We start from the raw sequence: 44510 nt of genomic DNA, 5'->3' as shown, positions 1-44510 counted from the left end.
GGAGCAATCCTGGTTTTGGATTGATCGTTTTTCATGCCCCACCAAACGAAGTGCGGTAGGATTACAGGACAAAAATTTCTCATTTTGTATTGTCCACTTTCTTGACAGAAGACCATTATTATCAAAACTAGCCTCTTTCTCGGTTTTCGCCACCCTGATACCCTCTGCCTCTTCAACACTATCCGCTGCCCGACTCCAGTAGCCCTCGAATCCGTACCTATGGACGAACAACCATTCCACCAAAACAGTAAGCCCATTCATTTGTCTGTTCCAAATCACCCCCACCTGCACTGCAACAAAAAAAGCTGCCGATTCAATCACAATCGGCAGCTTTACTATCAAGTCCATCTTATTTTATTGATTTTAAATAATACCAAACCATATTCGTGAACTTGTGGGCGTGTGTTTCAATCTCTGTATCGTTGAATAGCTGGTGAAATGGCTTCAGCAGCGGTTTTAGGACGACTTTGCGGATGCGTTCGCGCTGTAACTCTTTGACGATGGCATCTAGCAGGTCCTCTTGCTCTTCGTTGAGGCGATATTGTTGCCGAAGAAGATCGGCCAGTTCCAAGACGTCCGCTTTTGTCACTGTATCCTTACTGATGTTGGATTGTAATAGATCAATAGAAGAGTGGTTGAGTAATGCTGTTCCATTATTCAACATGTACGGGATGATCAGTTCGGTATAGGACAGGATGACGTTGGCCAATTGTTTTAACGAAAAGGTACTGTTGGTCACGCGCAAGGTGAATGCCATGTAGTGAAGCATGCCATAAAACAGTACGGTTGCTTCGAATGAAACGTCACGTACTTCATCTCCCATCACTTCGATAAACCGATTGGACAACCATTCCATTTCGTACATCCGGTGCTGCATGACGAGTTTCTTTAATTCTGCCTCGTTGGATGAGAGGATGGCTTCAAATAATACACTTAAATTCCGTTCTGCATTCAGGCGCATAAGGATGACGATCTGATCGACAAATACTTCGCGGTCCTTTGTATCCTTGCCTATTTGCATCGCTACCCGCTGCTGGCTGGCATCGTAGCGCAAGTATTCGAGAATATCGGCAATACAATCATTTTTTGAGGAAAAATAATTGTAGAATGTCCCTTTTGAAATGTTTGCTTTATCGATGATTTCCTGTATCGATGTTTGTTGGAAACCTTTTTCAATAAACAGTGATAAAGCGATATCTGCTACTTTCCTTTTTCGATTATTCATACCTTCCTCCAGTCTTTTCACTATATGTAAGTATAAAATTCTTACACTGGAAATACAACAATTTATACTCTTGGTATAAAAGTGTTGATTTATTTATACTATCGGTATAAAATGATTCGAGTAACAAAATAAATGCATAACAAATAAAAGGGATGAGGATATGAATTCTACAATTCAACAAAATAAACCACCTTATTTGATGTTGGCTATCTTGTTCATTGGAGCTTTTGTCGCGTTTCTGAACAACTCGCTATTGAATGTGGCGTTGCCTTCGATCATGATGGATTTAGAAATAAAGGATTACTCTACGGTCCAATGGCTTGCGACAGGCTATATGCTGGTGAGTGGGGTATTGATTCCGGCATCTGCGTTTTTGATTACACGCTTCTCCAATCGCAGTCTGGTGATTACTTCATTAACGATTTTTGCGCTTGGGACGGCATTGGCTGCATTCGCCCCTAACTTTGGCGTATTGCTAACAGGGCGTATGGTGCAGGCAGCAGGCGCTTCGGTAATGGGACCGTTGTTGATGAATATTATGCTCGTCAGCTTCCCACGTGAAAAACGCGGGGCTGCGATGGGAGTTTTCGGCCTGGTGATGATTACGGCACCAGCAATCGGTCCTACTCTCTCCGGATATATCGTTGAGTATCACGATTGGCGTTTATTATTCGAAATGATTTTGCCATTGGCAATCATAAGTTTACTACTGGCTGTTTGGAAATTCAGAAATGTGATGGATCAAAATAAAGAAGCTACTCTTGATTATTTATCACTGGTCTTATCTTGTATCGGTTTCGGTGGATTACTGTATGGATGCAGTGCCGCAAGTTCCGACGGTTGGACGGATACCGTTGTATTGACGACGTTGATCGTCGGCGGGATCGCGTTGATTGCATTCATCATCCGCCAGTTAAAGATCGATGAACCATTATTGAATCTTCATGTATACAAATATCCGATGTTTGCTCTTGCATCCGTGATTGCGATTGTCAATGCGGTTGCGATGTTCTCAGGGATGATCCTTACACCTGCTTATGTGCAAAGCGTACGCGGCATATCCCCGCTTGATTCAGGGTTGATGATGTTGCCGGGTGCGATCATCATGGGAATCATGTCTCCGATTACAGGGAAACTGTTCGATAGATTCGGTCCTCGTCTATTATCCCTTACAGGTCTGATGATTACGGCAGTTTCGACGTATATGCTTGCCAACCTGCAGCTTGATACGACATACAAGCATATCATCATGATCTATACACTTCGACTGTTCGGGATGTCGATGGTCATGATGCCAATCATGACGAACGGATTGAATCAATTACCGAACCGTTTGAATCCGCATGGTACGGCAGTCAACAATACGGCACAGCAAGTATCGGGCTCGATTGGAACAGCCATCCTGATCACGATCATGAACACAGTGGCCAAGACGGAAGCTGAAAGCTTGATGAGCGGTGTGGATCCTGCCACCATTACGGATGCATCAACCGCTGCTTTGACACAGCAATCCCTTTTGGCGGGTATCCAGTATTCATTCTACGTAGCCCTAGGTATCAATCTCGTCGCCCTTGTACTCGCGCTCTTTGTTAAACGGGTCGACACAAGCGAAGACGCCGTCAACAAAATAGAAGAACAAAACCAACCAACATCCAAACCAGCAACGGTTTAATGACAAAGTAAAAAAAGGTTCAACGACAAAGATGAATTCTCATCACAACCGTCGTTGAACCTTTTTAAATTATATCTTGATTGGAGAGGATTCTTAAATTAGGCATCTCCAATACGGTTGAAAAAAGCTTGGTATTAGTTTGTTTCTATATATAACATGTTCCAGCTGTTGATTGGAGTGAAAGACGAAGACTCCGATTGAATAGAGGCGGGTGGCATAAGATGAATCGGCCACGAAGGCGTTCTTTGCCTTCTTGGTCGGTTTATGACATGTGCCTCTAAGCCCTGGAGCTGGACAATTCCTCGTTCAATGCTAACGAGGCTCACAGGCTACCCGCGGAAAGCGAAGTCTTTCACGGAAATCAACAGCGGTGTTCAAAAGAGTTCTTTTCATGTTTTTACACAAAAAAATAGACAAAAGCTACAGCAAAGCTTTTGTCACCAAATAAAGAAATTTAGAATGAGCCTCATTTTATAAAGATTTAAACACGAAAGAAGTAGTTGGCTTCCCCGTGTCGAGGAGTGAAATCTTTATTCATAAGCAAGTCTAATGATAATGGGTGAAAAAGTGAAAACTATTAAAGAAAGATTAGAATTTGATGAGAAAATGAATTTAGCCTAATTTCGTGGATGTGTCCTGATCCTACCGCAGTCATACTGGGGAAAAACGGATGATTTCTAAAAATTGTCATCGTAGTCGCATGGGTAATTTTGATTTGTATGGTTTTTATTTTGGCATTTTTCTAGTAGAATTAATACTTAATTTGAACATGTTATAGAGTAAGGAGGCTTGTACAGTTGTTAGAGAATAGTGTGATGATGGTGTTGATCATCTTGGTAATAAATATTGTGTACGTTTCGTTTTTTACGATCCGGATGATTTTGACGTTGAAGGGTTACCGGTATTTCGCGGCATTTGTCAGTACGTTTGAGGTGGTCATTTATGTGGTCGGTCTCGGGCTTGTATTGGACAACCTGAATGAAATCCAGAATCTGATTGCATATGCGGTCGGGTACGGGATCGGTGTCATTGTCGGAATGAAGATTGAAGAGAAGCTTGCCTTGGGGTATATTACGGTTAACGTGATCACAAAGGAATATGATAAGGCGTTGCCTGATGAGCTCCGCTCGAAAGGGTATGGAGTGACGAACTGGGAAGCGAATGGATTGGAAGGGAATCGGATGGCACTTCAGATCCTGACTCCACGGAAGTATGAGATGCAGCTTTATGCTACAATCAAGGAGCTTGATCCGAAAGCATTCATCATCGCCTATGAGCCGAAGACGATTCACGGCGGATTCTGGGTGAAGACGGTCCGAAATATACGTAAAGGAAAAATCAAAGTATGAGTAAACAGAAGCTGTTATTTGAAGTACAGGAACACGAAACGATCGGTGATTGCCTGGATCGTATGAAAGAAGCGGGTTATATGCCGGTCAGACGAATGGAGAAGCCTGTTTTCCAAGAGAAGAAGGACGGTGGGAAAACGGATGTTGTCCCTGTAAGGCAGACAATTGTTTTCGAAGGAAGGAAGATTGAAGACTAATTCTACCGAAATCCGAACATTAATTTTCAGACATTTAAAATCGTTCGATAATTCGTTGACAGTGCCATGAAATCACGGTATGATGAAGACAAATGAATCGAATACCCTCATATAATAATGGGAATATGGCCCGTAAGTTTCTACCTGGCTGCCGTAAACGGCCGGACTATGAGGGGAAGTGACTTGTCTGGAGACAGAATCGTCATAAGACCCTGGTGTAAGGGCTGATTTTGTACGGTTAAAATACCCAGATCAATTGCTTTCTCTCATGTAAGAGAACAATTGATCTGGGTATTTTTTTATAAAAAAAGATTACTAGTTGGAGGTGCCTGTCACGATGATATCGGTCATTATGGGAAGTACGTCAGATTGGGAAACGATGAAGCATGCATGTGACATTCTGGAGGAGCTTGACATTCCGTATGAGAAACGGGTCGTTTCGGCTCACAGAACACCTGATTATATGTTTGAATACGCAGAGGCTGCGAGGGATAAAGGAATCAAGGTCATCATTGCAGGAGCGGGCGGCGCGGCCCATCTTCCTGGCATGGTGGCGGCAAAGACGACTCTTCCGGTCATCGGGGTCCCGGTCCAATCGAAGGCGCTTAATGGGTTGGATTCACTCTTATCCATCGTACAGATGCCGGGCGGTGTGCCGGTTGCGACGGTTGCAATCGGGAAGGCGGGAGCGACGAATGCAGGTCTACTTGCAGCACAGATCCTATCCATCGAAGATAAAGAGCTCGCAGGTACACTTGAGAATAGACGGGAAGCATTAAGGGAAAAAGTGATGGAAAGCGGTGATGACCTTGTTTAAGAAAACGATTCTGCCAGGACAGACGATCGGAATCATCGGCGGCGGGCAACTTGGCCGGATGATGGCTCTTGCGGCAAAGCATAACGGCTTCAGGATTGCGGTATTGGATCCTTCCCCGGCATCGCCTTGTGCACAGGTTGCGGACTTGGTGATCACGGCTCCTTTCGATCAATATGAGGCGCTCGACCGCCTTGCCGAGGCATCGGACGTGATTACATATGAATTCGAAAATATCGATTATGAAGCATTGAAATGGCTTTCGGGCAGGGCGTACCTGCCACAGGGAGCGGAGCTGATCCGCATCACACAGGACCGGATCACCGAGAAAGAGGCCCTCACACTCGCAGGTGTTGAAGTGGCACCCTATGCTGTGATTCACCAGGAAGAAGACATCTATGATAATATAGAAAAGCTTGGGCTACCAGCCGTTCTAAAGACATCAAGGGGCGGATATGACGGCAAAGGGCAATTCGTGATCCGGAGAGTGGAAGAAGTAACGGAAGCGGCAGCTCTTCTTGAGAGTGGACCGTGCGTACTTGAAAAATGGATTCCGTTCGAAAGAGAGTTATCGGTGATTGTGACAAGGAACCCTGACGGACAGCAGACGCATTTTCCTGTAGTGGAAAATATCCATGTTGATAACATCCTGCATGAAACGATTGCGCCTGCACGCATCGCTGAAGACATAGCAAGAAAAGCGATCGGGATGGCGGAGAAAATCAGCGAGACGCTTGATCTTGTCGGAACGCTTGCCATTGAAATGTTCCTGACGGAAGATGGTTCCATCTATATCAATGAACTGGCACCGAGACCTCATAATTCAGGACATTACTCAATCGAAGCGTGCGATTCGTCACAGTTCGCACAGCATATCAAAGCGATTTGCAACTGGCCGCTTGTTCAGCCTTCCTTATTAAAGAACGCTGTGATGGTTAACCTATTAGGTGAACATATCGAGCCTATCATGAAGGAAATTCCAAATCACCCGGATTGGTTCATCCACCTTTATGGCAAGGATGTCCCGAAGTCGAAACGGAAGATGGGCCACGTGACCATCTTGACGGATGACGTTGATGAAACGATGGAGACGGTCAATGAAGCCGGTGTTTGGAAGGTACAGGAAAAGATCGGAGGACGAACGAAATGATTGAACGCTATACACGCCCGGAAATGGGAGCGATTTGGACAGAGGAAAATAGGTTTCAAGCTTGGCTTGAAGTGGAGATCCTTGCATGTGAAGCATGGGCTGAAATCGGCGATATCCCGAAAGAAGATGTGGCGAAAATCCGTGAGAATGCAGGCTTTAATGTAGACCGCATCAAAGAAATCGAAGAGGAAACACGACATGATGTTGTGGCTTTCACAAGAGCCGTTTCTGAAACGCTTGGAGAAGAAAGAAAATGGGTCCATTACGGCCTGACATCGACAGACGTCGTTGACACGGCGCTTTCGTATCAATTGAAACAGGCGAATAAGATCATCATGAACGATCTTGAACGATTCGTTGAGATTTTGAAGAATAAAGCGATCGAGCATAAGCACACGGTCATGATGGGGAGAACGCATGGTGTCCATGCCGAGCCGACGACTTTCGGTTTGAAGCTTGCCCTTTGGTATGAAGAGATGAAGCGTAACGTAGACCGTTTTAAAACAGCTGCTGACGGAGTGGAATTCGGTAAGATTTCCGGAGCGGTCGGAACATACGCCAACATCGATCCATTCGTTGAAAAGTATGTGTGTGAGAAGCTTGGCATCAAGCCGGCACCAGTATCCACACAGACGCTTCAGCGTGATCGCCATGCTCACTACATGAGCACACTAGCGTTGATTGCGACTTCGATTGAGAAGTTTGCAGTGGAAGTACGCGGACTTCAGAAGAGTGAAACGCGTGAAGTGGAAGAATTCTTTGCAAAAGGTCAAAAGGGTTCATCCGCCATGCCTCATAAGCGAAATCCGATCGGTTCTGAGAACATGACTGGGATGGCCCGCTTGATCAGAGGATACATGATGACGGCATACGAAAATGTACCGTTATGGCATGAACGTGACATCTCTCATTCTTCAGCTGAACGTGTGATCCTGCCGGATGCAACGATCGCCCTTAATTACATGTTGAACCGCTTTGGCAATATCGTGAAGAATTTGACGGTATTCCCTGAGAATATGAAGCGCAACATGGATCGTACGCTCGGATTGATCTACTCGCAGCGCGTCCTTCTTGCCTTGATCGATAAAGGCATGGCGCGTGAAGAGGCATATGACACCGTGCAGCCGAAGGCGATGGAAGCATGGGAGAAACAGGTTCCGTTCCGTTCACTGATCGAGGAAGACGGTACGATCACATCCAAGCTTTCTCCAGCTGAAATCGATGATTGCTTCGATTATAATTACCACCTCCAGCATGTGGATACGATTTTTGAACGCTGCGGATTGGTGGAATAAGCACTTAGACAAAAGGATAGGGAAGGGGTTTTGACAAGATCCCTCCCTTTTTTTATCGGGATATAGACTGAAGATTGCCAATATTGACATAACAGGGGGATTTCACATGGAAAAAGGGACGCTTTTATACGAAGGAAAAGCGAAGCAAATTTATTCCACCAGTGATGAAGAAGTCGTTTGGATCCAGTACAAGAATTCCGCCACTGCTTTTAACGGGGAGAAGAAAGCGGATATTGATGGCAAAGGGGTTTTAAATAATCAGATTTCGAGTCTGCTATTTTCAAAGCTTGCAGAACAGGGGATCGAGAGTCATTTCATCAAGCAGCTGTCCGATCATGAACAGCTGGTGAAGCGGGTCGACATTATTCCGCTCGAAGTGGTCGTCCGGAATGTGATCGCAGGAAGCCTTTCAAAGCGCCTTGGCATTGAAGAGGGAACCGAGATGAGGAAGCCGATCATCGAATTTTATTATAAAAATGATGACCTTGGGGATCCGCTTATTACGGATGATCACATTGATTACCTGGAGATTGCTACTCATGAGGAACGTGCAAAGCTAAGGGAGATGGCCCTTCAAGTAAATGAAGTATTACAAGGGATTTTCAAAGATGCAGGTGTCATTTTAGTAGATTTCAAGCTTGAATTCGGCAAGGGCAGTGACGGTCAGATCCTATTGGGGGATGAGATATCACCTGATACATGCCGCCTATGGGACGCTGAAACAAAGCAGAAGCTCGACAAAGATGTGTTCAGACGAGAGTTAGGTAGTTTAACAGAAGTATATTCAATCATATTAGAACGCTTAGGGGGAAAACATCCATGTACAAAGTAAAGGTTTATATCACATTAAGAGAAAGTGTATTAGATCCTCAAGGAAGTGCCGTTAAACAGGCGCTGCATTCAATGGAGTTCAAAGCGGTTGAAGATGTGCGTGTCGGAAAATATATGGAACTAACTCTTCCATCTACTGTAGAGAATGTCGAAGCGGCAGTTGAAGAAATGTGTCACCGCCTGCTCGCGAATCCTGTCATCGAGGATTATCGATATGAAATCGAGGAGAGTGTGGCTCAATGAAGTTTGCAGTGATTGTATTTCCGGGTTCGAACTGTGACATTGATATGTACCATGCAATCAAGGATGAAATCGGGGAGGAAGTCGATTACGTTTGGCATGATGATGTTTCGCTTGAAGGCTATGATGCGATCTTACTTCCAGGCGGATTCTCTTATGGCGATTACCTGCGCTCAGGGGCGATCGCACGTTTCTCGAACGTTATGAAAGAAGTTGTGAAAGCAGCAGAAGCAGGGAAGCCGGTACTCGGTGTCTGCAACGGATTTCAAATCTTATTGGAAACAGGCTTGCTACCAGGGGCGATGCGCCGCAATGACAGCCTGAAATTCATCTGCAAGACCGTTCCATTAACGGTTGAAAACAACGGAACGATGTTCACAAGCAGCTATGAAAAAGGAGCGGAAATCAGAATCCCGATCGCTCACGGAGAAGGGAATTATTTCTGCGACGACGAGACGCTTGAAAGCCTGAAGGAGAACAACCAGATCGTGTTCACCTACAGCGATGAAAATCCGAACGGAAGCGTGGCGGATATCGCGGGGATCACGAACGAGCGCGGAAATGTCCTTGGGATGATGCCTCACCCGGAACGTGCGATGGATACTTTATTAGGTAGTGAAGACGGGAAGAAACTTTTTCAATCGATTGTCAAACACTGGAGGGAAAAACATGTCGTTAATGCTTGAACCAACCCCATCAAAGGTGAAAGAAGAACAGCTTTATCGTGAAATGGGATTAACAGACGAAGAATTTTCAATGGTGGAAAACATCCTGGGAAGAACACCTAACTACACGGAGACCGGACTTTTCTCGGTCATGTGGTCAGAACACTGCAGCTATAAAAATTCCAAGCCTGTCCTTAGGAAATTCCCGGTAACAGGCGAACGTGTTCTTCAAGGACCTGGAGAAGGAGCTGGGATTGTTGATATCGGCGATGATCAGGCGGTGGTATTCAAAATCGAAAGCCATAACCACCCTTCAGCGATTGAACCTTATCAAGGAGCGGCGACGGGTGTCGGGGGCATTATACGTGATGTATTCTCGATGGGAGCGAGACCTATTGCACTCCTCAACTCATTACGCTTTGGAGAATTGGATTCTCCTCGTGTTCAGTATCTATTTAAAGAAGTAGTCGCGGGTATCGCAGGCTACGGTAACTGCATCGGAATCCCGACGGTCGGAGGGGAAGTCCAATTTGATTCAGCTTATGAAGGGAATCCGCTCGTCAACGCCATGTGTGTCGGATTGATCGATCATAAGGATATCAAAAAAGGCCAGGCGCACGGTGTCGGCAACACGGTTATGTATGTCGGGGCTAAAACGGGACGTGACGGAATCCACGGTGCGACATTCGCTTCAGAAGAATTGAACGAAGGGTCAGAGGAAAAGCGTCCTGCCGTCCAGGTCGGAGATCCGTTCATGGAGAAGCTTCTGTTGGAAGCCTGCCTGGAGCTTGTCCAAAACGATGCACTTGTCGGGATTCAGGATATGGGGGCAGCCGGATTGACGAGCTCGTCTGCAGAGATGGCGTCCAAAGCCGGTTCAGGAATCGAAATGAATCTTGATCTTGTGCCTCAACGTGAAAGAGGCATGACTGCCTATGAAATGATGCTTTCGGAATCACAGGAACGCATGCTGATCGTCGTTGAAAAGGGCCGCGAACAGGAGATTGTCGACCTCTTTTCAAAATACGATTTAGAAGCGGTCTCAATCGGAAAGGTGACCGATGATAAGCGTCTTCGCCTTCTTCATAAAGGGGAAGTCGTGGCGGATGTCCCAGTCGATGCCCTTGCAGAGGAAGCGCCAGTGTACCATAAACCTTCTGAGGAAGCGGCATACTACAAAGAGTTCCAAGCGATGGAAACACCGGTTCCACAAGTGGAAGACTATAAAGGAACGTTGATGGCTTTATTGCAGCAGCCGACAATCGCAAGTAAAGAATGGGTGTATGACCAATACGATCACCAAGTCAGGACGAGTACGGTCGTCAGCCCGGGATCGGATGCAGCAGTCGTCCGTGTGCGCGGTACGAGAAAAGCACTTGCCATGACGACGGATTGCAACTCTCGCTATCTTTATTTGGATCCTGAAGTGGGCGGGAAGATCGCAGTAGCGGAAGCGGCACGTAATATCGTGTGCTCAGGAGGAATCCCACTTGCGATCACAGACTGCCTGAACTTCGGTAATCCGGAGAAGCCTGAAATCTTCTGGCAGATCGAGAAGTCTGTCGACGGAATGAGTGAAGCGTGCCGTGAGCTATCAACACCGGTCATTGGCGGAAACGTATCACTCTATAACGAATCGATGGGAACGGCTGTTTACCCTACTCCAGTAGTCGGCATGGTCGGACTTGTGGAAGACCTTGATCATATTACGACTCAAAGCTTCAAGGAAGCGGGAGATCTTATTTATCTCATCGGAGAGACACATGCTGAATTCGGCGGAAGTGAGCTCCAAAAGATGACGGAAGGGAAGATCTTCGGTCAGGCACCTGGCATTGACTTGAAAGTCGAGCTTCGTCGTCAAATGCAGCTTCTTGAAGCCATTCAAAAAGGACTTGTCGCTTCTGCCCATGACATCGCGGAGGGTGGCCTTGCCGTTGCTCTAGCGGAGTCTACATTCGGTACAAAGGGATTGGGAGCGGAAATCTTTGTAGACGGAGACTGCCATGTTTCCGAGTTATTCAGTGAAACACAATCACGCTTCCTGGTTTCCGTCAAACCAGAAAATCGAGAAGCGTTTGAAAAACTAGTAGGGGAAGCGAAGACAGTCGGAGCGGTGAAGAAAGACGGCGAAATCACGATCGCATCCCGTCAAGGTGACATTCTTATACAGGCGACTGCTGATGAACTGGAGTCAGCCTGGAGAGGAGCAATTCCATGCTTGCTGAAATCAAAGGCTTAAATGAAGAATGCGGCGTGTTCGGGATTTGGGGACACCCGAACGCCGCCCAAATCACATATTATGGCCTTCACAGTCTGCAGCATCGCGGACAGGAAGGGACCGGGATCGTCGTATCGGATGGGGATACGCTGCGCGGTCACAAAGGGGAAGGGCTTGTTACGGAGGTTTTCCAGGAAGGTTCGATCGAGAAGCTGACTGGATACGGTGCAATCGGACACGTACGCTATGCGACTGCCGGGGGCGGAGGATATGAAAATGTCCAGCCGCTCCTGTTCAACTCGCAAAGTGGCGGACTTGCTCTTGCGCACAATGGAAATCTGGTCAATGCGAATGCCTTGAAGCATCAGCTAGAGGGGCAAGGGAGCATTTTTCAAACAACTTCTGACACAGAAGTGTTGGCTCACTTGATCAAAAGAAGTGGTTATCATCAATTGAAGGACCGTGTCAAGAACGCGCTGACGATGTTAAAAGGGGCTTACGCGTTTCTCGTCATGACGGAAACAGAGATGATGGTGGCACTTGATCCGCATGGTCTGCGTCCGCTGTCGCTTGCAAAGCTCGGGGATGCGTACTGCGTGGCATCTGAGACGTGTGCCTTTGATATTGTGGGGGCTGAATTTGTCAGGGATATCGAACCTGGTGAGCTCCTGATCATCAATGATGAGGGAATCACCTCGGAACGGTTCAGTTTTTCAGGTGGGAATGCGATGTGTACGATGGAATACGTCTATTTCTCAAGACCTGATAGCAATATTCAAGGAATCAATGTCCATTCCGCCCGTAAGCGGATGGGGATGGAGCTTGCGTATGAAGCTCCGATTGAAGCGGATGTTGTAACCGGTGTGCCTGATTCAAGTATTTCAAGTGCGATCGGATATGCAGAGGCATCCGGGATCCCTTATGAAATGGGTCTCATTAAGAACCGCTATGTCGGGCGTACATTCATCCAGCCATCACAATCCCTTCGTGAACAGGGTGTGAAGATGAAGCTTTCCCCTGTAAGAGGGGTAGTGGAAGGGAAGCGCGTCGTGATGGTGGATGACTCGATCGTGCGCGGAACGACGAGCAGAAGGATCGTGACGATGCTGAAGGAAGCGGGAGCGAAGGAAGTGCATGTATGCATCAGTTCCCCTCCTATTAAAAATCCGTGCTTCTACGGAATTGATACCTCGACGCATGAAGAGCTGATTGCGTCTAGTAATTCAATAGAAGAGATGCGTCAGATCATCGGGGCGGACTCATTGACATTTTTAAGTACAGAGGGTGTATTGAAAGCGATCGGGCGCAATGACTCTTCAGAAACACGCGGTCAGTGCATGGCTTGTTTCACTGGGAAGTATCCGACGGAAATTTATCCGGATACCCTTCATCCTCATGAAAAAGAGCTTGTGAAATAGGGGGAGATTCGAAATGGCGAATGCATATCGTCAGGCAGGCGTGGACATCGAAGCAGGTTATGAATCTGTTGAACGAATGAAAAAACATGTGAAGCGGACCGCACGCGAAGGTGTGATGGGTCAGCTCGGAAGCTTTGGCGGGATGTTTGACTTATCCCATCTTGGCTTGAAGGAACCTGTCCTTGTTTCAGGGACTGACGGGGTCGGGACGAAGCTGAAGCTTGCATTCATGGCCGACCGTCATGACACGATCGGCATCGACTGTGTTGCGATGTGCGTCAATGATATCGTTGTGCAAGGCGCGGAGCCGCTTTATTTCTTAGATTATATAGCGACCGGAAAGGCTCATCCGGCAAAAATAGAAGGTATTGTAAAAGGGATTGCGGACGGATGTGAACTGGCGGGCTGTGCACTGATCGGCGGTGAAACAGCCGAAATGCCAGGAATGTATACAGATGAAGAATACGATATCGCAGGTTTTTCAGTCGGTGCCTGTGAGAAGAAAGAAATCATCACCGGGGAGAAAATTTCTGAAGGAAACATGTTAATCGGACTCGGTTCGAGTGGTATACACAGTAATGGGTACTCTTTAGTACGAAAGATCTTTTTTGAAGATCATTCCTTCGCACTTGAAGATGCTTTGCCGGAGCTCGACACTACACTTGGAGAAACGCTGCTTACCCCGACGAAGATTTATGTGAAACCGGTGCTTGACGTTTTAAAGCGTTATCGTGTGAATGGGATGTCCCATATCACCGGAGGCGGGTTCATCGAGAACATCCCTAGGATGCTTCCACAAGGGCTCGGGGCAGTCATTCATGAAGGAAGCTGGGAAACACCGGCGATCTTTGATGCCCTGAAGAAGTACGGGGAAATCCCGCATGAGGAAATGTACAATATCTTCAACATGGGGATCGGTTTCGTGCTCGCAGTGGAGGAAGAAGACGCAGAGAACATTGTCGCTTTATTGAAAAATCAGGGTGAAGCGGCCTTCATCATCGGTACCGTTTCGAAAGGTGAAGGAGTACAATTCGTACAAAAACCGAGTCAGTAATGGAGGCTTAGTCATGAGACAGATTGCCATTTTCGCATCAGGAAGCGGAAGTAATTTTCAAGCATTAGTGGATGCTGTCCAAGCTGGTACGCTGAAGGCGAATATCAAGCTCCTTGTATGCGACCAGCCAGGGGCCTTTGTGATTCACAGGGCCCAGTCGGCGGGGATCCCCACCTTCGTATTCCGCGCCAAGGATTATGAAAATAAGGAAGCATTCGAGGGTGAGATCAAGCATCAGCTTGAAGCTGCCGGCGTGGATTTCATCGTGCTCGCCGGGTATATGAGGCTGATCGGCCATACGCTGCTGGAGAGCTACGGGGGAAGGATCGTCAATATCCACCCGTCCCTCCTGCCTTCTTTTCCAGGCAAGGATGCAATCGGGCAGGCGCTTGAAGCCGGCGTGAAAATCACCGGTGTGACCGTTCACTACGTGGACGCTGGCATGGATACGGGCGAAATCATCGCCCAGGACATCGTCCGCGTCACCACGGGGGAAACACGGGAATCACTACAGGACAAAATCCAGCATGTCGAGCACCATCTATATCCGACAACCCTCAACCACCTCTTCCTGACCACAGGCTACTAAAGCACCTCAGGAACACCAACAACCAACCTTTGCTTTATCATGGTAGTGTGGTAAAGTGGTGAGGGACGTACCTTGAAAAAGGTCGATGAAACGTGACTAGTTAGAGGAGGAGCCATTTTGAAGAAAAGAGCATTGATCAGTGTTTCAGATAAAAGTGGAATCGTGGAGTTCACTCAAGAGCTAATCGATTTAGGATACGAAATCATTTCAACAGGCGGGACGAAAAAACTTCTTTCAGATAGCGGGCTGGAAGTGAAGGGAGTCGAAGAGGTGACCGGCTTTCCTGAAATACTTGAAGGTCGTGTGAAGACTCTTCATCCATCCATTCACGGCGGTCTGCTTGCGAAGAGGGGAGAAGATTCCCACCGCAAACAGCTTGAGGAACAAGGCATCGAAGGGATCGACCTTGTTTGCGTCAATCTGTATCCTTTCCAGCAAACCATCGCAAAACCGAATGTCGGCGTCGACGAAGCCATCGAGAATATCGATATCGGTGGACCGACGATGCTTCGTGCAGCAGCGAAGAACCATGCGTATGTAACGGTTGTCGTCGATGCACTTGATTACGATCAAGTCATCACGGAATTGAAGCTGAACGGGGAGGTCTCCCATGAGAACCGCCGCAAGCTTGCCGCAAAAGTGTTCCGCCATACCGCAGCATACGATGCACATATTGCGGCTTACATGACGGAAGTGTCCGGTGAAGAGAATCCGGAACGCATGACAATGACATATGAGTTGAAGCAAAACCTTCGCTACGGGGAAAACCCACATCAAAAGGCCTCATTCTACCGTGCGCCGCTTGGTTCCGAGTTTTCTGTCGCAATGGCAAGACAGCTTCACGGAAAAGAGCTTTCCTATAACAACATCAATGATGCCAATGCTGCCTTGCAGATTGTGAAGGAGTTCAATGAGCCGGCAGCAGTTGCCGTCAAGCATATGAATCCATGCGGAGTCGGTGTAGGTGAGACGATCAACGAAGCTTTCTCGAAAGCATATGAAGCAGACTCCACCTCCATCTTTGGAGGGATCATCGCGTTGAACCGTGTGGTCGATGAAGAGACGGCCAAACAGCTACATGAAATCTTCCTTGAAATCGTCATCGCCCCATCTTTCAGCGATGAAGCATTCGAGATTCTTTCAAGCAAGAAGAACCTGCGTTTATTGACGGTGCCATTCGAATCAACGAACAAACTCGAGGAGAAGCTCACTACAGTGGAAGGCGGTCTTCTCGTCCAGTCCGATGACACGTTCACACTGGAAAATGCCGACGTCCGGGTCGTCACAAAGCGCGAGCCGACAGAAGAAGAGTGGGCAAGCATGAAACTTGGCTGGAAAGTGGTCAAACACGTGAAATCCAACGCAATCGTCCTGACCGATTCACAAATGACGATCGGAGTGGGCGCAGGACAGATGAATCGTGTCGGCGCAGCCAAGATCGCAATCGAACAAGCGGGAGAAAGAGCGGTCGGATCAAGCATGGCTTCTGACGCGTTCTTCCCGATGGATGATACCGTCGAAGCGGCCGCCAAAGCGGGCGTCACAGCCATCATCCAACCAGGCGGATCGATCCGGGATGAAGATTCGATCAAGAAAGCGGACGAACACGGAATCACGATGGTGTTCACTGGCGTACGTCATTTTAAACATTAAGGTAATGGGGAGTTAGGTTTGAGTAGGTGGTCTGGGTGCTGGGACGGATAGTTGGGTTGGGTGCCTGGCATAAATCGAGTATATTGTGCCAGGCACAAATCGGCTGAAATGTGCCAGGCACGGACGGGTTCCGGAGTGTACCAGGTACATTCAAAGTAATTTGTACGGGGTACAAGGACGACTTTTTGTACCAGGTACAACAGAAGCAGTTTGTACCAGGTACACCCCTCACTAACCACCCAACTCCAATCCCACTCCACCCCAATGCGTTAACGCAGTGAGGGACGTACCTTAAATTTTTGATTTTCATCATCTTCCCCTCCTCGTTAATGGGAGGGGTTCTTTATAAGGGGGCTTTTGTTAATGAAGGTACTTGTAATCGGGCGCGGTGGCCGCGAGCATGCCATTGCCAGGAAGTTGGCAGAGAGCAAAAGTGTTACGAACGTATTCTGTGCACCCGGGAATCCGGGGATGGCGGAAGTGGCGGATCGAATTGCCATCAACGAGACGGACACCGGGGCTCTGATTTCTTTTGTGAAGGAGAAAGGGATCGATTTTACGGTAGTAGGCCCTGAAAATCCGCTGCTAGAAGGGATTGTCGATGAGTTCCAAGCGAATGGATTAAGGGTATTCGGACCGACTAAGAATGCAGCCATCATTGAAGGCAGCAAATCATTTGCGAAAGATTTAATGAAAAAATATGAGATTCCGACTGCAGCTTATGAGGTATTTACGGATCTTGAAGCAGCGGCAGACTATATCAAGCAAGTAGGCGCACCGATCGTCATCAAGGCAGACGGTTTGGCTGCAGGCAAAGGTGTGGTTGTAGCGCAAACGGTAGAAGAGGCACTGATGGCACTTGAAGAAATGCTTCTTGGGAAGAAATTCGGTGATGCTTCCGTGAAAGTGGTCGTGGAAGAATGTCTCGTAGGTGAAGAATTCTCCCTGATGGCTTTTGTCAAAGGGGAGAAGGTGTATCCGATGGTCATCGCTCAGGACCATAAGCGTGCGTTGGATGGGGACCAGGGTCCGAACACAGGTGGAATGGGCGCTTATTCGCCGGTACCGCATATCCCTGATGAGGCTGTGCAAGAAGCGGTGTCTACGGTCCTGCACCCTACAGCGAAAGCCATGGTGGAAGAGGGGCGTTCCTTTACCGGTATTCTCTATGCAGGGCTGATGCTGACAGCGGATGGCCCGAAAGTGATCGAGTTCAATGCCCGTTTCGGCGACCCTGAAACACAAGTGGTCCTGCCGCGCCTGGATTCTGACTTTGGGCTGATCATCAATGATTTACTCAATGACAAACACATCGATCTCCGATGGAAGAACGATGCGATCCTTGGCGTCGTGCTTGCGTCAGAAGGCTATCCGGATCATTATGAAAAAGGCGTGCGCCTGCCGGACCTGGACCTCCTTCAGGAAAATACGCTTTCCTACCATGCCGGTACTGCCCTTGATGAGGAAGGCAGACTGGTCACTGACGGGGGTAGGGTGTTATTGATCGCATCCGAAGCCGAAACAGTCGAAGCGGCTTACCACAAGGTTTATGACGAATTGAATAAACTTGATACTACAGGTCTTTTCTATAGAAGGGACATCGGGAAAAAGGCTATCTCACCCGTCTCTTCCTAGTCCTGCGGATATAGACATAAGCGATGGCGACAATGCCGCCAATCAACGAGAACAACACATAAGACATATCAGTCAAGTATTCCCAAAACATAACGTGCAGCTCCTTTCGAAGATGGTTTAACACATTAACGTAATGAGGGACGTACCTTTAAAAGGGCGTCCCTCTTTGTTTAAATTTGAGTGAATCCCTGGTTATCGAAGTTACTCTTTTTGCTGGATGAATTTCCGAGGTCATCATTCAATGCTTCCTGGACTTCTTTGTTGGACAATTCTTCAGGGTTGAAGTCGTTGTCTTTCTTGGTGGAAGCAGATCCTGTATTGTGTTCATGCGTCTCGGTACCACTGAAAGAGTGGTCTTCACCCTTCTTCTTGTCCGAATTCAACATATCCTTCATATTGAACATGTCCATGCCTTTGAGACCTCCAAGGCCTTTGGACTTGTGATCACCATCATGGTCCCCGTTCCTATCCATCAGATCCACGACAGGGCAGTAGCGAAGGATTCCTTCGCCGACCTTCATGGCACCAATCACCGCCATGACGAGGTATGAATCCCTCCATGGACGTTTGACAAGCTTTGCGGTTGCCCATGTGAGGGTGGTGAATCCAACTGTAATGCGAATCAGGGCATTGATGATCCCGATGTTTGATGTAACTTTCATGTGTAACTCCTCCTTGATAGAAAATTCACATAATTGTTGTAAACCTTTAATGCGTTAAAAGACAAAATATGTTAACATGAATGAAAGCCCTTTCTTTAGAAGGGATCCTTCATATTATCAGTAGTTGGCTGATAGGAAGGAGAATAGGTTTCACCTGTCAAATCAACCAATAGAAAGACCTTAAATAGGTTTTTTTCATATTTTGCGAAAACAGACAATACCATCCCACCAGAGGAGTGTTCGCCTTGGAACAGCGCTACAGATGGAAGAATAAACAACTGCGGGAACACGTTCAGGTTCTCGACGGAGAGAGATCTCCAACCATCCTTTTGAAAAATGCTACATATCTGCATTCAACGATGAAGAAATGGGTGCAGGGACACATCTGGGTGTACGAAGACCGTATCGTTTACACAGGAGATCGACTGCCTGAATCCATGGAGGGCTGTGAAGTCGTGGATTGCTCTTCACAATACCTCGTTCCCGGTTATATTGAACCGCATGTACATCCGTTTCAGCTTTATAATCCCCAAACTTTTTCCAAGTATGCATCCCAAACGGGTACAACGACATTTGTGAATGATAATCTCATGATGTTTTTGTTATTGGGAAGAAAGAAAGCGTTTTCTTTACTGGATGAGTTTCAGTCCCTTCCCTATTCGATGTACTGGTGGACCCGGTTTGATTCACAAACCGAGATGGTCGATGAAGACATCATCTTCTCGAACGGTGATGTGAAGTCGTGGCTGGAGCATGACAGGGTCGTACAGGGCGGCGAGCTGACCGCTTGGCCGAGGCTGCTCGAGGGTGATGACCTGATGCTTCACTGGATGCAGGAAGCCAAACGGATGGGCAAAATCGTCGAAGGCCATCTCCCGGGATCTTCCGATAAAACGATTGCGAAGCTCGGGCTGCTCGGAATTGACGGAGATCATGAATCGATGACAGGGGAAGACGTGTACAAGAGGCTCATCCAGGGACTCACAGTGACGCTTCGCCATTCATCAATCCGTCCCGACTTGCCTGAGCTCTTGGAGGGCCTTGAGAAAATGGGGATCGACCATTACGATTCCATCCTGCTCACGACGGACGGATCCACACCTGCTTTTCATGAAAAAGGTGTATTGAACGTATTGCTTCAAATGATCATAGACAAAGGGATATCACCGATCGAAGCGTATAATATGGCAAGTCATAATGCGGCCAGATACTATAATCTGACTCACCTGCACGGATTGATCGCGACTGGAAGGGTAGCGAATATCAACTTCCTCGACAGCAAAGAGAATCCAACGCCGGTTTCCGTCCTTTCAAAGGGACAGTGGGTTCTTCGGGACAGCGAGCCAGTGGAGCAAGATCACGAAATCCATTGGGAAAAGAATGGTTTCACACCCCTTTCGCTCGATTGGGATGTGACGTATGATGACCTTCAGTTCTCCATGCCATTCGGGATCGAGATGGTCAATGATGTCATCACCAAGCCGTATTCCATCAACATCAATCCCTCTCCTGATGAACTAGGGGAAGACCACGACCAATCGTTCCTGATGCTCCTTGACCGGAATGGGAAGTGGAGGATCAGTACGCTGTTGAAAGGCTTTGCCGACAGAGTGAAAGGATTCGCATCCTCGTACTCCAATACGGGTGACATCATCTTGATCGGGAAAAATAAATCCGACATGATTGCAGCATTCGATCGAATGAAGGAAATCGGCGGCGGAATCGTCCTGACAGAAGGCGGCGAAGTTCTTCACGAAATCCCTCTTCCCCTCGGCGGCCTGCTTTCGAAAAAAGACATGCCGGAACTGATCGAGGAAGAGAAGACAATGAAAGCATTGTTAGCAGAGAGGGGATACAAGTTTTCCGATCCGATTTATACACTGCTCTTCCTGCAATCGACCCACTTGCCTTATATCAGGATGACACAGAAGGGAATCTATGATGTAATGAAGAAAACGGTACTCTTTCCAACGATAATGCGTTAAAATATGAAAGTATAGGATATAGATTAAATAGGGGTGTTACGTTTCATGCTTAAAAAGCCACTTATTATTTTGTTAAGTGCACTGACCCTTGCAGCATGCAGCTCTGACCAGGATGAGGCAGGTAAAAAACCTGCGAAGGAAGAGAATGCAGCGCCCGTGGCTAATGAAAGTGTTGAGAACACAATGAAGTTTCAATCGCCTCTTACAGGTGAAGAAATGAAGGAAGAACCGACCAATCGTTCCGTAGCCGTGATGGTGAATAACCATCCGAAAGCAAGGCCCCAATCGGGTCTTTCTAAGGCGGACATCGTATATGAAGTACTCGCGGAAGGCGACATCACGAGGTTCCTTGCCATTTTTCAAAGCAAGCAGCCCGAGAAAATCGGTCCGGTCCGCAGCGCGAGGGATTATTATATCGACCTTGCCAAAGGATACGACAGCCTTTACATCGCACACGGCTACAGTCCGGAAGCGAAAGCCATGCTTACGAGCGGTGAAATAGACAATCTGAACGGCATCCAATACGACGGTAAGCTATTCAAGCGTGCGGAATTCAGGAAGGCTCCCCATAATTCATATATTTCTTTTGAAAATATCAAAAAAGGGGCAAAAATGAAAGATTACCCGATGGATACACCCCCTGAGTCATTACGCTTCCTATCAAAGGACGATAAAGTGAACGGGGAGACTGCAGGTTCCATCATGATTTCCTATTTCAATAACCCGCTGTTTGACGTCGTATACGAATATAATGAGGACGAAGGAAAATATGAACGCTATTCAAATGGTGAGCAGACGAAGGATTATGATACCGGAGATCCGGTCCTCCTTGAGAACATCCTGATCGCCGAAACACCTCATAAAGTCATCGACAGTGCCGGCAGACGGGATATCGACCTTCAATCGGGCGGAAACGCCTATCTCATGCAGGACGGTAAGCTCCGTGAAGTCCAGTGGAAGAATGTTGACGGAAGAATCCTGCCTTTCGAGAACGGGGAACCCTTACCGCTTCGAAAAGGTGCAACCTGGATCAATATCATACCGAGCTCTCCTGGACTAACAGGATCTGTCTCGTATCAACAATAGAGTGAAAAAGGAGACTACTTATGCAAATAAACAAACTAAGAGGAAAAGAACTGGACCAGCTATTCAAAGCCATCCTTTCTTTGCAGGACATGGAAGAATGCTATCGCTTCTTCGACGACCTATGCACAATCAATGAAATCCAATCCCTAGCACAGCGTCTCGAAGTGGCACGCATGCTTCAGGAAGGCAAGACCTATCACAAGATCGAAACAGAAACAGGCGCAAGCACAGCCACCATCTCCCGCGTCAAACGCTGCTTGAACTACGGCAACGATGCCTATCAGCTTGTCCTTGATCGTGTTCATGAAAAAACAGAAGAGAAATAATGAGAAAGCCGTTATCTTGAGAGATAGCGGTTTTTTCTTTTGGGGTTGGGTTGGGTATTGCCGTGGGGGTGTTTTCGTATGGGATCGGGGGGATGGTACGTTAATAGGGGGTGTTTTGGAATAGGGGAGATGTTTTCGCTTGTTGTTTGACTGCTTGATTAGACTTTTTGGGTGAAAATCGTTCGAATTTTGCTGATTCAGTGACTATTAGGATAGGTTTTGATTCAAGGGGGCAGGGACGAGGGTGCAGATTAGAGATTTATGCTCCAAATTTGAGGTTTATGCTCCTAATCGGGGATTTATGCTCCAAACTAGGAATTTATGCTCCTAATATCAGAAATATGCTCCAAATAAGAAATATATGCTCTTATAAGAATCATTCTAATCTAAAACTGCAAACAGGCCTCGCTCAATTCAACGAACAGAACCAAACTAGCACCCACCTTCCAAAATCCAACCCCCCATACCAATCCCCACCCTCAATCCAAATCGAAAAACCCCAACCAAACTAGTAACTTCTAGAAAACCCCTCCAATGAAAGACGAGGTAATGCGACACCCATCTTCACATGATATAATACGTTAGATGGATGTATGAATGGAGGAACGAATGAATGTATGATGTCCGAAAGTGGAGCCATGTCTTTAAATTGGATCCGAATAAACATATAGATGACGAAGAGTTGGAAGCCGTATGCGAATCGGGGACGGATGCGATCATCGTAGGGGGAACGGACGGTGTAACCCTTGAAAAGGTTCTTGATTTAATGGCGCGGATCCGACGCTATACAGTTCCTTGTATTCTGGAGGTTTCAAATTTGGAGTCGATCACACCCGGTTTTGATCTTTATTTTATTCCGATGGTGTTGAATAGCTCGAATACGGATTGGGTGACGGGGCTTCATCATCAGGCGGTCAAGGAATATGGCGAGATCATGAATTGGGATGAAATCCTCGTCGAAGGGTATTGTATATTGAATCCCGATTGCAAAGCGGCGAAGGTGACGGAAGCGAATGCGGACCTCACAAGTGAAGATGTGGCCGGATACGCGATGATGGCTGAGAAAATGTTCAACCTTCCGATCTTCTACCTGGAGTACAGCGGTACTTACGGGGATGTTGAAACAGTGAGGGAAGTGAAAGATTCTTTGGAGAACACGACCCTATTCTACGGAGGCGGCATCAAGACAGCTGAGCAGGCGAAAACAATGGCCGAAGTATCGGATGTGATTGTCGTTGGAAATAGTATATATGACGATTTAAAAGAAGCGTTAAAAACGGTAAAAGCAGTTAAAGGTTAATGTTGGAGGTTTGCCCCTCCTTAGGATATAATAGAGAATAAATACAGAACGTATGTTCGTTATGGTGGTGAGAGAGTTATGCAATTTTTGACTGATCGGTTATTGAATGGAATGAACCCGCAGCAGGCAGAGGCTGTGAAGGCAACAGAAGGTCCCTTGTTGATCATGGCAGGGGCAGGATCCGGAAAGACGAGGGTGCTGACGCATCGGATTGCGTATCTTATGGTGGAAAAAGGGGTGAACCCCTATAACATCCTGGCCATTACGTTTACGAATAAAGCGGCTCGGGAAATGAAGGATCGTATTCACAAGATCCTTGGGGGCGCGTCCGAGGATATCTGGATCTCGACGTTCCACAGCATGTGTGTGCGGATCTTGCGACGGGACATCGACCGGATCGGGATGAACCGTAATTTTACGATTTTGGATTCGACGGATCAGCAGTCCGTGATCAAATCCATTTTGAAAGATAAAAACATCGACCCGAAGAAGTTCGATGCCCGCTCGATCCTCGGGTCAATCAGCTCGGCGAAGAATGAACTGACCACTCCAGAAGAGTTCAGCAAAACGGCGGGTGGCTATTACGACCAAGTCGTATCCGATGTGTACACCGAGTATCAGAAACGTCTTCGCAAGAATCAGGCACTCGACTTCGATGACCTGATCATGACGACGATCCAGCTGTTCCAGCGTGTTCCAGAAGTGCTTGAATTTTATCAGCGCAAGTTCCAGTATATCCACGTCGATGAGTATCAGGATACGAACAGGGCGCAGTATATGCTCGTTAAATTGCTCGCTTCCCGTTTCCAGAATCTTTGCGTTGTAGGGGATTCCGACCAATCCATCTATCGTTGGCGTGGGGCGGATATTGCCAATATCCTTTCGTTTGAAAAAGATTACCCGCGTGCCAATGTCATTCTTCTTGAACAGAATTACCGTTCAACGAAGCGGATCCTGCAGGCGGCGAATGAAGTGATCCAGAAGAACTCAAACCGGAAGCCGAAGAACCTTTGGACAGAGAATCATGATGGTGAAAAGATCTCCTATTACAGGGCGGATTCGGAGCAAACAGAAGCTCAGTTCGTGACAGGCAAGATCAAGGAGATGGTCGAAAGTGGCAAGCGCAAGTACTCTGATTTTGCCATCCTTTACCGTACGAATGCCCAATCCCGTGTAATGGAGGAAGTTCTGCTCAAATCCAATATTGAATACAGCATCGTGGGCGGCATCAAGTTCTACGACAGGAAAGAAATCAAGGATATCCTTGCTTATCTTCGTTTGATTGCGAATCCCGATGATGACATCAGCCTTCAACGTGTCATCAATGTCCCGAAACGGGGCGTAGGTGCGACGTCAATCGATAAAATTGCCCGTTATGCCCAGGATCATGACATTTCCATGTTCGCTGCGCTCGGGGAAGCTGATTTTATCGGATTGAGCCCTAAGATCACCAAAGCCGTGATCGAATTCAAGGAAATGGTCAAGGGTTATACCAATATGCAGGAGTACGTATCGGTGACGGAACTCGTTGAGGAAATCCTCGATAAATCCGGCTACACGGATATGCTGAAAGCTGAAAAATCGATCGAGTCGCAGAGCAGACTGGAAAACTTGGACGAGTTCCTATCCGTTACGAAAAGCTTCGAGCAGTCAAATGATGACAAGAGCCTCGTGGCATTCTTGACGGATCTGGCCTTGGTCGCGGATATCGATAAGCTCGATGAAGACGATCAGCCAAAGGATTCTGTCATCCTGATGACCCTCCATGCTGCGAAAGGACTCGAATTCCCGGTTGTATTCCTGATGGGAATGGAGGAAGGCGTATTCCCTCACAGCCGTTCACTGATGGAAGAAGATGAAATGGAAGAAGAGCGCCGCCTTGCTTATGTCGGGATCACGCGTGCAGAAGAAGAGCTTTATATGACAAATGCACAGATGAGGACCCTTTTCGGACAAACCAAGATGAATCCTGTGTCCAGGTTCATCAGTGAAATCCCTGCAGACCTGCTGGATGATGTCATGGCCGAAAGCAAGAGCAAGAGTCCTTTCTCCACGCCATTCGGCAGATCTTCAGGGGGCGCTCCTTCAAGGCCAGCTCCAAGGAAACCTGTAACCCGTCCGGTCGTTCAAAAGACCACCGGCGGAGAATCGGTATCCTGGCAGGTGGGAGACAAAGCGTCCCATAAAAAGTGGGGAACGGGAACCGTTGTGAGTGTGAAGGGATCCGGGGACAGCGTCGAGCTCGACATCGCATTCCCGAGCCCGACAGGAATCAAGCGATTGCTCGCAAAGTTCGCTCCAATCGAAAAAGCCTGATCAACATGTAGTGGGAGTGAATCATGACATTCACTCCCATGATGTTTATTTTAAGAAATGTTCTCTCACACTAGATGGTGGGAGGGGGCTTCAATTTAAACAAACGTTTGATTAAAGCGAAAAATGCTTGTGCCACCTCACTCTGGAAATTAAACAGTTGTTACATAATGTGAATGAAGATAAGCAGGAAAGGGTTGTTACAATGGATCAACAATCGGCTGAAAAACGTGTAAGGGAATTACATGAACGTTTGAATCAATATAACTATGAGTATCATGTCCTGGATAAGCCCTCGGTGCCAGACTCGGAGTATGATCAGCTGTTAAGGGAACTGATTGACCTGGAAGATCAGTATCCGGAACTCAGGACAGCGGATTCGCCGTCCCAAAGAGTCGGGGGGACGGTCCTTGATGCATTTGAGAAAGTGGAGCATCGCAGTCAGATGCTGAGCCTCGGGAATGCCTTCAACGAAGAAGATCTCCGTGATTTTGATCGCCGCGTGCGCCAGGCCGTCGGGGATGATTTCTCTTACGTATGTGAATTGAAGATTGATGGTTTGGCAGTGTCCCTCCGCTATGAGGATGGCGTTTTCGTTCAGGGAGCGACCCGCGGAGATGGTTCCATCGGTGAGGATATCACCTCGAATCTCAAGACGATCCGTTCCATCCCACTGAAGATCAAAGAGCCTCTTTCATTCGAAGTACGCGGTGAAGCCTTCATGCCGAAACGTTCATTTGAAAGCTTGAATAAAGCAAAAGAGGAAAATGGCGAGGAGCCGTTCGCGAACCCGCGTAACGCGGCGGCGGGGTCATTACGCCAACTCGATCCTAAGATTGCTGCCTCAAGGAATCTGGACATCTTCCTTTACGCACTTGCGGACATCGGCGACACAGGGATTGAGTCCCATAGCGAAGGTCTGGACCAATTGGACCAACTTGGCTTCAAGACGAATCCTGAGCGCAAGAGATGTGCTACGATAGAAGAAGTATTGGACTATGTGGAGGGCTGGTCGGAACGACGTCCGGACCTTGCCTATGATATTGACGGTATCGTCATCAAAGTGGATTCCCTGGAACAGCAGCAATCCCTTGGCACAACGGCCAAGAGCCCACGCTGGGCCATTGCATATAAGTTCCCCGCTGAGGAAGTGGTCACAATCCTGAAGGAAATCGAACTTAGTGTCGGACGGACGGGCGTCGTGACACCTACCGCGATCCTTGAACCCGTAAGAGTTGCAGGGACGACGGTTCAGCGTGCATCGCTCCATAACGAAGACCTTATCAGGGAAAAGGATATTAAAATCGGGGATCATGTGGTCATCAAGAAAGCCGGTGACATCATCCCTGAAGTCGTAAACGTACTGGAAGAGAAGCGAACCGGCGAAGAGCAGGAATTCAGCATGCCGACACACTGCCCGGAATGTGAAAGCGAGCTTGTAAGGCTCGAAGGGGAAGTGGCGCTACGCTGTATAAATCCTAAATGTCCGGCTCAGATCCGCGAAGGACTCATCCATTTTGTCTCAAGGAATGCGATGAACATCGACGGCCTTGGGGAAAAGGTCATCAGTCAGCTGTTCAGGGAAGAGCTGATCGAGGATGTAGCGGATCTATATAAACTGGAACGTGAACAACTTCTTCAGCTCGAACGGATGGGGGAGAAGTCGGTAGACAACCTTCTCCAGGCGATAGAAGCTTCCAAAAAGAATTCCCTTGAAAAGTTACTCTTCGGGCTCGGGATTCGTCATGTTGGTGCAAAAGCGGCCAAGACACTGTCCCAGGAATTCATGACCATGGACAGATTGATGGAAGTGTCGAAGGATGAGCTCACGAATATCAACGAAATCGGTGATAAAATGGCCGATGCCATTGTCGCCTATTTTGAGAACGATGAAGTGAAAGAACTGGTCGGGGAACTGAAAGATGCCGGAGTGAACATGGAGTATAAGGGCCCTAAACCTGTGGCTGCAGCGGAGTCTGATTCCTATTTTGCAGGAAAGACCATTGTGCTGACAGGGAAGATCGAAAAACTGAGCCGGAACGAAGCGAAAGAGAAGATCGAGATGCTTGGTGGTAAAGTGACAGGAAGTGTGAGTAAGAAGACGGACCTTGTCATTGCCGGTGAAGATGCTGGATCGAAGCTTACGAAAGCCCAGGAATTAGAGATAGAAGTATGGGACGAGGACAAGCTGTTGGAAGAACTTAACCGATAAGAGGTGTGACAGGAATGAAAAAAAGGATATCGGCGGTAATGGCAGCCATGTTGGTACTTGGCGGCTGTGCGCCGACGTTTGAAAAGCAGGATCAAGTGGTCCAGGAAAATCAGGATAGCGAATCGAAAAAGGCCATCATTCCTAACTTTCAAATTTCAAACGACTATTATAAGACCATCCTTCCTTATGAAACGAGTAATACGAGGGGAATCGTCGTAAATGACCTTGGATCGAGATATGATATCAATGAAATAGAAGATGGATTGCTCCAAGTGGCGCAAAAGCAGTTTTCAACGGATAAGTATTTCTTTAAAGAAGGCCAATTCCTAAACAAGAAAACGGTTGATAGCTGGCTCCAAAGGAAATACACGACCGATCAACTTGCGGAAAAAAACATGAAGGAAAGCGATAACCTTGGGTTGAACCCGGTCCAAAACGAAGCCGGGAATGCTCCCATCTACTTGGCACACATCGTTGAACATAATTATCTGATGAAAAAAGATGACGATAATAAAGTTCAGCTTGGTGGTGTCGTCATCGCCCTTTCGTTGAATTCCGTCAATTATGAAACCAATCTTTCAAATGGGACGAGAGTCATTAAGCCAATCAGTAATGATGTGCTGAAGACCCAGGGAGCAAAGATGGCCGAAGAGATATTGAAGAGGATGCGTCAAAAAGACGACCTCAAAAATGTCCCGATCATGATGGCACTATATAAGCAAGCTCCAAAGCAGGAAGTGGTCCCGGGGCAATTCTTTGCGTATACGACCGTGAACGGGGGTTCTGAGACCATCCAAGACTGGAAAGGGGTCGATGAGAAACATTACATCTTCCCGTCTCCGGATGCTGCCGAGGATCACCCTAATGACAATAAAGTCTTCCAGGATCTGAAAAAGGAAATTGAAGACTACTTCCCGGTGTTCACCGGGGTAACGGGTGAAGCCCTATATCAGGATCAAAAGCTTTCCGACCTGAAACTTGAAGTGGCCCTTACGTTCAACGGGAAAACCGAAACCATCGGATTTGCCCAGTACCTCTCCAACCTGATTGGAAATAGTACGCCTGAAAGCTGGAATGTGGAACTTCTCATCAAGTCTTCATACGGCCCCGAGGCGCTGGTCGTGAAGAAAAAAGGAAGTAAGGAAACGTATCTTCATATCTATGAGTGATTGTTTTAATTTGAAAAACCGGCCGGGTGGTGGCCGGTTTTTTTGTTTGGGGGATTGTGAGAGGGTTGTTTCGAAACATGATCATTTATTGAATATTTTGGTAAAATACGCATAAAACGAAATTTTCGCGCGCAAAATGAAAAATCCGCGCACAAATGAAAATAATCGCGCACAAATTGAAATGTTGGCTCACAGGACCTGTAATTAGACTCACTAGCGGCCTTCAATCCATGTTTAAATCGGCATTTTTGGCTAGAGTGATTCGAGTTCTCCTAAAAGTGGCCATTCAAAATAGTGATTTATCCGATCTTAGCAGTCCATCTAGTTTTGCACCCAGCCTGGCACCTTCAACACGAACTCAATCCATGCTTCATCCCTAACTTCTATCCCAATTCCTCCGCAATTCCACTCCAAAACCCGATCTTATCCCCAGCCCCAACCACTCCTTTCCACGCATCAAGCCGCCAAACACCCGCCAACCCTGTCCACCATCACGCTCTCCGTCACGGATCCACCACCGCCCCCAATCCATTTCCACGCAACCCTAATCACCACCAACTCCCAACTCCAAAAGAACCCGCCAACAACCACCTCAAAAAAATTCACCTTGCAAATACATATCAATAAGCCAAATGGTTCAAACTAAAAGAGCTAACGTTAGCTTATTGGCAGAAGTGACAAATTTTTGTCACAAATCAATTTAATTTTATAAATTTTTATGAATGAATATAGCTATTTAAGCGCTTTCATAAAAATATATGCAAAAATAGTGAATAAAAATGCATATGGGACTATGTGTTCAGAATTTTCAGTATGTGTTTTTCTCCAATGTATGATAGCATTAATAACGTTGTGAACTTGTTACGGAAACATTGCTTCGCAGAAAAAACTTTTTCAAACTTTTATGAGTGAATAAGTTTACAACCTGTATGCATAGGGTAAAGGACTGTTGGACTTCTATTCCGTAAGGTCTTTTAGCATATGTCGAAAGTCGGATTAAGCACCTGACGAACATGTATACAAAATTTATTGAAAGGGGAATGCTGACACAACAATGGATATAGCTACTTTAATCACGTTTATTGTTTATTTAGTTGGTATGCTTGCAATCGGTATTATTTCTTACAAATTAACAAGTAACTTATCGGATTACGTTCTTGGAGGACGTAGTTTAGGACCGGGGGTAGCAGCGTTAAGTGCTGGTGCATCCGATATGAGTTCATGGTTATTGCTTGGACTTCCTGGTCTCGCTTATGCAATTGGTTTAGGTTCAATCTGGTTAAGTATTGGGTTGGTTATTGGTGCTTATTTAAACTGGAGATTTGTTGCTTCAAGACTACGTGCTTACACGGAAGTTGCAGACGATTCAATCACGGTTCCTGATTTCTTCGAAAATCGTTTCAAAGATGGATCTCGTCTTCTTCGTGTAATTTCAGCAGTGATCATCCTTGTATTCTTTACCTTCTATACATCGTCTGGTCTTGTCGGCGGAGCGCTATTATTCCAAGAAACGTTTGGGATGTCTTATACTTCGGCATTGTGGATCGGTGCCATCGTCATCATCTCTTACACATTCCTTGGAGGATTCTTGGCGGTAAGTTGGACTGACTTCGTTCAAGGGATTCTGATGTTCCTTGCATTGATCGTCACTCCGATTGTTGCGATTTCAGAGCTTGGCGGTTGGAATGCGACAGTGGATGCTGTACGTTCAGTCGATCCTGCAAACCTTGATACAATGAATACGATGACGGTAATGGGTGTCATCTCATTACTTGCATGGGGACTTGGTTATTTCGGTCAGCCTCATATCATCACACGCTTTATGGCCTTACGTACGACAAAGGATGTCCCTAAAGCGCGCTGGATCGGTATGAGCTGGATGACGGTCTCCATGATTGGAGCAGTTGTCACTGGTTTTGCCGGTATCGCTTACTTTGCTGACGCACCTTTAATCACAGGTGATGTCGATAACTCAGAGAAAGTGTTCATCTTCTTTACAGATGTACTCTTTAACCCTTGGGTATCCGGTATCCTGTTAGCGGCGATCCTGTCTGCAATCATGAGTACGATCGACTCCCAGCTTCTTGTATCATCAAGTGCGTTGGCGGAGGATTTCTATAAATCCATCATCCGTAAGAATGCATCTGATAAAGAGCTAGTGTGGGTAGGACGTATCGGGGTTCTCCTGATTGCGTTCATCGCCATCCTTCTTGCGATTCAAGGTAACCCTGCCAATGGCGGCGGAACGAAAATCCTTGATCTTGTAAGTTATGCATGGGGTGGATTCGGTGCCGCGTTCGGACCAATCATCCTTCTTTCCCTATACTGGAAAGGCATGACACGCAATGGTGCGCTTGCTGGTATGATCACAGGTGCTGTTACAGTCGTTGTGTGGAAGCAGCTTACAGTGGCAGAAATTATCCCGTTCTCTCTATATGAGATCGTTCCAGGATTCTTCCTTGCCATGCTTGCAATTGTGATCTTCAGTAAGGTTGGACCACAACCAAGCGAAGAGATCAAAGCTGAATTCGATGAAGCTGTAGCGAAGGATATTGTAAAATAATCTGATATTCACTAGACCCGTCAACATCGGTAAAACACCGGTGTTGGCGGGTTTTTTGTTTCACAAAAACTCGAATGCCGCTATTGCGAAATTTGTCGAAGGAAAAAATATGAAAAAGGGTTCCATCTCCGTTTTCTCTGTTATATAATACAAACATGATATAAATACTGTATTATAACAAATTGGGTTGTTTAATACACAAAGGAGGATGCGATGGAATCTCCATTGGAAGCTTGAAACCAGTGATATCAGCTAATTTATAACCCCGGATTACCCATCTTCTATAGTAACGAGGGCAGGGTGAAATCCGTATACGCTAACCAGAACTGTACCAATACAGGTACGACTGGGGTATAACCAGCAACGCATCTTAACAGACATTTCTAACTTACTCAAATCACTCATCGTAGAAACAACTCAACGAATTCCTCATCTTTGCAGACCCACCACCATTGGACGGAAAGTCAACCTGTCTTCATACACCAACGCATACTTAGAATTTTTTTTAAAAAATATACAGGGGATACCCTGAACTTATAAAAAGGGAGAGAAATCATTATGACAAATAAGAACGAGCGTATCAGTCAATTACAGGAAAGCTGGGAACTGGATGAACGATGGCAGGGGATCACAAGACCTTATTCCGCAGAGGATGTCATCCGTCTAAGAGGATCCATTGATATTGAACACACGCTTGCAAAACGCGGATCGGAAAAGCTTTGGAACCTCTTGCATGAAGAAGACTATATCAATGCACTTGGCGCATTGACAGGGAATCAAGCGGTCCAGCAGGTAAGGGCAGGGCTTAAGGCAATCTACTTGAGCGGCTGGCAGGTGGCGGCGGATGCGAATCTGTCAGGTCATATGTATCCAGATCAAAGTTTATATCCGGCAAACTCGGTGCCTTCTGTCGTCAAGCGTATCAATCAGGCGCTTCAGCGTGCCGACCAGGTCCACTACGTGGAGGATGACGAATCAATCGATTGGTTTGTGCCGATCGTGGCGGATGCGGAAGCAGGTTTCGGTGGACAGTTGAACGTATTCGAATTGATGAAAGGGATGATTGAAGCGGGCGCTTCTGCGGTTCACTTCGAGGATCAGCTTTCCTCAGAGAAGAAATGCGGACACTTGGGAGGCAAAGTGCTCCTTCCTACTCAAACGTCTGTTAAAAACTTGATTTCAGCACGTCTTGCAGCGGATGTAATGGGTGTGAAGACATTGATCGTTGCGCGTACAGATGCCAATGCAGCCGATTTGATCACGAGCGATGTGGATCCGTATGATGCGCCGTTCATTACTGGGGACCGTACGCCTGAAGGGTTCTTCCGGACGAAAGCAGGCCTTGACCAGGCGATTGCAAGGGGACTCGCTTATGCTCCGTACGCTGACCTTGTTTGGTGCGAAACATCTGAACCGAACCTGGAGGAAGCACGTCAGTTCGCAGAAGCGATCCATAAAGAGCATCCTGGAAAGCTATTGGCTTATAACTGTTCACCGTCCTTCAACTGGAAGAAGAAGCTGGATGACGAAACGATCGCCAAGTTCCAAGTTGAATTGGGTAAGATGGGGTATAAGTTCCAGTTCGTTACGCTCGCTGGCTTCCACGCGCTCAATCACAGCATGTTCGAGCTTGCAAGGGGATATAAAGATCGCGGCATGGCTGCTTATTCTGAGCTTCAGGAGGCGGAATTCGCTAGCGAAGTCCACGGCTATTCAGCGACAAGGCATCAGCGTGAAGTCGGAACAGGCTACTTTGACGAAGTATCGATGGTCATCTCCGGAGGTACATCGTCCACAACCGCTTTAAAAGGATCTACCGAAGCAGAGCAATTCTAAAAAAATAACAATGAAAGATTCAACGTACGTCCCTCACTGCTTTAAAGCGGTGAGGGACGTACGTTTGTTTTAGGGTGAAAGTAGGAAAACTATAAATTTATAAATATACTATTGATTTTATTTTTATGCAGTCATATAATTAGACCTAATTTAAAACAATTGAGGCGGTGAGTATGTAATGGAAGTAGGAATTGTAGGTTCTACAGGGTATGGAGGTGTAGAACTGAACAGGATCCTGTCGAATCATCCGGGTATCGAGAAATGCATTCTTTATTCGTCATCGTTGGATGGAGATGACTATACAGAACAATATCCCCATCTGATTGATTTAACGAATGAATCTGTTCGGAGCATCCAGTTTGATGAGATGAAACAGCTTGATGTTGTTTTCCTTGCGGTGCCTGCAGGCATCTCGAAGAACCTGACCCCGAAGCTTCTGGGAGGGAAGGCGAAGATCATTGATCTTTCCGGTGATTTGCGTTTGCAAGGGCCAGAAGAATATGAGCAATGGTACAAGGCGGAAGCGGCGGACGTTTCCATCTTGGGAGAGGCTGTTTATGGCCTGACGGAGTGCAACAGGGAAGCGATAAAAGGCGCGGACCTCATTGCCAATCCAGGCTGCTTTCCAACAGCAACTTTATTGGCACTTGCACCGGTCATGCAGGGGCATTTGATCCGTCCGGGTTCCGTTATCGTCGACGCCAAGACGGGGCTTTCAGGCGCAGGGCGAAAACCATCCCTTTCAAGCCACTATTCAGAGACGCAGGAGAATTTAAGAATATACAAGGTCCATGAACATCAACATACGCCGGAGATCGAACAGCAGCTGAACTGCTGGGCACACGAGCCGGCACCGATCACCTTTACGACGCATCTGATCCCGATGACCCGGGGGATCATGACGACGATTTATGCGGATCTCCTCGAAGAACGGACAACGGAGGAAATTCATGAAGAATACTTAAGGTACTATCATGAGAGCCCTTTTGTACGTCTACGTCCGATCGGTCAGTACCCCAGTACGAAAGAAGTGTGGGGAAGTAACTTCTGCGATATCGGAATGAAAGTGGATCAGCGGACCGGAAAGCTGACGATTGTATCCGTCATCGATAATTTGATGAAGGGAGCGGCCGGCCAGGCGGTGCAGAATATGAATATCATGTTCGGTTTAGAGGAAACAACCGGGCTTCAATATTATCCGATCTATCCATAAAAGGAGGAGAGAGAAGTGAGTGTCATTGAGAAAAAGACGGTCCTGAAGGTTGATGGGGGAGGCATTTTATCTCCTGCCGGCTTTAAGGCAGGCGGTCTTCATATCGGTTTACGCTACGAGAAGAAGGATTTTGGCGTGGTTTACAGTGAAACACCAGCCCAAAGTGCTGCGGTTTACACGAAGAGTCACTTTCAGGCGGCCCCCCTCAAGGTGACGCAGGAAAGCATCGGTGCAGGGGGCATCCTCCAGGCGATTGTGGTCAACTCCGCGATTGCCAATGCCTGTACGGGTGAACAGGGGCTGAAAGATGCCTATGAAACAAGGAAGATGATCGCGGATCGGTTCCGGCTCCCTGAAGCGTACGTGGCCGTTGCCTCAACCGGGGTAATCGGTGAGTGTCTCCAAATGGATAAGATGAAGAAAGGGTGCAGTGAGATATCGGTTCACGGTGATTATAACAGTGCGAAGTCCTTTCAACAGGCGATCCTGACAACGGACACAGTCGAAAAGTCAAGCTGTGTGGAAGTGATGATCGACGGTAGGACCGTCACCATCGGCGGGGCTGCCAAGGGATCCGGCATGATCCATCCGAATATGGGGACGATGCTCGGTTTTATCACGACCGATGCCGCCATTTCATCACCGGTCCTGCAAAGCGCGCTGAAAACTGCAATCAATACTTCTTTCAACCAAATCACCGTGGACGGTGAAACGTCAACGAATGACATGGTGATCGTGATGGCGAACGGAAAGGCGGGGAATAAACCGTTAAATGAGAACCATCCTGACTGGGGGCATTTTCAAGAGGCGTTGTCCCTGTTATGCGAGGACTTGGCAAAGCAAATCGCCCGTGACGGGGAAGGGGCGACGAAGCTCGTTGAAGTGGAGGTCGAAGGAGCCCATTCAACGGCTGCCGCGATGGTCATCGCGAAGAAGATCGTGGGATCGAGCCTGGTGAAAACAGCGATATACGGAGCAGATCCGAATTGGGGCAGGATCGTCGGGGCGATGGGCCACAGCGAGGTACCCCTAAGTCCTTTGACCTGTGACATTTACATCGGCGAGGAATGTGTCTTCTCGAACGGGACACCGCAATTATTCAATGAAAAAAGCGTAAGTGACTATATGAAAAAAGAAGAGCATGTGGTGATCAAGGTCTCCTTACAGGACGGTACCGGGGAAGGAAGAGCATGGGGGTGCGATTTAACGTATGATTATGTCAAAATCAATGCCAGCTACCGAACGTGATGTGCTTGTCATCAAGCTCGGAGGGAGTATCGTATATCGGTTGTCAGAGGAGTTCCTGAGTAGTTTGGTCAGCATGAAGGAGAAATATGAAGTGATCGTCGTTCACGGCGGGGGGCCTGAAATGACGAACACGCTCAAGAGGCTGGATATCGAAACAGTGTTCATCGATGGACAGCGGAAGACGACCATGCCCGTCCTCGAGGTAGCGGAAATGATCCTGAAAGGGAAAGTGAATAGTTATCTGACGAATCAGCTGAATCATCACGGGGTGAAAGCAGTCGGGTTGTGCGGTTATGATGCAGGCTTGTTGAAAGCATCCTTGATCGATGAGAAAAATCTCGGGCTTGTCGGGGAAATCAATGAAGTGAACACTCCGTTTCTCATCGGGCTGATTTCAAGTGGCTACCTGCCTGTCATCGCTCCGCTTTCGTGTACGGCTGAAGGCGACAGAGTAAATGTCAACGCAGATCTCGCTGCTGCGGCGATCGCGAGGGAAATGAAGGCAGAAAAACTTCTTTACGTGACCGATGTTCCAGGCATTTTACATGAAGGAAAAGTGGTTCAGGAAACCGATACGGAACAGATCGGGGACTGGATCGATTCAGGTGTGATAAGCGGGGGGATGATCCCGAAGGTCAAATCTGCTCTTTCCGTGTTGGCTGCGGGCATGAAAGAAGTGATGATCGTCGGGGGACAGCAGGAGATCTTCCAAGACGGGAAGTTCATCGGGACGAAAATGACGAATAAAGGAGAGGTGGCAACAACATGAGTTATCTATTCCCCACGTATAATCGATTGGATATCGAACTTGTTAAGGGCGAAGGGACCAAAGTGACGGATGCTGAAGGAAACACCTATCTTGATTTCATTGCAGGGATTGCCGTTTGCAACCTCGGTCATTCCCCGGCGGTCGTCAAGCAGGCCATCGCGGATCAGATGGATCAAATCTGGCATGTGTCGAATCTCTTTAAGATCCCTCAACAGGAAGAAGCAGCTGCTTTGCTAGCTGACATGAGCGGATTGGACGCCGTTTTCTTCTGTAATAGCGGAGCGGAGGCGAATGAAGCCGCAATAAAGCTTGCCAAGAAGCATAGTGGTAAAACCAAAATCATAACGTTCAAGCAATCTTTCCATGGACGCACGTTTGCAACGATGAGCGCAACGGGTCAGGAGAAGATCCACAGTGGTTTCGGTCCGCTGGCACCCCAGTTTGAATATCTGCCTTTTAATGATGTCGAAGCTCTTAGTGAATTGCAGGGAGATGATATTGCCGGGATCATGGTAGAGGTGATCCAGGGAGAAGGCGGTGTGAATATCGGGACGGAAGCCTTTCTGAAGGAAATCGAGAAGAAGTGCAAGGAACTTGATGCCCTGTTGATCATAGATGAAGTGCAAACCGGGATCGGCAGGACGGGGAAGCCGTTTGCCTTTCAGCATTACGACCTGAAACCGGATATCGTCACGTCAGCCAAAGGCCTCGGAAGTGGGTTCCCGGTCGGGGCAATGATGGGAGGGAAGGACCTCATTCAGAGCTTCTCGCCTGGTACCCACGGATCCACGTTCGGAGGGAATCCCCTGGCGATGGCAGCAGTGAAGGCAACACTCGATGCCATTTTCGATGAATCATTCTTGAATGAAGTGGCAAGCAAATCAGCCGCCTTCATCCAGCTTTTGAAAGAAAAAGTGGAGCCCCTGCCGATCGTCAAAGTAGTAAAGGGAACAGGCTTCATGATCGGGATCGAGCTGGAGTGCGAAGCGAAGGAATGTATTGAAAGTCTGAGAGGGAGCGGGCTCTTGACGTTACCAGCTGGGCCCGATGTCATTCGCCTTCTACCGCCTTTGACTGTTACAGGGGAAGAGCTTCAGGAAGCAGTTTCCATCATTGAAGGGGTCCTGCAATCACAAACGGCGGGGACAGCGTACTGATTTTTTTTACACTTACATGAATAAAAATAAAATTAAACTTATAAAAATTCAACCAGAGGAGGGGTTAGTCATGAACGGTTACTTGAGTTTAGAAAACGGAATGAATTTCGAAGGGGAATTATTCCGATACAGCGAAGAGCCCGTGATCGGAGAGATTGTTTTTTTTACAGGAATGACGGGTTATCAGGAGGTTCTCACTGATCCTTCCTATAAAGATCAAATTGTCGTTTTCACCTATCCGTTAATCGGCCAATACGGGATCAATGAGAATGATTCGGAAAGTGGCGTGCCGCAGGTGAAGGGAGTGGTCATGCTTCACTGTCCCGATGTTTATTCCCACTATCAAGCGACGTCCTCGCTTCAAGAATATCTGACAAAATGGGAGATTCCTTACATGACGGGGGTGGACACCCGTCAGGTGGTGAAGACGATCAGGGAACTCGGAAGCCAGAATGCCTGCATGAACGGGACACAGGTAATCCCGCAATCACACAAGCCGGGTGGACAGATCAAAAAAGTGGCATCTGAAGAATTGGTCAGCTATGGAACAGGCAAGACCCACGTGGCACTCCTTGATTTCGGAGTGAAGAAATCGATCCTCACAAGCCTTGTGAAAATGGATTGCACCGTAACGGTTGTCCCATTTGACCGCCTCGGCGAGCTTCCATCACTGAATGCCGATGCGATGGTGATTTCAAACGGTCCTGGAGACCCGAAGGAAATGGCCCACATACTGCCGATCCTGAAGGAGCACATCCTGAACCTGCCGACTCTCGGAATCTGTCTTGGACATCAACTGATTGCGCTTGCTCTCGGAGGGGATACGCGTAAACTCCTCTTCGGTCACCGTGGAGCGAATCATCCGGTCATCGACCATGGAACGGGTGGAGTGTACCTGACCTCTCAAAATCATAACTATGTCGTAGAAGATGATAGCTTGCAGGGAACGGACTTGAAGCCCCGCTTCTACAACGTGAACGACGGCTCTGTCGAAGGGCTGCAGCATGAGACGAAACCGATCCTATCGGTACAATTCCATCCGGAAGCGCGACCGGGTCCCGAAGATGCATCGTACATCTTTGAAGAATTCTATCAATCCATCAAACAACCAGGGAGAGAGAAGATTTATGCCTAAAGATTCTAGTATACAGAAAATCCTAGTCATCGGGTCGGGTCCGATCATTATCGGGCAGGCAGCAGAATTTGATTACTCAGGTACGCAAGGCTGTCTTGCCCTTAAGGAAGAAGGATACGAAGTCGTACTTGTGAACCATAATCCGGCGACCATCATGACCGACACCGAAAATGCCGACAAAGTCTACTGTGAGCCGCTTACCGTCAAAACCGTCACAAGCACCATTGAAAAGGAGAAGCCAGATGGACTGGTTGCGAATCTTGGTGGACAGACGGCCCTTAATCTGGCCGTGGAACTGCATGAAAAAGGGGTGCTCGATCAATTCGGAGTGAAGCTGCTCGGTACGTCGGTGGAGTCGATCCAGAAGGGGGAGGACCGTGAGAAATTCCGCTCGCTGATGAACGAGCTCGGGCATCCGGTCGCAGAAAGTGAGATTGTGGAGGATGTGGCAGGTGCACTGCGATTCGCTGAAAGGATCTCGCTTCCGATCATCGTGCGCCCCGCCTATACATTGGGGGGCCGTGGCGGAGGGATCGCCTCAACAAAAGAAGAGTACGTCAAGCTTGTCCAAACAGGACTGAAAGCAAGCCCGATCAATCAGATCCTTGTGGAGAAGAGCATTGCCGGCTTCAAGGAAATCGAGTATGAAGTGATGAGAGATTCGAAAGGAAATTGTATATCGGTGTGCAACATGGAAAACTTCGATCCAGTCGGTGTCCATACAGGTGACTCCATCGTCGTCGCACCTTCGCAGACATTGAGGGATCAGGAGTTCCATATGCTCCGGACCGCGGCGTTCGATATCATCAATGCGCTCGAGGTCGTGGGAGGGTGCAATATACAGTTTGCTTTAGACCCTAGCAGCAATCAATACTACGTCATTGAAGTCAATCCGCGTGTCAGCCGTTCATCGGCACTTGCTTCGAAGGCGACAGGATACCCGATTGCAAAGATCGCCGTCAAGCTTGCCGTCGGCTTCACGTTGAATGAGCTCATCAATCCGTTGACGAGGACGACCTACGCAAGCTTTGAACCAGCCCTTGATTATGTGGTCGTGAAGTTCCCGCGCTGGCCGTTCGATAAGTTCCCGGAAGGAAACCGCCTCCTTGGGACAAAGATGAAAGCGACCGGGGAAGTGATGGCGATCGAACGTACGATGGAAGCTGCTTTTCATAAAGCGGTCCAATCCCTTGATATCGGTTTGGAAGGTCTTTCCCTTAAGGAGGGGCTCGTGTCATTGCCGGATGAAGGGCTCCTTGAGGCAATCGAAAAACCGACCGACGTACGCTTCTTTCAGCTTGTGGAGTTGATGAGACGTGGGCATAGCACCGAAGAGCTTCATGCCGCAACCGGGATCGACCATCTGTTTCTGTCGGTCCTTGAAAACCTTGTTGGGATGGAGAAGAAGCTACAGCTTGACCCATTGGATGCTGAACGACTGGTGCTGGCCAAGAAATATCGATTTGAAGACCATGAAATTGCGAAACTTTCTGGTGTTGAACTAAGCGAGGTCATAGCAATGAAGCATGAGCAAGGCATCAAGCCGAGCTTCAAAATGGTCGACACATGCGCCGGCGAATTCGAGGCGATCACCAATTATGCTTACTCCACCTACTATGGTGAAAATGAAATCGAGCCATTGGCCGGCGGAAAGAAGGCACTCATCATCGGTTCGGGACCGATCAGGATCGGTCAGGGGGTGGAGTTCGACTATAGTGCCGTCAAGGCCAATCAACGACTTCAGGAACACGGATACAAAACGATCATCGTCAACAACAATCCAGAAACGGTCAGCACGGACTATGAAACGGCCGATCGCTTGTATTTCGAGCCGATCACGGAGGAAAGTGTCATAGCAATCATCGAGCATGAAGGCATTGATACCGTCCTCGTTCAATTCGGGGGGCAAACCGCCTTGAATCTTGCCCCGCTTTTGGAAAAAAGAGGGGTCCATCTGATGGGCATCACCTCGGATATCATCGATAGCGTCGAAGACCGTGACCGCTTCTATCAATTGCTGGATACACTCGAGATCCCGCGGGTCAAAGGGGATATCTGCCATAGTAAAACCGAAGCCCTTCATGCCGCTCTCGACCTCGAATTCCCGATTCTATGCCGACCGTCTTATGTCATCGGCGGAAAAGGGATGGTGAAGCTAGATTCCCCTCCTGAACTTCATAAATGGCTGCAGGAAGCAGACGAAGACTATTTTCCAGTCCTGGTCGATGAATTCAAGATTGGCATGGAAGCCGAGATCGATTTGGTCGCGGACGGGGAAACCGCCTATATCCCGGGAATCATGGAGCATGTCGAGCGCGCGGGTGTCCATTCGGGTGACAGCATGTCCGTTTTCCCTTCCCCAACTCTATCAAAAGAGGTCAAGGAAAAGATTGAAGCTTATGCGGGTAAAGTGGTGGCCGCCCTGGACTATAAAGGAATCATGAATATTCAGTTCCTGCTGCAGGGGGACGACGTATATATGTTGGAAATCAATCCGCGTGCAAGCCGCACCGTCCCGATCATCAGCAAGGTCATCGGCTTCTCGTTGATTGATATGGCGACGGACCTTTTATGTGACGGGAACCTGAAGGTGAGTTCGTTCCGTGCACCACTTGGTAGCGAGCTGGAGGTTGTCGCGGTGAAATACCCGGTATTCTCGTCCCACGCCCTTACAGAGCTTGATCAGACGCTTGGTGCGAATATGAAGTCGACTGGAGAAGGGATGTGCCTTGGACGGACGGTGGAGGAGGCGATGCATAAAGTATTTGAGCCTTTGCATGACCACATCGCATCAGGAGGCACGATGTTCATGGAGGGAAACCTTGATGGGCTGAAGGGCCAACAAGCGTCACAAGGCACCGGTTTCGATGAGTGGGTGGATTCAACGCAAGCCGCTCTTTATTTTAACAATGTGGATAATGAGGAAATGAAGAAGAAACGTATTCAGGCGTTGGAAGCGGGCGTGACCGTCATCACGGAAAGAGAAACACTTCTGGCTTTTATCAGAAGCATGAAAGTTACCGATATCGAACCGATTCCACTGGCAAAAACCAAAACGATGCAAGGAGTGAAATGATGATGACGAAATCAAATGCTGTCCTGTCACCATTCAAGAAGATTTCCCTGAAGGGGAGGGACCTACTGACTTGGCTGGATTATACAACGGAAGAGGTGCATGAACTTCTTTCGCTTAGTGAACATCTGAAGAAGAACCCGGTTTCCAAGAAACTCGAAGGAAAGACGCTAGGGATGATCTTCGAAAAGTCATCAACAAGGACCCGTGTCTCCTTTGAAGCGGGCATGCTTCAGATGGGCGGGCATGCGATTTATCTGAACTCCCGTGACATCCAGCTCGGAAGGGGCGAATCGATTGCGGATACAGCCAAGGTGCTATCCTCTTATGTCGATGCCATCATGATCCGTACGTTCGAGCATGAAAAAGTGGCGCAGCTCGCCGAACATGCAAGTGTGCCGGTCATCAACGGACTGTGTGACATGTACCACCCTTGTCAGGCACTTGCAGACGTATTGACGATCCTTGAGCTAAAGGGAAAGCTCTCGGGATTGAAGGTCGTTTATGTAGGGGATGGCAATAATGTCGCGCACTCCTTCATGATTCTGTGTGCAAAGCTTGGGATGGATGTCGTCGTTTCCTGTCCAAAAGGATATGAACCCGACGAGGAAATCGTTCAGGCTACGGTCCAACTGGCCGAAGGTAGCGGCGGAACATTCACGGTTGTCCATGATCCGGTGGAAGCGGTAGCGGGAGCGGATATCGTCTACACGGATGTGTGGGCAAGCATGGGGCAGGAAGAGGAGACAGTAGAGCGCCTTGGTGTTTTCGCCCCTTATCAGGTCAACGATGCGTTATTGTCACATGCCGCGGACGAAGTGAACTTCCTGCACTGCCTTCCTGCCCACCGCGGGGAAGAGGTGACGGCAGAGGTCATCGACGGCTTGAAATCCGCCGTGTTCCAGCAGGCAGAGAATCGACTTCATGTGCAGAAGGCAATTTTATTGTCAGTGCTTGGTGGATAAAACAATGATGTTTAAGACACTTTCCAGAGATGGGAGGTGTCTTTTTTATGGAAACTGAAGACATGCTGGTATCGTGAGGAATTTTTCAATCAACCCACCTGTACCCTTCATACACTGTTATAATGGAACTATGAAAAATTTTCCTTTTTCGAATGGAGGATGATGGGTGCGTGAGGAATAAGCTTATCTTTGGTTTTGTCTTTTTATTGCTGATTTCGGCCGTGGGACTTGCCGTGGCGCGTTTATCAATGCTGGCAACGGACGGAGTGAAATCTTTTTACAAAGATGAACAAGAGGGAGAGAAGTTTGGTGATCTTACAAAACCGTTAGAGACCGACACTAGTTTTTCAAGGTGGAGAGAGTTGGACGAGAAACCCCCGGAAGATCCGGAAGGACAAAGGTTCATCGTAGTCAAGTGGGGGAAGGAAATCGTAAGGGATCATCCAAGTTTCCTGGAAATGTTGAAAAGGTCCGCAAAGACTCCGCTTCCGTACATCCTTCTTTTACTAGCCATCTTACTGTTCAAGTTTTATAGGAGCAGAAAGAAGCGGAAGCGTAGATTCATAGACAGCTATGCTCTCAAAAAAGAGGAGCGGATTCAGGAAGCAGCTTCGCCAACGGATGAAGATGATGAGGCCGTATCTTCAGGAGAGATCCATCAAATCAGGGAATTGTTCAAGAAATGGGAAAAGGGGCTGCCTTTCCATCAGAGAAAAAGACCTCATGAGACTGTTCATGAATGGTTCCAACGGATTGAAGGACCATGGGGGATTGTATCGATTTATGAAAGGGTGCGTTATGGAGGGAAAGAGTCCTCTGAGGATGAACTGCGCCTAGTGAAAGAAACCTTAGCAGAAAAAGGGTGGTGACTAACTGCACCTAGAAAGGATGTTCAAAAAGGGGGAACTGCACATGATCGGATTGATGCTGCTGATGGTTTCCATTGCAGTCTTGATTGTTTTGTACCGGAAATCTGATAAAGAAGAACCGTATCTCGTACTGAAATTGGTGGGGTATACCGTCCTTGGCGCTGCCATGCTGACTGTGAACGGGATCCAGATCCCGATTGGGTTTGTGGTGTTCCTGCTCTTTTTCCGTACCATAGGGGTAAATGCCTGGAGTAAAAAGCGGGCCGCATATGCAGGGTTTGCAGTATTCCTGTTATCGGTGATTCTGTCATTTGCGGTCAGGGAATGGGATGAATGGCCAAGGAAGGTGACGCTCGAGCACACCAACTTTTATGAAGGAAGTCTTCTTGAGGAATGGGAAAAGATCAAGAAGGAACTGGACGTGGAGAACGAATATGGCATAAAGCTCACTGATTTCAGAATGGTCATTAGTAAAGAGGGGGAGTATGAGCGTCTGGATTTATCGCTGGTCGACGAATCGTATCCTGAAGTAGTCCATTATACCATCCGGCTTTCGGCGGACGGTGAATCCCTGAAAGTAAGGAGGAGGAAGACAGATGCGGAACAGTGGGGGCAGAACTCTTA

At 47.7% G+C, this 44510-nt stretch carries 37 protein-coding genes and 1 riboswitch (1 of these 38 only partly in view); of the genes, 33 read left to right on the top strand and 4 right to left on the bottom strand.

Translation table 11 applies throughout. The annotated features are described in order from the left end of the window. Positions 1-342, bottom strand: a 342-nt coding sequence (locus tag LCM10_RS14350) for a hypothetical protein (RefSeq protein ID WP_224876947.1), incomplete at its 3' end; no start/stop codon positions are given. A gap of 7 nt (positions 343-349) precedes the next feature. Beyond that, on the bottom strand, positions 350-1225 hold the full coding sequence (locus tag LCM10_RS14345) for a TetR/AcrR family transcriptional regulator (RefSeq protein WP_224876946.1): 876 nt from the start codon (positions 1223-1225) through the stop codon (positions 350-352). Positions 1226-1385: 160 nt separating this feature from the next. Here LCM10_RS14345 and LCM10_RS14340 point away from each other — a divergent pair, with 160 nt between their 5' ends. From LCM10_RS14340 to purD, 15 genes are all read left to right on the top strand, one after another. Then, positions 1386-2897, top strand: a complete 1512-nt coding sequence (locus LCM10_RS14340; protein ID WP_224876945.1) for a DHA2 family efflux MFS transporter permease subunit — start codon at positions 1386-1388, stop codon at positions 2895-2897. Between the two features lie 818 nt (positions 2898-3715). Beyond that, complete coding sequence (locus LCM10_RS14335; protein WP_412103408.1) at positions 3716-4246, top strand: DUF2179 domain-containing protein; 531 nt, start codon at positions 3716-3718, stop codon at positions 4244-4246. Further along, a complete protein-coding gene (locus tag LCM10_RS14330; protein ID WP_224876943.1) occupies positions 4243-4443 on the top strand; it encodes an NETI motif-containing protein in 201 nt (66 codons plus the stop codon). The genes LCM10_RS14335 and LCM10_RS14330 overlap by 4 nt, the downstream gene beginning before the upstream one ends. An 87-nt stretch (positions 4444-4530) precedes the next feature. Continuing rightward, a riboswitch (purine riboswitch) is annotated at positions 4531-4632 on the top strand. A gap of 148 nt (positions 4633-4780) precedes the next feature. After that, positions 4781-5260 carry a 5-(carboxyamino)imidazole ribonucleotide mutase gene (gene purE / locus LCM10_RS14325; RefSeq protein ID WP_224876942.1) on the top strand — a complete coding sequence of 160 codons (480 nt, stop codon included), beginning with the start codon at positions 4781-4783 and terminating at the stop codon, positions 5258-5260. Continuing rightward, the gene (gene purK, locus LCM10_RS14320; RefSeq protein ID WP_224876941.1) at positions 5247-6407 is read left to right on the top strand and encodes a 5-(carboxyamino)imidazole ribonucleotide synthase; all 1161 of its coding nucleotides are present in this window, start codon (positions 5247-5249) and stop codon (positions 6405-6407) included. The genes purE and purK overlap by 14 nt, the downstream gene beginning before the upstream one ends. Continuing rightward, on the top strand, positions 6404-7702 hold the full coding sequence (gene purB, locus LCM10_RS14315) for an adenylosuccinate lyase (RefSeq protein ID WP_224876940.1): 1299 nt from the start codon (positions 6404-6406) through the stop codon (positions 7700-7702). Before purK ends, purB begins: the two co-directional genes overlap by 4 nt. 106 nt (positions 7703-7808) lie before the next feature. Then, positions 7809-8534, top strand: coding sequence for a phosphoribosylaminoimidazolesuccinocarboxamide synthase (gene purC / locus LCM10_RS14310; protein WP_224876939.1), 726 nt, complete (start codon positions 7809-7811; stop codon positions 8532-8534). Next, positions 8522-8776, top strand: coding sequence for a phosphoribosylformylglycinamidine synthase subunit PurS (purS, locus tag LCM10_RS14305; RefSeq protein ID WP_032085443.1), 255 nt, complete (start codon positions 8522-8524; stop codon positions 8774-8776). Before purC ends, purS begins: the two co-directional genes overlap by 13 nt. Further along, positions 8773-9459 (top strand): phosphoribosylformylglycinamidine synthase subunit PurQ, encoded by a 687-nt coding sequence (gene purQ, locus LCM10_RS14300; protein WP_224876938.1) that lies wholly within the window; start codon positions 8773-8775, stop codon positions 9457-9459. Before purS ends, purQ begins: the two co-directional genes overlap by 4 nt. Then, positions 9443-11677 (top strand): phosphoribosylformylglycinamidine synthase subunit PurL, encoded by a 2235-nt coding sequence (purL, locus tag LCM10_RS14295; protein ID WP_224876937.1) that lies wholly within the window; start codon positions 9443-9445, stop codon positions 11675-11677. Before purQ ends, purL begins: the two co-directional genes overlap by 17 nt. Further along, on the top strand, positions 11653-13074 hold the full coding sequence (gene purF, locus LCM10_RS14290; protein ID WP_224876936.1) for an amidophosphoribosyltransferase: 1422 nt from the start codon (positions 11653-11655) through the stop codon (positions 13072-13074). Before purL ends, purF begins: the two co-directional genes overlap by 25 nt. A 13-nt stretch (positions 13075-13087) precedes the next feature. After that, entirely contained in the window at positions 13088-14128 is a 1041-nt protein-coding gene (gene purM / locus LCM10_RS14285; protein ID WP_224876935.1) for a phosphoribosylformylglycinamidine cyclo-ligase, read from the top strand. A gap of 13 nt (positions 14129-14141) precedes the next feature. Next, a complete protein-coding gene (gene purN / locus LCM10_RS14280; RefSeq protein WP_224876934.1) occupies positions 14142-14717 on the top strand; it encodes a phosphoribosylglycinamide formyltransferase in 576 nt (191 codons plus the stop codon). Positions 14718-14834: 117 nt separating this feature from the next. Further along, entirely contained in the window at positions 14835-16370 is a 1536-nt protein-coding gene (purH, locus tag LCM10_RS14275; protein WP_224876933.1) for a bifunctional phosphoribosylaminoimidazolecarboxamide formyltransferase/IMP cyclohydrolase, read from the top strand. Between the two features lie 363 nt (positions 16371-16733). Next, a complete protein-coding gene (purD, locus tag LCM10_RS14270; RefSeq protein WP_224876932.1) occupies positions 16734-18005 on the top strand; it encodes a phosphoribosylamine--glycine ligase in 1272 nt (423 codons plus the stop codon). On the opposite strand, the gene LCM10_RS20880 is transcribed toward purD, so the two are convergent. Together LCM10_RS20880 and LCM10_RS20790 are read right to left on the bottom strand one after the other, a co-directional pair. Then, positions 17983-18096: an EYxxD motif small membrane protein gene (locus LCM10_RS20880; RefSeq protein WP_412103400.1), complete on the bottom strand. Its 114-nt coding sequence runs from the start codon at positions 18094-18096 to the stop codon at positions 17983-17985. The two genes, purD and LCM10_RS20880, sit on opposite strands and share 23 nt — an antisense overlap. Before the next feature lie 79 nt (positions 18097-18175). Beyond that, positions 18176-18667: a DUF2892 domain-containing protein gene (locus LCM10_RS20790; RefSeq protein WP_318247499.1), complete on the bottom strand. Its 492-nt coding sequence runs from the start codon at positions 18665-18667 to the stop codon at positions 18176-18178. A 245-nt stretch (positions 18668-18912) separates the two neighbouring features. On the opposite strand from LCM10_RS20790, the gene LCM10_RS14260 reads away from it, so the two are divergent. From LCM10_RS14260 to LCM10_RS14175, 18 genes are all read left to right on the top strand, one after another. Continuing rightward, the gene (locus LCM10_RS14260; protein WP_224876931.1) at positions 18913-20652 is read left to right on the top strand and encodes an adenine deaminase C-terminal domain-containing protein; all 1740 of its coding nucleotides are present in this window, start codon (positions 18913-18915) and stop codon (positions 20650-20652) included. A 45-nt stretch (positions 20653-20697) separates the two neighbouring features. Next, entirely contained in the window at positions 20698-21738 is a 1041-nt protein-coding gene (locus tag LCM10_RS14255) for a DUF3048 domain-containing protein (protein ID WP_224876930.1), read from the top strand. A gap of 20 nt (positions 21739-21758) precedes the next feature. After that, complete coding sequence (locus LCM10_RS14250) at positions 21759-22064, top strand: YerC/YecD family TrpR-related protein (protein WP_224876929.1); 306 nt, start codon at positions 21759-21761, stop codon at positions 22062-22064. 613 nt (positions 22065-22677) lie between these two features. Beyond that, the gene (locus tag LCM10_RS14245) at positions 22678-23364 is read left to right on the top strand and encodes a heptaprenylglyceryl phosphate synthase (protein ID WP_224876928.1); all 687 of its coding nucleotides are present in this window, start codon (positions 22678-22680) and stop codon (positions 23362-23364) included. A gap of 78 nt (positions 23365-23442) precedes the next feature. Continuing rightward, positions 23443-25680 carry a DNA helicase PcrA gene (gene pcrA, locus LCM10_RS14240; protein WP_224876927.1) on the top strand — a complete coding sequence of 746 codons (2238 nt, stop codon included), beginning with the start codon at positions 23443-23445 and terminating at the stop codon, positions 25678-25680. A 202-nt stretch (positions 25681-25882) separates the two neighbouring features. Next, the gene (ligA, locus tag LCM10_RS14235) at positions 25883-27889 is read left to right on the top strand and encodes an NAD-dependent DNA ligase LigA (RefSeq protein WP_224876926.1); all 2007 of its coding nucleotides are present in this window, start codon (positions 25883-25885) and stop codon (positions 27887-27889) included. Between the two features lie 14 nt (positions 27890-27903). Next, entirely contained in the window at positions 27904-29058 is a 1155-nt protein-coding gene (locus tag LCM10_RS14230) for a CamS family sex pheromone protein (protein WP_224876925.1), read from the top strand. A 1054-nt stretch (positions 29059-30112) separates the two neighbouring features. Further along, positions 30113-31621 carry a sodium/proline symporter PutP gene (gene putP / locus LCM10_RS14225; RefSeq protein WP_224876924.1) on the top strand — a complete coding sequence of 503 codons (1509 nt, stop codon included), beginning with the start codon at positions 30113-30115 and terminating at the stop codon, positions 31619-31621. Between the two features lie 558 nt (positions 31622-32179). Continuing rightward, positions 32180-33457 carry an isocitrate lyase gene (gene aceA, locus LCM10_RS14220; RefSeq protein ID WP_263621497.1) on the top strand — a complete coding sequence of 426 codons (1278 nt, stop codon included), beginning with the start codon at positions 32180-32182 and terminating at the stop codon, positions 33455-33457. A gap of 178 nt (positions 33458-33635) precedes the next feature. Further along, on the top strand, positions 33636-34670 hold the full coding sequence (gene argC / locus LCM10_RS14215; RefSeq protein ID WP_224876923.1) for an N-acetyl-gamma-glutamyl-phosphate reductase: 1035 nt from the start codon (positions 33636-33638) through the stop codon (positions 34668-34670). 15 nt (positions 34671-34685) lie between these two features. After that, the gene (argJ, locus tag LCM10_RS14210; protein ID WP_224876922.1) at positions 34686-35918 is read left to right on the top strand and encodes a bifunctional ornithine acetyltransferase/N-acetylglutamate synthase; all 1233 of its coding nucleotides are present in this window, start codon (positions 34686-34688) and stop codon (positions 35916-35918) included. Then, entirely contained in the window at positions 35881-36687 is an 807-nt protein-coding gene (gene argB / locus LCM10_RS14205; protein WP_224876921.1) for an acetylglutamate kinase, read from the top strand. Before argJ ends, argB begins: the two co-directional genes overlap by 38 nt. Further along, on the top strand, positions 36684-37844 hold the full coding sequence (locus tag LCM10_RS14200) for an acetylornithine transaminase (RefSeq protein WP_224876920.1): 1161 nt from the start codon (positions 36684-36686) through the stop codon (positions 37842-37844). The genes argB and LCM10_RS14200 overlap by 4 nt, the downstream gene beginning before the upstream one ends. Before the next feature lie 70 nt (positions 37845-37914). Then, positions 37915-38979, top strand: a complete 1065-nt coding sequence (locus tag LCM10_RS14195; protein ID WP_224876919.1) for a carbamoyl phosphate synthase small subunit — start codon at positions 37915-37917, stop codon at positions 38977-38979. After that, positions 38972-42055, top strand: a complete 3084-nt coding sequence (locus LCM10_RS14190) for a carbamoyl phosphate synthase large subunit (RefSeq protein ID WP_224876918.1) — start codon at positions 38972-38974, stop codon at positions 42053-42055. The genes LCM10_RS14195 and LCM10_RS14190 overlap by 8 nt, the downstream gene beginning before the upstream one ends. Positions 42056-42078: 23 nt before the next feature. Next, positions 42079-43017, top strand: a complete 939-nt coding sequence (gene argF / locus LCM10_RS14185) for an ornithine carbamoyltransferase (protein WP_412103407.1) — start codon at positions 42079-42081, stop codon at positions 43015-43017. Between the two features lie 170 nt (positions 43018-43187). Then, the gene (locus tag LCM10_RS14180) at positions 43188-43886 is read left to right on the top strand and encodes a DUF4129 domain-containing protein (RefSeq protein ID WP_224876917.1); all 699 of its coding nucleotides are present in this window, start codon (positions 43188-43190) and stop codon (positions 43884-43886) included. A gap of 43 nt (positions 43887-43929) precedes the next feature. Then, positions 43930-44510 carry the 5' portion of a hypothetical protein gene (locus LCM10_RS14175; RefSeq protein ID WP_224876916.1) on the top strand. Its footprint extends 628 nt past the window's final position, so 581 of the gene's 1209 nt are visible here — the first part of the coding sequence; the start codon lies at positions 43930-43932; its stop codon lies off the right edge, out of view.

The sequence above is a fragment of the Rossellomorea aquimaris genome (genome assembly GCF_020171925.1).
Classification (GTDB): Bacteria; Bacillota; Bacilli; order Bacillales; family Bacillaceae_B; genus Rossellomorea; species Rossellomorea aquimaris_F.
Note: the sequence above shows the minus strand (reverse complement) of the source record. Positions and strands in the feature narration are given on the sequence as shown.

Bases quoted from the DNA above. Each gene is read 5' to 3' on its own strand.
- purF (WP_224876936.1), top strand. From the start codon at position 11,653: ATGCTTGCTGAAATCAAAGGCTTAAATGAAGAATGCGGCGTGTTCGGG.
- LCM10_RS14230 (WP_224876925.1), top strand. From the start codon at position 27,904: ATGAAAAAAAGGATATCGGCGGTAATGGCAGCCATGTTGGTACTTGGC.
- LCM10_RS14255 (WP_224876930.1), top strand. From the start codon at position 20,698: ATGCTTAAAAAGCCACTTATTATTTTGTTAAGTGCACTGACCCTTGCA.
- argC (WP_224876923.1), top strand. From the start codon at position 33,636: ATGGAAGTAGGAATTGTAGGTTCTACAGGGTATGGAGGTGTAGAACTG.
- LCM10_RS20880 (WP_412103400.1), bottom strand. From the start codon at position 18,096: ATGTTTTGGGAATACTTGACTGATATGTCTTATGTGTTGTTCTCGTTG.
- argB (WP_224876921.1), top strand. From the start codon at position 35,881: ATGATTATGTCAAAATCAATGCCAGCTACCGAACGTGATGTGCTTGTC.
- purK (WP_224876941.1), top strand. From the start codon at position 5,247: ATGACCTTGTTTAAGAAAACGATTCTGCCAGGACAGACGATCGGAATC.
- LCM10_RS14250 (WP_224876929.1), top strand. From the start codon at position 21,759: ATGCAAATAAACAAACTAAGAGGAAAAGAACTGGACCAGCTATTCAAA.
- LCM10_RS14345 (WP_224876946.1), bottom strand. From the start codon at position 1,225: ATGAATAATCGAAAAAGGAAAGTAGCAGATATCGCTTTATCACTGTTT.
- aceA (WP_263621497.1), top strand. From the start codon at position 32,180: ATGACAAATAAGAACGAGCGTATCAGTCAATTACAGGAAAGCTGGGAA.
- LCM10_RS14335 (WP_412103408.1), top strand. From the start codon at position 3,716: ATGGTGTTGATCATCTTGGTAATAAATATTGTGTACGTTTCGTTTTTT.
- LCM10_RS14195 (WP_224876919.1), top strand. From the start codon at position 37,915: ATGAACGGTTACTTGAGTTTAGAAAACGGAATGAATTTCGAAGGGGAA.
- LCM10_RS20790 (WP_318247499.1), bottom strand. From the start codon at position 18,667: ATGAAAGTTACATCAAACATCGGGATCATCAATGCCCTGATTCGCATT.
- purE (WP_224876942.1), top strand. From the start codon at position 4,781: ATGATATCGGTCATTATGGGAAGTACGTCAGATTGGGAAACGATGAAG.
- purQ (WP_224876938.1), top strand. From the start codon at position 8,773: ATGAAGTTTGCAGTGATTGTATTTCCGGGTTCGAACTGTGACATTGAT.
- purS (WP_032085443.1), top strand. From the start codon at position 8,522: ATGTACAAAGTAAAGGTTTATATCACATTAAGAGAAAGTGTATTAGAT.
- purD (WP_224876932.1), top strand. From the start codon at position 16,734: ATGAAGGTACTTGTAATCGGGCGCGGTGGCCGCGAGCATGCCATTGCC.
- putP (WP_224876924.1), top strand. From the start codon at position 30,113: ATGGATATAGCTACTTTAATCACGTTTATTGTTTATTTAGTTGGTATG.
- LCM10_RS14245 (WP_224876928.1), top strand. From the start codon at position 22,678: ATGTATGATGTCCGAAAGTGGAGCCATGTCTTTAAATTGGATCCGAAT.
- LCM10_RS14190 (WP_224876918.1), top strand. From the start codon at position 38,972: ATGCCTAAAGATTCTAGTATACAGAAAATCCTAGTCATCGGGTCGGGT.
- purB (WP_224876940.1), top strand. From the start codon at position 6,404: ATGATTGAACGCTATACACGCCCGGAAATGGGAGCGATTTGGACAGAG.
- LCM10_RS14200 (WP_224876920.1), top strand. From the start codon at position 36,684: ATGAGTTATCTATTCCCCACGTATAATCGATTGGATATCGAACTTGTT.
- purL (WP_224876937.1), top strand. From the start codon at position 9,443: ATGTCGTTAATGCTTGAACCAACCCCATCAAAGGTGAAAGAAGAACAG.
- purM (WP_224876935.1), top strand. From the start codon at position 13,088: ATGGCGAATGCATATCGTCAGGCAGGCGTGGACATCGAAGCAGGTTAT.
- purN (WP_224876934.1), top strand. From the start codon at position 14,142: ATGAGACAGATTGCCATTTTCGCATCAGGAAGCGGAAGTAATTTTCAA.
- LCM10_RS14330 (WP_224876943.1), top strand. From the start codon at position 4,243: ATGAGTAAACAGAAGCTGTTATTTGAAGTACAGGAACACGAAACGATC.
- purC (WP_224876939.1), top strand. From the start codon at position 7,809: ATGGAAAAAGGGACGCTTTTATACGAAGGAAAAGCGAAGCAAATTTAT.
- pcrA (WP_224876927.1), top strand. From the start codon at position 23,443: ATGCAATTTTTGACTGATCGGTTATTGAATGGAATGAACCCGCAGCAG.
- ligA (WP_224876926.1), top strand. From the start codon at position 25,883: ATGGATCAACAATCGGCTGAAAAACGTGTAAGGGAATTACATGAACGT.
- LCM10_RS14340 (WP_224876945.1), top strand. From the start codon at position 1,386: ATGAATTCTACAATTCAACAAAATAAACCACCTTATTTGATGTTGGCT.